Below are 56,983 nucleotides of genomic sequence, written 5' to 3' on the forward strand. Positions count from 1 at the left end.
GGGCGGCAGCGGGGCCGCCGGTTCCGGCGGCAGCGACCGGGCAGGCGGCGCGGGCGCCGTGCCAGCGGGCGCCGTCCCAGCGGGCGCCGTGGGCCGCCCGATGGCCGGTACAGCGGACTGGGCGGCGGCGGCAGCTGCGGCACCAGCGGTGGGAGCGGCGGGCGGCCGGGAGGCAGGCGGTGCCGGGGCGGCCTGCGCCGGGTGCGGGGCGGGCGCGGGTGCGGTACGCGCGGGGGGCACGGGGTGCGGCGTCCGGCCCGCACCGCCGGACGCGGGCGTGCCGGGGGCCGGGGCGTCGCCGCGCTGCGGCAGGACCCTGCGGGCAGGCCCCACGGCGCGCGGCTGGCCGGCGGGGGGCGGGGGCGTGGCCGGGCGGGGCGGGGCGGCAGGCCGGGGCGGGGTGAAGGGGTGTCGGGGCAGCGTGGGCGGCGGTGCGCCCGCCGGGTCCGCCTCAGTGCTCACCGGCACCCCCTCGCGCTCGAAGCCGCCGCCACGGAACGGGCCGGCCGTTGTCGGCGGCCGTCCGCGGTGGTGCGCACGGAGCCGTCAGTCCAGATGTGGGCGCCACTCTACGGGGGCTGCCGGTGGGTGCGGCAACCCGCTCCGGGGGGTGACCGGGCGCACCTCGCTCTGGCAAGCTGCCCTGGTGCTCCCCGCGTTCACTCACCCCACAGCAGACCGGGCCCGCTACGACCGGGCCACCGCACACCTGGACGCTCCGCTGGCGGTGTGCGACCTGGCGGCTTTCGACGCGAACGCCGCTGACCTGGCGGCACGGGCGGGCGGCAAGCCCATCCGCGTCGCCAGCAAGTCGGTGCGCTGCCGCGCGCTGCTGGAGCGGGCGCTCGCCCACGACGGCTTTCGCGGGGTGATGGCGTTCACCCTGGCCGAGGCGCTGTGGCTGGCCCGCTGCGGCGTGCGCGACGTGCTGGTGGGTTACCCGTCGGTGGACCGCGACGCGTACGCCGAGCTGGCGGCCGACCCGAAGCTGGCGGCGGCGGTGACGATCATGATCGACGACCCGGCCCAGCTCGCCTGGATCGACGCGGCCCGGGCGGGCGGCGTCGAGGAGATCCGGGTCTGTCTGGAGCTGGACACCGCGCTGCGCCTGCTGGGCGGGCGGCTGCGGTTCGGCGCGCGGCGTTCGCCCCTGCACTCCCCCGGGCAACTGGCCGACGTGGCCCGCACGGTGCTGCGCCGCCCGGGGTTCGCGCTGGTGGGGGTGATGGCGTACGAGGGCCACGTCGCCGGGGTGGGCGACCGGGTGCCGGGGCGGCCGCTGCGCTCGGGCGCCGTCCGGCTGATGCAGCGGGCCGCGCGGGCGGAGCTGGCCGAGCGGCGGGCGGTGGCCGTGCGGGCGGTCCGGTCGGTGGCGCCCGGCCTGGAGTTCGTCAACGGCGGTGGCACCGGCAGCGTGCAGCACACGGCCGCTGAGGACGCGGTCACTGAGATAGCGGCCGGTTCGGGGCTGCTCATGCCACGGCTGTTCGACCACTACACCTCCTTCCGGGGACGGCCCGCCTCGCTGTTCGCGCTGCCGGTGGTGCGCCGGCCGGGGTTCGGCGTGGTGACGGTGCTCGGTGGCGGCTACCCGGCGTCGGGAGTCGCCGGGGCGGACCGGCTGCCGGTGCCGTGGCTGCCCGAGGGCCTGCGCTACGACCCGGCCGAGGGGCCCGGCGAGGTGCAGACGCCGCTGCTGGGCCCGCCCGCCGACGACCTGCTCGTGGGTGACAAGGTGTGGTTCCGGCACGCCAAGGCCGGGGAGCTGTGCGAACGTTTCGAGAGCGTGCACCTGATAGCGGACGACCACGTGGTCGGTACCGTCCCGACGTACCGTGGGGAGGGCCACGCCTTCCTGTGACCGTGGCCCTCCCCGCGTCCCGGCGCCCCAGGGGCGTCAGGGCGAGACGGCCTCCTCGACCTCCGCGAACGTCTCCGGGTCCACCAGGCCGGTGTCCTCCAGGACTTCCATGTGGTCCAGCACGGTCTGGTTGGCCTGCCGGGAGTGGCGGCGGATGAGATCGTTCTGTGTGGCGGCGCGCACCTCGCCGATGGTGGCGAAGATCTTGCCGTGCGAGGCGCGCAGCACGTTGGCGAACAGCTTGTCGAACTCCGCGCCCTTGGCCGCGCGCAGGTCCTCCACCCACTGCTGCTGTTCCGCCGTCGCCTCGTCGGGGATCTCGACGCCGAGGAGCTTCGCGTCCTCGCGGACGAGCTGGTCCAGCTTGGCGTGGCCGTCGATGAGGTGGTGCCCGGCACGCTTGACGGCCTCGCTGGAGGCGTTGGTCTGGGCGAGGCGGCCGGCCGGGATCTCCCACAGCCCGGCCTGTCGGACGGCGACGAGGAACTGGCGGTCCACGTCGGTGACCGTGCCGATGTCTCCCACGGCTTCGGCGTCCTGCGTGCCCTCCGCGTCCTGGTGCGCGTCTGAGCCGTCGTGCAGTCCTCCGGCGGGTACGGCCGCCGGGTCGCTGCCGGGCGCGCTGGTGACATCGGCCCGGCTGCTGCCGTTCTGCAGGGCCAGCACTCCCACGGCAACGGCGATCAGGACGATCGCGACGACGCTGACCACGCCGAGCCTCGTCGGTATTGCGGTGCGTACCGCACGTCGGTTGGGTCGCATCGTTCCTCCTTCGTCACACGTACCCCCCGGCACGAGCGGCAGCTTGCCGAACGGGGCGGCGGCGGTGGGGAAGTTGCGCACAAACGCACGACGACCGTCCCGGCGCGGCGCCGATGGGGTACGGTCACGCGCGGCGGGACGGCCTCAGGCGGCCCGGCTGCGCCGGTGCTACAACGGGGTGACGTAGGCGCCCGCGATGCCGCCGTCCACCAGGAACTCGGCGGCGTTGACGAAGGAGGCGTCGTCGCTGGCGAGGAACGCCACGGCCGCCGCGATCTCGGCCGGTTCGGCGAACCGGCCCACCGGCACGTGCACCAGACGGCGCTGGGCCCGCTCGGGGTCCTTGGCGAACAGTTCCTTCAGCAGCGGAGTGTTGACCGGCCCGGGGCACAGCGCGTTGACGCGGATGCCCTCACGGGCGAACTGCACGCCCAGCTCGCGGGACATCGCCAGCACCCCGCCCTTGGAGGCGGTGTAGCTGATCTGCGAGGTGGCCGCGCCCAGCTTGGCGACGAAGGACGCGGTGTTGATGATCGAGCCGCGCCGCTGCTCGCGCATGTAGGGGATGACGTGCTGGCAGCACAGGTAGACGGAGGTCAGGTTGACGTCCTGGACGCGGCGCCAGGCGTCCAGGGAGGTGTCCAGGATGGAGTCGTCGTCGGGCGGTGAGATGCCCGCGTTGTTGAACGCGACGTCCACCGAGCCGTAGGTGGCGTGCGCGGTGGCGAACAGCGCGGCGACCTGCCCGGGGTCGGTGACGTCGGTGGCGACGAACAGGCCGCCGGTCTCCTCGGCCGCGGCCTTGCCGCGGTCGGCGTCCACGTCGGCGCAGACCACCCGCGCGCCCTCGGCGGCGAGACGGCGCGCGGCGGCCAGGCCGATGCCGCTGCCCGCTCCGGTGACGACGGCGGTACGGCCCACCAGACGGCGGCAGACGGGCGCCTGGGCTGCTTCGGTCACGGCTGCTCCTGGGGGTGCTCGGGGTCCTGGGTGTCGAGGAAGACGTTCTTCGTCTCGGTGAAGGCGGCCAGCGCGCCGGGACCCAGCTCGCGGCCGAGGCCGGAGTGCTTGTAGCCGCCGAACGGCGTCCAGTAGCGCACGGACGCGTGGGAGTTGACGGAGAGGTTGCCGGCCGCGACGGACTGGGCCAGGCGCAGGGCACGGCCGGTGTCGCGGGTCCAGATCGAGCCGGACAGGCCGTAGGGCGTGGCGTTGGCGAGGCGGACGGCGTCGGCCTCGTCGGTGAAGGGCAGCACGACGGCGACGGGGCCGAACACCTCTTCCACCGCCACCCGGTCCGCGGGCTCGCGCTCCAGCACGGTGGCCGGGTACCAGTAGCCCTTGCCCTTGGGGGCGGTGCCACGGATGGCGGCGGGCGCGTCCTCGGGCACGTAGCCGCGCACCCGCGTGCGCTGGGCGGCGGAGACCAGCGGACCCATGGCGGTGCCGGGGTCGGTGGGGTCGCCGCAGGTGAAGGCGTGCACGGCCGGCTCCAGCAGCTCCAGGAACCGGTCGTAGACCTGGCGCTGGACCAGGATGCGGCTGCGGGCGCAGCAGTCCTGTCCGGTGTTGTCGAGGAAGGAGCCGGGTGCGGCGGCGGCCGCGCGCTCGATGTCGGCGTCGGCGAAGACGATGTTGGGGCTCTTGCCGCCCAGTTCGAGCGTGACCGCCTTGATCTGGGCGGCGCAGCGGGCCATCACCTCGCGGCCGGTGGCGGTCGAGCCGGTGAAGACGACCTTGGCGACGCCCGGGTGGTCCACCAGCGCCCGCCCGGTACCGGCTCCGGAGCCGGGCAGCACCTGGAACAGGCCCTCGGGCAGCCCGGCCGCCAGCGCGAGCCCGGCCAGGCGCAGCGCGGTCAGCGGGGTCGTCTCGGCGGGCTTGAGCAGGACGGCGTTGCCCGCGGCGAGCGCCGGTGCGGTGCCCCAGGCGGCGACGGGCATCGGGAAGTTCCACGGGGCGATGACGGCGACGGTGCCGAGCGGTTCGCGGAAGGTGAGGTTGACCCCGCCGGACACGGGGATCTGCTGCCCGGTCAGGCGTTCCACTCCCCCGGCGGCGTAGTCGAGCAGGTCGCGGACGTTTCCGGCCTCCCAGCGGGCGTTGCCCACGGGGTGCCCGGCCTCGGCGACCTCCAGCTGGGCGAGTTCTTCCCGGTGGGCGTCCACGGTGGTGGCGAAGCGGCGCAGCAGGCGGGCGCGGTCACCGGGGGCAAGGGCGGCCCAGCGGGCCTGCGCGGCGGCGGCGCGGCGGACGGCGGCATCGACGCCGGCGGCGCTGGTGGCGGGGACGGTGGTGATCAGCTCCTCGGTGGCGGGGTTGACCACCTGGTGCTCGGCGGGCGGTGCGCCGGTGTTGGGCGCGGCGTGCGGCGCGGGGCCGGGCGCGGTCGGCGGGGCGGCGGCGTGCGGCGCGGGTGCGGCGTGCGGGTCGGTCACGTGCGGCGTCCTCACATGCGCTCGAAGGAGCGGTAGCGCTCCCAGTCGGTGACGGCGGTGTCGTAGGCGTCCTGTTCGACGCGGGCCATGGTGCGGTAGTGCTCGACGACCTCGTCGCCGAACGCCGCGCGGGCCAGCGTGCTGTGCTCCCACAGCGCGGCGGCCTCGCGCAGGGTGGTGGGCACGTGCGGCGCGGCACCGGTGTAGGCGTTGCCGGTGCACGGCTCGGGCAGGTCGAGGCGTTCGTCCACACCGTGCAGCCCGGCGGCGATCATCCCGGCGACGGCGAGGTAGGGGTTGACGTCGCCGCCGGGGAGCCGGTTTTCCAGCCGGTGGCTTTTGCCGTGGCCGATGACGCGCAGCGCGCAGGTGCGGTTGTCCGGGCCCCAGGCGGCGGCGGTCGGGGCGAAGGAGCCGGGGCGGAAGCGCTTGTAGGAGTTGATGTTGGGGGCGTAGAGCAGGGTGAACTCGCGCAGCGCGGCGAGCTGTCCGGCCAGGAAGTGCCGCATGGTGGCGGACATGCCGTGCGGGCCCTGCCGGTCGGCGAGCACGGCGTGGCCGTCGGCGTCGCGCAGGGAGAGGTGGATGTGGCAGGAGTTGCCCTCGCGCTCGTCGTACTTGGCCATGAAGGTGAGCGCGTAACCCTCCTGGGCGGCGATCTCCTTGGCCGCGGTCTTGTACAGCGCGTGCTGGTCGCAGGTGGTGAGCGCGTCGGCATAGCGGAAGACGATCTCGTGCTGGCCGAGGTTGCACTCGCCCTTGGCGGACTCCACGGCCAGCCCGGCGGCGCCCAGCTCGTTGCGGATGCGGCGCAGCAGCGGCTCGATCCGGCCGGTGCCGAGCACCGAGTAGTCGGAGTTGTACTGGTTGGCCGGGGTCAGGCCCCGGTAGCCCTGGTCCCAGGCCCGCTCGTAGGTGTCGCGGAAGACCATGAACTCCAGCTCGGTGCCCGCCTGGGCGGACCAGCCGCGCTCAGCGAGCCGGTCGAGCTGACGCCGCAGGATCTGCCGCGGCGAGGCGACGACCGGGGAGCCGTCGTGCCAGGTCAGGTCGGCGGTGATCATCGCGGTCCCGGGGTGCCACGGGGTGCGGCGCAGGGTGTCGGCGTCGCCGGTGAGGACGAAGTCGCCGTAGCCGTGGTCCCAGGACGCCATGGCGTAGCCGTCCACGGTGTCCATCTCGACGTCCACGGCCAGCAGGTAGTTACAGCCCTCGGTGCCGTGGTGCAGAACCTCGTCCAGGAAGTAGCGCGCGGCGAACCGCTTGCCCTGGAGCCGGCCTTGCATGTCGGTGAAGGCGAGGACCACCGTGTCGATGTCCCCGGTATCGACGAGCCCGCGTAGTTCGCCGACGGAGAGCGGGGGTGTGCGGTCTGCCACGTGCGGACCTCCTGTCGGTGCCATCAAGAGCCATAAGGTAGAACACACCCAGCACCAGCACGCCGCGTTCGGAGGTTCCCGGTGACCGTCCCGCTCGTCGGTGTCAGCACCTACCTGGAGGATGCCGCCCGCTGGGGCGTGTGGGAGCTGCCCGCCGCGCTGCTGCCCGCCGCCTACCACCGGCTCGTCCAACGCGCCGGGGGCCTGGCCGCGCTCCTGCCGCCGGACGCCACCCCCGGGGCGGCGGCTGCCGTGGTGGGCCGGCTGGACGCGCTGGTCATCGCGGGCGGCCCGGACGTGGACCCGGCCCGCTACGGCGCCGGGCGCGACCCGCGCACCGGCCCGCCCGCCGCCGCGCGGGACGCCTGGGAGCTGGCGCTGCTCGACGCCGCCCTGGCCGCCGGGGTACCGGTGCTGGGTGTGTGCCGGGGCATGCAGCTGCTCAACGTCGCCCGCGGCGGCACGCTCGCGCAGCACCTTGACGGCCACAGCGGCCCGCCCGGCGTGTTCGCCGCGCACCGGGTGACGCCGGTCGCGGGCACGCTGCTGGGCGGCCTGCTGGGTGGCCCGGTGGACGTGCCCACCTACCACCACCAGGCGGTGGACGCGCTGGGCGAGGGCCTCATCGTGTCCGCGCACGCTGTGGACGGCACCGTGGAGGCCATCGAGGCACGGGACGGCTTCGTGCTCGGCGTGCAGTGGCACCCGGAGGCGGGCACCGACGTCCGCGTGCTGCGGGCGCTGGTGCGGGCGGCCGCCGACCGGGCTCAGGCGCGGCCCGGACTCCTGGGGGCCGCCGCCAGCGCCGCGCCCAGCACGGCGGGAGCCTCGGTCAGCGAGGGGCCGTACCAGGTGAGGTGACGCCCGCTCACCAGTGCGGCGGGCAGGCCGGGAAAGCTCTCCGGGCCGTCGTCCGCCCCGAACGCGTACGGCTCGTCGGGCAGCACGACCAGCTCGGCGCCGACGGCGTTGAGTTCGGCCAGCGGCACCCGCGGGTAGCGCTCGGCGTGTCCGGCGTAGGCGTGCGACACGCCGAGCCGGGCCAGCACGTCACCGGCGAAGGTGTCCCGGCCCAGCACCATCCACGGCCGCCGCCAGACCGGCACCACGGCCCGCACGGGCGGGTGCGGCACCGTCACATCCCGCCACGCCGCCTCGGCCTGCGCCAGCCAGGCCACACGCCGCACCCCGCACGCCGCGTCCAGCACCCGCGCCAGCTCGGTGAACGCCTGCGGCAGCGTACGGATCTCGGTGACCAGCACCCGCAACCCGGCCGCGCGCAGTGCCGCGAGGTCGGCGGGCCGGTTCTCCTCCTCGTTGGCTACCACCACGTCCGGCGCCAGCGCGGCGACGCGGGCGGTGTCCGGGTTCTTGGTGCCGCCGACGCGCACGACCTCCAGCCCGGCCGGGTGGCTGCACCAGTCGGTCGCGCCGACCAGCACGTCCGGCGCGGTGACCGCGACGGCCTCGGTCAGCGACGGCACCAGCGACACGACCCGGCGAACGCCACCCATGGCCGCCACCCTATCCCCGCCGGAAGCCACCGCATCCCCACCGGAAGCCACCGCGTCCCGCCGCAAGCGCGGCGCGCCGCTGTCGGAGGTCTGCGGCATCATCAGGGGGTGACCACGCGACGCCTGATGCTGCTCGACACCGCCTCCCTGTACTTCCGTGCCTACTTCGGCGTGCCGGAGTCCGTGCGCGCCCCGGACGGCAGCCCGGTCAACGCCGTGCGCGGTCTGCTGGACTTCGTCGCCCGCCTGGTGCGCGACCACCGTCCCGACGCCCTGGTCGCCTGTATGGACGCCGACTGGCGCCCGGCCTGGCGGGTGGAGCTGATCCCCTCCTACAAGGCACACCGCGTCGCCGAGGAGCGCGCGGCGGGTCCGGACGAGGAGGTCGTGCCCGACACGCTCGCGCCGCAGGTGCCGGTGATCGAGCAGGTGCTCGACGCGCTCGGCATCGCCCGCGCCGAGGCCGCCGGGTACGAGGCGGACGACGTGATCGGCACCCTCGCCACCCGCGCCACCACCCCGGTGGACATCGTCACCGGCGACCGCGACCTGTTCCAGCTCATCGACGACGACCGGGAGGTGCGTGTGCTCTACCCGGTCAAGGGCATGGGCACGCTCGCCGCGTTCGACGAGGCGGCGCTGCGCGAGAAGTACGGGGTGGACGGCCCGGGTTACGCCCACCTGGCCGTGCTGCGCGGCGACCCGAGCGACGGCTTGCCCGGCGTGCCCGGCATCGGCGAGAAGACGGCCGCCAAGCTGCTGGCCGCACACGGCGACCTGCCCGGCATCCTCGCCGCCGCCGAAGACCCGCGCTCCGGCATCACCCCGGCCCAGCGGCGCCGCCTGCGGGAGGCGATGCCCTACCTCGCCGTCGCGCCGACCGTGGTGCGCGTGGCGCGCGATGTCCTGCTGCCGGAGGCCGACGCGCGGCTTCCCGCCGAGCCGGAGGACGCGGTCCGGCTGAATGAGCTGGCCGAGCGCTGGGGGCTGGGCAGCTCGCTCGACCGCGTGCTGTACGCGCTGGACCGCTCGGCCCGGTGACGGGTGAGCGGCTCAGCCCGCGTCCGCAGCGGCCGTAGCGGCCGGTTCAGCCCACCGACGAATAGGCGACGACGCCGCGCAGCATGGCGTCCACCGCCTTGCGGGCGCTGCGCCGCACCGTGCCGCCCTCCGGCGCCGCCGCGGCGAGCTGGCCGAGCACGTCCACGACCTGCTTGCACCAGCGCACGAAGTCGCCCGCGGGCATCTCGGCCTCCCGCAGCACGGCGTCCAGCCCGTCGCCCTCGGCCCAGCGGTAGGCGGCCCAGGCGAAGCCGAGGTCCGGCTCGCGCTGGCCCACGCCCTCGCTCTGGTTGACCCGGTGTTCCTCCTCCAGCGCGTCCAGCCGCCCCCAGATGCGGACCATCTCGCCCAGGGCGGCCTTCGCCTTGCCACCGGGCAGCGTCGGCGCCAGCGCGTCGTCCGGGGTGCGTGCCTCGAACACCAGCGCCGAGGCGCAGGCGGCCAGTTCGGAGGCGCCCAGGCCCTCCCAGACGCCCTCGCGCAGGCACTCGGCGGCCAGCAGGTCCAGCTCGCCGTAGAGCCGGGCGAGCCGCCTGCCGTCGTCGGTGACCTGGTCCCCGTCCAGATAGTCCAGGTCGGACAGCAGGGCGTAGACGCGGTCGAAGGTGCGGGCGATGGTGTTGGTGCGGCCCTCGATACGCCGCTCCAGCTGCCGGGTGTCGCGCCGCAGCCGGTAGTAGCGCTCCGCCCAGCGGGCGTGGTCCTCGCGCTCGTCGCAACCGTGGCAGGGGTGGGCGCGGAGCTGGGCCCGCAGCCTGCTGATCTCGGTGTCGTCGGCGGCGGCCGGGCGTTCGCGACGGCGGCGGTGCGGCGGCGGCCCGGCGTGCTCGGCGGCCCCGGCCTTGGTGCGCAGCGCGGAGGCCAGATCGCGGCGGGACTGCGGGCTGCGCGCGTTGAACGACTTGGGAATGCGCATGCGGCCCAGTGCTTCCACCGGCACTGGGAAGTCCATGCCGGCCAGCCGCTTGACCTGGCGGCCCGCCGTCAGCACCAGCGGGCGCTGTCCGTCGTGGTGGTCGAACTGGCGGTGCCCGGTGCTGCGTCCGGCGGGCAGGCCCGGGTCCAGGACGAGCGCGAGCCCGGCGAACTTGCCGGTGGGCACGTGGATGATGTCGCCGGAGCGCAGCTTCTCCAGCGCGGCGGCGGCCTGGGCTCGGCGCTGCGCGGCGCCCTGCTTGGCCAGTTCCGTCTCGCGGTCCTTCAGTTCCCGGCGCAGCCGCGCGTATTCGGTGAAGTCGCCGAGGTGGCACGTCATCGCCTCGCGGTAACCGGCCAGGCCCGTCTCGTTCTTCTGCACCTGCCGGGAGATGCCGACGACGGAGCGGTCCGCCTGGAACTGGGCGAAGGAGGTCTCCAGCAGCTCGCGGGAGCGGTGCCGCCCGAACTGTCCGACCAGGTTGACGGCCATGTTGTAGGACGGCTTGAACGACGAGCGCAGCGGGTAGGTGCGTGTCCCCGCCAGCCCGGCGAGCGCGCCCGGGTCCATGCCGCGCTGCCACAGCACCACCGCGTGGCCCTCGATGTCGATGCCGCGCCGCCCGGCCCGGCCGGTGAGCTGGGTGTACTCCCCCGGCGTGATGTCGGCGTGCTGCTCGCCGTTCCACTTGACGAGCTTCTCCAGGATCACCGTGCGGGCGGGCATGTTGATGCCCAGGGCGAGCGTCTCGGTGGCGAACACGGCCTTCACCAGGCCGCGCACGAACAGCTCCTCGACGACCTCCTTGAACGTCGGCAGCATGCCCGCGTGGTGGGCCGCGATGCCGCGCTCCAGCCCCTCCAGCCACTCGAAGTAGCCCAGCACGTGCAGGTCCTCGTCGGGGATGGCCTCGGTGCGCTCCTCCACCAGCTCGCGGACCTGCGCGCGGGCCTTGGCGTCGTTCAGCCGCAGCCCGGCGACCAGACACTGCTGCACGGCGGCCTGGCAGCCCGCGCGGCTGAAGATGAACGTGATCGCCGGGAGCAGCCCCTCGGCGTCCAGCTTGTCGATGACCTCCGGGCGGCTCGGCGTCCAGATGCGGCGCTGCTGGCGGCGCTCGCGCTCGCGGTCCGCCTCCCGGCGCGGGCCGCCGCGGCGGCGGTCGCGCGGGCCGGTGAGGCTGTTCTGCATCCGGGCCATGCGCTCCAGGTCCGGGTTGACCTCGCGCCGCCCGCCCTTCTCCTCGAACAGGTCATACATCCGGCGCCCGGCGAGCACGTGCTGCCACAGCGGCACCGGGCGGTGCTCGGAGACGATGACCTGGGTGTCACCGCGCACCGTGTCCAGCCAGTCGCCGAATTCCTCGGCGTTGGAGACGGTGGCCGACAGGGACACCAGCGTCACCGCGTCCGGGAGGTGGATGATCACTTCCTCCCACACCGCGCCGCGGAACCGGTCGGAGAGGTAGTGCACCTCGTCCATCACGACGTAGCCGAGCCCGCCCAGCGTCTGCGAACCGGCGTACAGCATGTTGCGCAGTACCTCGGTGGTCATCACGACCACGGGTGCCTCGGCGTTGATGCTGTTGTCACCGGTGAGCAGGCCGACGCGCTCGGCTCCGTAGCGGCGTGCCAGGTCGGCGTACTTCTGGTTCGACAGTGCCTTGATCGGCGTGGTGTAGAAGCATTTGCGGCCCTGGGTGAGGGCCAGGTGGACGGCGAACTCGCCCACGATCGTCTTGCCGGAGCCGGTGGGCGCGGCCACCAGGACTCCCTTGCCGGCCTCCAGCGCCCGGCAGGCGTCGAGCTGGAACGCGTCCAGCTCGAAGTCGTACATCTGACGGAAGGGCGCCAGTGCCGTGGCCTCTTCCGCGGCCCGTCGGCGCGCGGCGGCGTAGCGCTCAGCGGGGGACATGTCCTCGGTCATCGTGGCTACGAGCCTACCGGCCACCGGTGACACGAGCTGATCATTTCATCGCCCCGGCTCCTGGCCCCGACTCCCGGACCGGTGGCTGCCGGACGTCTCCCGTCCGCCCGGCGCCGCATGGGCCACCGCCACCGTCCCCGGGGACGCTACGTCGCGTCGTCGAAGCCGTCGTGGCGGGCGGCGTCGGACTGGCCGGGCACCCTCGGCGACGCCCGGACGGGCTCCGGCGTCAGGTCCAGCTCGGACGCCTCGTCGTCGGCGAGGTGGGCGTCGGGGTCGCTGGCCTGCCGGCGCCGGTCGTTCAGCAGGGCAAAGCCGGTGGCGCCGAAGTACAGCGCGGTGATCGGCACGGCGAGCACGAGCATCGACAGCGGGTCCGTGGGCGTGACCATCGCGGAGAAGATGGAGATGCCCAGCACCATGCCGCGCCACCAGCCCAGCATGCGCTTGCCGGTGATCACGCCGCCGAGGTTAAGCAGCACGAGCACCAGCGGCAGCTGGAACGCCAGGCCGAAGGCGAGGACCAGTTTGATCGAGACGTCGATCATGTCATCGACGGTGACGAGGTTCTCGGAGTCGTCCAGGCTGAAGCCGAGCAGCACGGGAATGGCGTGCGGCAGCACCCAGCGGGCGAGCGCCGCGCCGGTGAGGAACAGCGGGGTGCCGAAGGCGACCGTGGACATCGCGTACTTCTTCTCGTGCCGGTGCAGGCCCGGCGCGATGAACGCCCACATCTGGTAGAGCCACACGGGCGCGGCGGCCACCAGGGCCGTGATGAGGGCGATCTTCACGTAGGTGCCGAACGGAGACGTCAGCCCCTGGTGAGTCAGGCGCGCGCAGCGCTCACCCTGCTCGGCCAGAGCCCTGGCCTCCGCGTCCGAGGTGCACAACGGCAGCGGGTCGGTGATGAAGTCACCGATGTCCTTGGCGACGAACAGGGCGATGATCATCAGCGGCACGATGGCCAGCAGCGCCTTGACCAGGCGATTGCGCAGCTCGCGCAGGTGTTCCACCAGGGGCATCCGCCCCTCGGGGTCCTTGGGAGCCTTGTTCGCTGTGCGGGCGGACTTGAGCAACCCACGTCCTCATCTCATGGGACGGCGGCCCGCCACAGCGGGGCCGCCGATGCAGGTGACCGGGAGAGCGGGCGCCTCAGCCCTGCGTGGTGCGCCTGGGCTCGTCCACCGGCCGGGAGCTGGCGACGTCGCCGGGGGCGGCCTGGATGGTCCGCGGCGTGTGCGTCTCGGAAGCGTCCGCGGAGTCGGCGCGGCCGTCGTGGTCCGGGGAGCCGGACTCCTTCTTCATCTGGGACGCTTCGCTCTTGAGGATGCGCATCGACTTGCCAAGAGCGCGGGCCGTGTCGGGAAGCCGCTTGGCACCGAAGATCAACAGCACCAGACCGATGATGATCAGGAGCTGCCAGATGCCGATCTGACTGGGCATGAGTGCCTACCTTCTCGCCGAGGCCACGTGTCGTGCTGTTCCGGTGCGGACCGCACGGTCACCGGCTGCTGGTCACCGGCTGCCGCACGAACAGCCATCGTAACGCCCGGGGGTGAACACCCGGCAATGACCTGGCAGCACCGCGGTGGACGTCCGCACCGCGGAGGGTGAGCAGCGGGTCACGGGTGGGTCAGCGCCCGGTCAGCGACCGGGTGCGGGCAGCGAGCGGTGCGGCGGCCCGCTCCAGGTCCTCGGTAGCCCGCGCGATGCGCTCGGCACCGTCCCCGACGGCCTGGGACAGCCGCCGCACCTGGAGCGCGACCCGCACGCCGAGCACGCCCAGGACGGCGATTCCGCAGCAGGCGAGGACGAGGAAGAACATCGGCCAGAGCATGGAGGGAGCGTAGTGCACGCTGTCCGGAATCACTCCCCCGTGCTCACTCCCCGTAGGCGGCCAGGGCAGCCCGGGCGGCCTCGCGCGCGCTGTCGGCCAGCTCGGGCGGCTCGGTGATGCGGCCGTCGGCGCCCAGCCGCAGCGCCAGGCGGCGCAGCTGCGCCGGGTCGGGGGTGCGCAGGGTGACGCGCAGGCCGCCGTCCGGCAGCTCCTCGGCGCTGTCGTGCGGCCAGTACTCGGCGACCCACCGGCCGCGCGGCCCGACCTCGATCACTACCCGCGGGTCATCGGCCGCGGGCTGCACCAGCCCGGCCGACAGGTCGCGCGGCGTCACCGGCGGCGGGTCGGACTCCTCGTCCAGCAGCCGGATCTCCGCCACCCGGTCGAGCCGGAAGGTGCGGCGGGCCTCCGACAGGCGGCACCAGCCCTCCAGGTAGGTGTGGCCCACCACGAACAGCCGGATCGGATCCACCTCGCGCTCGGTCAGCTCATCGCGACCGGGCGAGTAGTAGCGCAGCCACAGCCGGCGCCGCTCGGACAGCGCCCGGTCAACCTCGGCGAAGGCGCCGCCCTCGGACTCGAAGGTCACCGACAGCCGGGAGCTGGCGCGGGCGTGCTCACCCGCGGCCTCCTCCAGCTTGGCTTCGGCCCGCCGCAGCGCCTCCCGGTCGCTCTCCCGCAGCCCGGGCAGCGTGGCGACGGCGCGGGCGGCCACCAGCAGGGCGGTGGCCTCGTCAGCGGCCAGCCGCAGCGGCTGGCCGCTGGAGTCGACGGCACCGGCGTTGTGCCACCAGATGTGCTCGCCGTCGGTGTCGATGTCCAGCAGGTCCCCGCCACGGAAGCTGGTGCCGCACAGGGGCAGCACCTGGAGGTCGGACACCAGCTCCTCATGGCTGATGCCGAACGCCCGGGCCACCTCGTCCACCCGGGCGCCGGGACGCTCGCGCAGGTAGGTCACCAGCGACAGCATGCGCCGGGTCTGGTCGATGGCGTTGGTCGCCACGTCCCGCCTCCTCCTCAGCTCTTGGCGACGGCACGCAGCCGGTCGACGATGTCGGCCCGCAGCTCGGCGGGTTCCAGCACGACGACGTCGGGCCCGAATTCCGCGAGCCAGGCGTCGAGCCCGTGCCCGTGGGGAATGCGCAGCTCCTCCCAGGTTCCGGCGTCCACGATCTCCACCGCGCGGGCCCGCAGCGGGTAGCCGCAGCCCTTGCGCAGCCGGATGCGTGCGGTGGCGGTGGCGTGGTCGCCCGCCCAGCGTTCGACGGTCTCGCGGACGCGTACCTGGTCGGGCACGGGCACGGTGTAGGCACCGGCACGCGAGCGCACCGGACCGGCGATGCGCGAGAGGCGGAAGACGCGCTCGCCCCGCCGGTCGCGGTCCCAGCCCGCGAGGTACCAGTGGCCGCGCCAGCACTCCAGCGCCCACGGCTCCACGTGTCGTCTGGCGGCCTGCGGTGCGTCCGGCTTGCGGTAGGGGAAGACGACCGGGCGGCGGTCGCGGCAGGCGAGCATCAGCGGTTCGAACGCCGCCTCCTGGGCCGGAATGCGCGGCTCCAGCGCGCCGGAGGAACCGTAAGTCTCCTCGGCCTCCGGCATCCCGGCGGCGCGCAGTTTCTGCAGGGCACCGTGGGCCGCTCCGGCGAGCCGGGCCTGCTGCCACACCCGGGCGGCGAGTCCGAGTGCGGCCGCCTCGGCGGGGTCGAAGGTGATGGGCGGGAGCTGGTTGAGGTCGCGGCGGGCCTGGTAGGCGGCCTCGCCGTCCACGTTCTCGCCGATGTCGATGATCAGGCCGAGTTCCCGCAGGTCGTCCTTGTCGCGCTCGAACATCCGGTTGAAGGCATCGTCGCTGACGGCTTCCAGGTAGGCCTCGATGGAGGTCCGCAGCTCCCGCTTGGTCAGCGGGCGCCGGGTACCCAGCAGGCACAGCGCCAGGTTCATCAGCCGCTCGGCCTTGGCAATGGCCATCGATCGACGCCCTCTTCTCTTCCCCGCTCCCGTCGCCCGACCGTACCGCTCGGCGTCACGGCGGGCCAAATGCGTCCGAGCCCCACGTCCTTGGGGGACGCGGGGCCCGGGGCGGCTCGTGCGGGATGGCCCGGGGGCCGGTCAGACCGCGACCAGGTCGCAGACGAAGATCAGGGTCTCGCCCGGGGCGATGCGGCCGCCGCCAGCGCCGTGGTCGCCGTACGCGAGGTGGGCGGGGATGGTCAGGCGGCGCCGGCCGCCGACCTTCATGCCCTGCACGCCCTGGTCCCAGCCCGCGATGACCTGGCCGGCGCCGAGCTGGAACTGCAGCGGCTTGCCACGGTTCCAGGAGGCGTCGAACTCCTCGCCGGTGCTGAAGGCGACACCCACGTAGTGCACGGAGACGGTGTCCCCGGCCTTGGCCTGCGGGCCGTCACCCTCCCAGATGTCCACGATCTCAAGATCGCTCGGCGCCGGGCCCTCCGGAAAGTCAACCTCGGGCTTGTCGATGTTCACGAAAACTGCTCCTTCTGCCGCAGGTGGCTGCTCGGGCGGCTGTGGACGGCTGCGACGGCCGTCAGACGGCGGTGACGGCGAGGATGTCCACGCTGAACACGATCGTGGCCCCGCCCGGGATGCCGTCCGTCCCCTCCTCACCGTATCCCAGCTCCGGCGGAACGACGATCATGACCCGGCTGCCCACCTTCTGACCGGTGAGTCCCTGCGCCCAGCCCTGAATGACCTGGCCGAGACCGAACTGGGTGATCTCCCCGCGGGCGTAGGTGGAGTCGAACTCCTTGCCGCCGTCCCACAGCACACCCTTGTACTGGACGACGACGCCGTCGCTCTCGGTGACCTCGGGCCCGTCGCCCTCCAGGACGTAGGCGGACACCAGCTCCTTCGGCGGCGCGGCCTTGGGCACCTCGATGGCCGGCGCCTTGCCGTCCGTGTTGGTGCCGATCTTCGGCAAGGCGGCGTCGTCCTGGGCAGCCCGCTTTCCCTTCGCGGAGCTGCTGGCGTTGAAGGTGTCGTGGACGTCCATGACGAACACGAGGGTGTCGTCGCCCTTGATGGTGCCGCTGGGGTCTCCTTGCTCGCCGTAGCCGAACTGTGGCGGCACCGCCATCAGCACCCGGGAGCCGACTTGCTGGCCCACCATGACCTGGTCCCATGCGGGGATCAGGAACCTCTCGCCGATCGGGAAGACGGAGGGCTTGCCACGGTCGAAGGAGTTGTCGAAGACCTCGGCGGTGTCCCACTTCTGCCCGAGGTAATCGACCTGGAGCAGGTCGCCCTCGGCCACCTTCGCACCCGTACCGGCCACGACGACCTGGACGGCGATGTCCCCGGACGGATCGCCCTCGCCCTTGGCGATGGTCGGCTTCTGCCCGAACTCCCTGCCCTCGGTGATCTCCGGCAACGGGCCATCGACGATCTTGCCCGTGGCCTTGACCTCCTTCCCGGTGGGCAGGCTGGTGGAGCCGCCGTCGCCCTCGCCGCCGTCATCGCCGCAGGCGGCGAGGGTGAGCAGACCGGCAGGAAGGGCTAGGAGTACGGAGCGTCGGCGCACGTCGGTCCTCGTTCGGTTCGGAGGGTTCGGTGGGGGCTTCTTCACCGGTAGCGGTGCGCGCCACTCTACGGGCACGACAGGGCCCGCGCGGAAGACCGTGCGGGCCCTGCTCTTGGGGTTCTTGGCTCTGGGTTCTTGGGGTCCGGTCCCCGGCGACGTGCTCCGTTTCTCCCGCGCGTGCGGGGAACCTCACATTCCGGCGATCAGCTTCTCCACTCGCTCGTCCACCGAGCGGAACGGGTCCTTGCACAGCACGGTGCGCTGCGCCTGGTCGTTGAGCTTGAGGTGTACCCAGTCCACGGTGAAGTCGCGGCGCTGTTCCTGGGCGCGGCGGATGAAGTCGCCGCGCAGCCGGGCCCGGGTGGTCTGCGGCGGCACCGACTTGCCCTCGAAGATCTTCAGGTCGTCGCAGATCCGCTTGGCCTGGCCGTTGCGCTCCAGCAGGTAGTACAGGCCGCGCCTGCGGTGGATGTCGTGGTAGGCGAGATCTATCTGCGCGATGCGCGGGTGGGACATGGTGATGTTGTTCTTGGCCCGGTAGCGCTCCAGGAGCTGGTACTTCATCACCCAGTCGATCTCGGTACCGACCCGGTCCAGGTCCTGCTCCCGCACGGCCTGGAGGGTGCGGCCCCACAGCTCCAGGACCTGTTCGACGACGCCGGTGCGGATGCCGCGCCGGTCACAGAAGTCGGCCGCCTTGTCGAAGTACTCCTGCTGGATCTCCAGCGCGGACGCCTCCCGGCCGCTGGCCAAGCGGACCTTGCGCTGCCCGGTGGTGTCGTGGCTGACCTCGCGGATCGCCCGGATCGGGTTCTCCAGGGTGAGATCGCGCATGACGGTGCCTGCCTCGATCATGCGCAGCACCAGGTCGGTGGCGCCGACCTTCAGCAGCATCGTCGTCTCGGACATGTTGGAGTCCCCGACGATGACGTGCAGGCGGCGGTAGCGCTCGGCGTCCGCGTGCGGCTCGTCGCGGGTGTTGATGATCGGCCGCGAGCGCGTCGTCGCCGAGCTGACGCCCTCCCAGATGTGCTCGGCCCGCTGGCTGACGCAGTAGACCGCGCCGCGCGGCGTCTGCAGCACCTTTCCGGCGCCGCAGACCAGCTGACGGGTGACGAGGAAGGGGATCAGGACATCCGCCAGGCGGGAGAACTCCCCGTGCCGCGCCACCAGATAGTTCTCGTGACAGCCGTAGGAGTTGCCCGCCGAGTCGGTGTTGTTCTTGAACAGGTAGACGTCGCCGGCGATGCCCTCCTCGTGCAGCCGGCGCTCGGCGTCCACGAGCAGCCCCTCAAGGATGCGCTCGCCGGACTTGTCGTGGGTGACCAGCTCGACCACGTTGTCGCACTCGGGAGTCGCGTACTCCGGGTGCGAGCCGACGTCGAGGTAGAGCCTGGCGCCGTTGCGGAGGAAGACGTTGCTGCTGCGTCCCCAGGACACGACACGGCGGAAGAGGTACCGCGCCACCTCGTCAGGAGACAGCCGCCGCTGCCCCCGGAACGTACATGTGACGCCGTACTCGTTCTCCAGCCCGAAGATTCGGCGATCCATGCATGAACATTACGCCTGATGACCGGTTCTGAAACCGGCTTCACCCGCACCACCTCGATCAATTTCCGTGCGTGGCGCGACGGTGACGGGCTTGGCCGGCCGCACCCGGGGGTCCGCCATCGCCCGCCGGGTCAGCAGCAGGACGAGCAGCGCGGCGAACCCGGCGGCGGCGGGGACGAGGAAACCGGCCGCCGGGCCGCCCCGTTCGATGGCCGGTCCGACCACGGCCGTACCCAGTGCCGCGCCGACCCCGAAGACGGTCACCAGCCAGGAGAACGCCTCGGTGACGGTGCCGCGCGGGGCGTGCCGGTCCACCACGACGAACGCACAGGTGAGCGCAGGGGCGAGGAACAGCCCGGCGAGACAGGCGAGCACCGTCATCGGCACCGGAGCGGGCACCAGCGCCAGCGGCAGGTAGCCGAGGGCGAGCAGCGCGATCAGCAGCCGCAGCCGGGACTCGGGCGCGCCGGGCCAGGTGCGGGCGCCGTAGGCCAGGCCGCCCACCAGGGCGCCGAATCCGATGCCCGACATGATCAGCGCGTACACCAGGTCACCGCCGTTGCCGTCGTCGGAGTAGGCCACCGCGGCCACCGTGATGGAGCCGAGCGCGACGCCGACGAACAGGAAGCAGCCGAGCAGCGAGAGCAGGCCCGGCGAGCGCAGGGCACCCAGCCAGTGCGCTTCGCGCGGCGCGCTGCGCCAGGTCCGTGACGGCGCGGAGACCACCACGGACAGCGCGCCCAGCACTCCGAGGGCGTTGATGGCCAGCAGGGCGCCCGCCTCCGACCACACCGCGACGGCCAGCGTCACCAGCAGCGGGCCGACGGTGAACATCACTTCCTGGGCCACCGAGTCCAGCGCGTAGGCCCGGTGCACCCGGTCCTGGCGCTTCAGCACGCTCGGCCACAGGGCGCGCAGCCCACCCTCCAGCGGCGGGGTGGCCAGACCGGCGACCAGCACGGCGGCGGCGGCGAGCGGCAGCGGGTCGATACCGACGGCGGCGAAGGCGGCCATGCCCAGGGCGGAGACCACCGCGGCGGGCAGCATCACCCGCGGCTGCCCGAACAGGTCCACGGCACGGCCCAGCACGGGTTGCCCGACGGCTGTGGCCAGGCCGTAGACGGTCGCCAGCACACCGGCGAGCGTGTAGCTGGCGCCTTCGGCGCGGGCGAAGAGCACGATGGCGATGTGGGCGGTGGCGTTCGGCAGGCGGCCTACCAGCGTTCCGGCCAGGAGCCGCGCGGCGTGTCTGGCCCGGAGCAGTTCGGCGTAGCCCGTCGCCATGCGCGACCCCTTCAGCTGATCAGTTTTACGTATAACCTGCGCCAGCATACGTACCATGTCCGCTGTCCGCGCGTCCATGCCGACGGGAGAGCACACCGCCGTGGCCCCTGCACCATCCCGGCCCACCAGCCGCGACGTGGCACGCGCCGCCGGGGTCTCCCAGGCGACCGTCTCGCTGGTGCTGCGCGACAAGTGGCACGGCCGGGTCTCCCCCGGTACCGCCGAGACCGTGCGCGCCGCCGCCCGCGACCTGGGCTACCGGCCGAACATCGCCGCCCGCGACCTGCGTCTGGGCCGCCGCCGTACCGCACTGCTCGTCGTGCCCGCGCTCACCAACGAGTTCTTCGCCCGCGTCTATACCGGCGCGGCCCAGGCCGCCGCGCAACGCGACGTCGGCGTGGTGCTCTACCCCTCCCCGGAGGGGCTGGGGCCCGCCCGCGACCCGTTCGAGTCGGCGCGCGCCACGCTGGACGGCGTCATCGCCTCCTCCATGGCCGCCGACGCCCTCACCGCCCTGCACGACGGCAGCCTGCCGCTGGTCATGCTCGACAGCAGCCCCGTGGACACGCCCGCGGCCGCCACCGTCAACCTCGACCTCGCCGACGGCATGCGCCAGGTCGTCCGCCACCTGCTGGCACTCGGCCACCGCCACCTCGCCCACCTCACCGCAGGCGTGGACAGCTGGACGTTCGCCCTGCGCGCCCGGGCACTGGACGCGGCGCTGGAGGGGGCCACCGGAGTGCGGCTGACGCGGGCACCGGCCGACGAGCTGAGCGTCACCGGCGGCCTGCGCACCGCCGAGTGCCTGCTGACCGGCTCGCCCCGGCCCAGCGCGCTCATCTGCGACGACGACCTGCTGGCCGCGGGCGCGTGCAAGGCGGCGCGGCGGCTGGGGCTGCGCGTGCCTCAGGAGGTGTCCGTCACCGGCTTCGACGACCTGTCGCTGGCCACGGCGGTGGAGCCGGAACTGACCACGGTGCGGCTCGCGGCGGAGGACTTCGGTGCCGCGGGCATGCGGGCGCTGCTGGCCGTCCTGGACGGCCGCGACCCCGACACGACACCGCTGCCGGTACAGCTGCTGACCCGCGCCTCAACGTGCCTGGCACCCCAGCGTTAGCGGTGCTGCCCACGGGCGGCCAGAGCGCGCCGAACCGGACGCGGCGGGCGGCGCCGGGGCAGGCGCGCGGCCCGGGTACGCGGTGGCCCCGGCGCGGCGTTACCCCCCTGCCGGAGCCACCGCGAGCGGTGAGCGGCGCGCTGTCACGCCTCCGCGCCCGGCCCGGACGAACCGGACGCGTCGTCGCTGGCGTCGGAGGCGTCGTCGGACGCCGGGGTTTTCGCGGCCGGGGCCGAGGTGGCCGGGGGCTGCTCCAGCAGGCGGGCCAGGTGGGTACCCAGGAGGCGCTTGAACTTGCGCTGCTGCCCACGCGTGCGGTCCAGCACCGCCACCTCCAGCTGGTCGGCCGTGAGCGTGCGTTCGCCGTTGCCGGTGTCCCGGCCGAGCGCCTCGACGGCCAGCCGCAGCGCCTCGCCGAGCGTCATGTCGTCACGCTGGCGCTGATCGAGGTAGCTGCCGATCTGGTCGGAGTTGCCGCCCACCGCCACCGAGCCGTGCTCATCGACGATCGAGCCGTCGTGCGGCAGGCGGTAGATCTGGTCCTCCGCCCGCTCCGCGCCCACCTCGGCGACGATCAGCTCCACCTCGTACGGCTTCTCGCCGGCGCTGGAGAAGATCGTCCCGAGCGTCTGCGCGTAGACGTTGGCCAGGCCGCGGGCGGTGACGTCCTCGCGGTGGTAGGTGTAACCGCGCAGGTCGGCGTAGCGGACGCCGCCGATGCGCAGGTTCTCGAACTCGTTGTACTTGCCGACCGCCGCGAACGCGATGCGGTCGTAGATCTCGCTGACCTTGTGCAGGGAGCGGGAGGGGTTCTCCGCGACGAACATGATGCCGTCGGCGTATTGCAGCACTACCACGCTGCGGCCGCGCGCGATGCCCTTGCGGGCGTACTCGGCGCGGTCGGCCATGGCCTGCTGGGGTGAGACATAGAACGGCGTGGACACCGGCGTTCCCATTCCTTCCTGGGGCTCAGACCTGGCTTCAGACGACCGGGGCCTGCGGCCCGTCGGGGTGCTGGAGGCGGCCCTGGTGGATCGCCTGGGCGATGTCGGAGACGTCGGCCTCTGTCAGCCGCCGGTATCCCTCGTCGTTGATCACGGCGACCACTGGATAGATGCGCCGGACCAGGTCCGGGCCGCCGGTGGCGGAGTCGTCGTCGGCGGCGTCGTAAAGTGCCTGCACGGCGACGGTGGTGGCCTGCTCCTCGCTGAGGTCCGCGCGGTGCAGCTTCTTCAGCGAACCCCGGGCGAACACCGAGCCCGAGCCGACAGCGGCGAAGCCCAGCTCCTCGGACCGGCCCCCGGTGATGTCGTAGGAGTAGATGCGGCCCTTCTCCCGCTCCGGGTCAAACCCGGCGAACAGCGGCACCACGGCCAGGCCCTGCATGGCCATGCCGAGGTTGCCGCGGATCATCGTGGACAGCCGGTTCGCCTTGCCCTCCAGGGACAGCTGGGCGCCTTCGATCTTCTCGAAGTGCTCCAGCTCCAGCTGGAAGAGTTTGACCATCTCTACGGCCAGCCCCGCGGTGCCCGCGATACCCACCGCCGAGTACTCGTCGGCGGGGAAGACCTTCTCGATGTCGCGCTGCGCGATCATGTTGCCCATCGTGGCGCGGCGGTCACCGGCGAGCACCACGCCGCCGGGGTAGGTGGCCGCGACGATGGTGGTGCCGTGCGGCGCCTCCAGTGCCCCCTTCACCGGCGGCAGCGGGCGGTGGCCCGGCAGCTGGTCCGGCGCGTGCGCCGCCAGGAAGTCCATGAAAGAGGACGAGCCCGGCGTCAGGAAGGCAGCCGGCAGACGCCCGGTGCTACGAGTGTTGGCTTCCACGCGTTTCCTTCCGGATAGGCGATCGCCCCGGCGCGGGACGCCGGGAACATCTCTGAACGTGCCAAGTGCCGCGTCGCGGTTGAAGCACAGCACTCCCCGGACCTTACCCGTCTGATGATCGTGGTCCACAGGTCCGGGACCGGCGGCCAGGCAGAACGGGCACAAGGCCCGCTGCTTGGCCACCTCCCGTCCCGCTCCGTGTCGGTGATGCTTCGGGTGGGTCGCGGCTGCCCCCCGCCAGCCGCGTGCCTGGACATGCCGGGCATCGCGTGGCCAAGCTGCCCCGACGCACCCGCTCACCCGCGAAGTTCTCGCGACCTCAGGTCCACTGACACCGAGTGCGGCTCCTTCCCGGCGCCCCACCCCACCTCGAAGGGCTGGCCCTACTGGCCGCCCTTTTGCACAAAACTCTTCACGAACTCCTCGGCGTTCTCCTCCAGGACGTCGTCAATCTCGTCCAGGACCGCGTCAACGTCTTCCGAGAGCGCTTCCTGGCGCTCCTTGAGGTCCTCCGAAGCCTGCGCTTCCGCTGCCTGCTCCTCGGTCTCCTCCGTCGTCCGCGTGGCCTTCTGCTGCCCGCCGCCGGTGTCCTTGGTAGCCATGCACCTCACCCCGCTCCGATTCGACGTTCAAGATCAGACCCTACTCCCCGGGACTGACTTCAGCCCCGCAGTCGCTATAACGCCCGGGAACCACCTCGGTCATTCCCCGGAAAGCGACAGGTTTACCGCTGGTCCGTGGCCGGGCACAGATCAGTGGCCGGACAGCGCCCGCACCAGGTCCTCGGCCGAACGGCACCGGTCCAGCAGGTCCTGCACGTGCTGCCGCGTGCCCCGCAGGGGTTCCAGCGTGGGCACTCGCTGCAGGGAGTCCCGGCCCGGCAGGTCGAAGATCACCGAGTCCCAGGAGGCCGCGGCCACGTCGTCGGCGTACTGCTCCAGGCAGCGGCCACGGAAGTACGCCCGGGTGTCCTCCGGCGGCTTGTGCTCGGCTTCCCGGACGTCCGCCTCCTTAAGCAGGCGCGTCATCTTGCCCCGGGCCGCCAGACGGTTGTAGAGGCCCTTGTCCGGCCGCACGTCGGCGTACTGGAGATCCACCAGGTGCAGCCGCGCGGCGTCCCAGTCCAGGCCGTCACGACGCCGGTAGCCCTCCAGGATCTCCCGCTTGGCGACCCAGTCCAGCTCCCCGGACAGGCTCATCGGGTCGCGCTCCAGCCGGGTGAGCACGTCTTCCCACCGGGTGAGGACGTCGGCGGTCTGTTCGTCGGCGTCCGCGCCGTACCGCTCCTCGACGTACTTGCGGGCCAGTTCGTAGTACTCCATCTGGAGCTGTACCGCGGTGAGGGTCCGGCCGCTGCGGAGTGTGACCAGGTGACGCAGCTCCGGGTCGTGGCTGACCTGGTGCAGCGTGCGCACCGGCTGCTCGACCGCGAGATCGACGGCGATGAACCCGTCCTCGATCATGGAGAGCACCAGCGAGGTGGTGCCGAGCTTGAGGTAGGTGGAGACCTCCGACAGGTTGGCGTCCCCGATGATCACGTGCAGCCTGCGGTACTTCTCGGCGTCGCAGTGCGGCTCGTCGCGGGTGTTGATGATCGGCCGCTTGAGGGTGGTCTCCAGACCCACCTCGACCTCGAAGTAGTCCGCGCGCTGGCTGATCTGGAAGCCGTGCTCACCGCCGTCCTGGCCCAGCCCCACCCGCCCGGCACCGGTGATCACCTGGCGGGAGACGAAGAAGGGCGTCAGGTGGCGCACGATGTCGGAGAACGGGGTCTCCCGCGTCATGAGGTAGTTCTCGTGCGTGCCGTAGGACGCGCCCTTGTTGTCGGTGTTGTTCTTGTACAGGTGGATGGGCTGGGCGCCGGGAACCTCGGCGGCGCGTTCGGCCGCCGCGGCCATGATCCGCTCCCCCGCCTTGTCCCACAGCACCGCGTCGCGCGGATTGGTGACTTCGGGCGCGCTGTACTCGGGGTGGGCGTGATCGACGTAGAGCCGGGCGCCGTTGGTGAGAATGACGTTGGCTAGGCCGATGTCCTCGTCGGTGAGCTGGCTGGCGTCGGCGGCCTCCCGGGCGAGGTCGAAGCCGCGCGCGTCCCGCAGGGGGTTCTCCTCCTCGAAGTCCCAGCGGGCGCGGCGCGCCCGGTGCATCGCCGCCGCGTAGGCGTTGACGACCTGGGACGAGGTGAGCATGGCATTGGCGTTGGGGTGCCCGGGGACGGAGATCCCGTATTCCGTCTCGATGCCCATCACGCGCCGTACGGTCATGCGGCCCTCCTAGCCCGGGCGCCGGCCGTCGCCCGGCCGACGCTCACGTCCCGCTCGCGCATCCGCCCGTATGCGGTACCCGCCGCACTGCGCCTGGCGTCAGTAGCCCCGAGCCTAGAGGGACGCCGGGGCGGGCGGGAGCCCGCATCGGGGCGGATGGGAGTCACACGTCGAAAAACGGCCCGGCTGCGGCGGCCCGCGCGGGGCTGCCGCAGCCGGACGGTGTCGTCACTACAGGTACTGACCGGTGTTGGCCACCGTGTCGATGGAGCGCCCGGTGTCCGCGCCCTGCTTGCCGGTGACGAGGGTGCGGATGAACACGATCCGCTCGCCCTTCTTGCCGGAGATGCGGGCCCAGTCGTCCGGGTTGGTGGTGTTGGGGAGGTCCTCGTTCTCCTTGAACTCGTCCACGCAGGCGGCGAGCAGGTGGGAGACGCGCAGGCCCTTCTGGCCGTGGTCGAGGAAGGCCTTGATGGCCATCTTCTTCGCCCGGTCCACGATGTTCTGGATCATGGCGCCGGAGTTGAAGTCCTTGAAGTACAGCACTTCCTTGTCACCGTTGGCGTAGGTGACCTCCAGGAAGCGGTTCTCCTCGGACTCCGCGTACATCTGCTCCACGACCGACTGGATCATGCCCGCCACCGCCGCCTTGGCGTCGCCGCCGTGCTCGGCCAGGTCGTCGGTGTGGATGGGCAGAGTGGAGGTGAGGTACTTGGAGAAGATGTCCTTGGCCGCCTCGGCGTCCGGACGCTCGATCTTGATCTTCACGTCCAGTCGGCCCGGGCGCAGGATCGCCGGGTCGATCATGTCCTCGCGGTTGGAGGCACCGATGACGATGACGTTCTCCAGGCCCTCCACGCCGTCGATCTCGGAGAGCAGCTGCGGGACGATGGTGTTCTCCACGTCCGAGCTGACGCCGGAGCCACGGGTGCGGAACAGCGAGTCCATCTCGTCGAAGAAGACGATGACGGGCGTGCCCTCACCGGCCTTCTCCCGCGCCCGCTGGAAGACCAGGCGGATGTGCCGCTCGGTCTCGCCCACGTACTTGTTCAGCAGCTCCGGGCCCTTGATGTTGAGGAAGAAGCTCTTGCCCGCGGGCCTGCCGGTGACCTCGGCGACCTTCTTGGCCAGCGAGTTCGCCACCGCCTTGGCGATGAGCGTCTTGCCGCAGCCGGGCGGGCCGTAGAGCAGGACGCCCTTGGGCGGGCGCAGCTCGTGCTCCCTGAACAGGTCGGGGTGAAGGTAGGGCAGCTCGACCGCGTCCCGGATCAGCTCGATCTGGCCGCCCAGACCGCCGATCTTGGTGTAGTCGATGTCCGGCACCTCTTCGAGGACCAGCTCCTCGACCTCGCTCTTGGGCACGACCTCGTAGACGTAGCCCGAGCGGGTCTCCAGCAGCAGGGCGTCCCCGGCGCGCAGCGTGGTCCGCATCAGCGGCTCGGCGAGCCGCACCACCCGCTCCTCGTCGGTGTGCCCCACGACCAGGGCCCGCTCGCCGTCCTCCAGGACCTCCTTGAGCGTGACGATGTCCCCGGCGCGCTCGAATTCCATGGCCTCGACCACGTTGAGCGCCTCGTTGAGCATGACCTCCTGGCCGCGCCGCAGGTCACCGAGCTCGACACTGGGGCTGACGTTCACCCGCAGCTTGCGGCCGCCGGTGAAGATGTCGGCCGTGTCGTCCTCGTTGGCGTGGAGGAACACGCCGAAACCGGCCGGCGGCTGGGCGAGCCGGTCCACCTCTTCCTTCAGCGCTACGATCTGGTCACGCGCCTCACGGAGCGTGCTCGCCAGGCGTTCGTTCTGTGCGGAGACGCCGGCCAGGTTCGTCTGGAGCTCGACGATCCGCTCCTCGAGAATCCGAGTGTGCCGCGGAGAGTCGGCGAGCTTGCGGCGCAGGACGGCGATTTCCTGCTCAAGATAGGCGACCTGACCGGCCGGGTCTTCCGATCCCCGGCCCAGCCGGGAGCCGCGGTTGATGTCGTCGTCGTGGGCTGCCACGGTCCTCACCTCCTCTGGGGGGAGCTGGACGCTTCCTGACCCTACCTGTGGATCTCGGGGTTGAAACCCCTAGATCACCATCACGGCCAGAGTGTGTCCGATCTTCACCCTTGCGCACTCCCTCACGCCAGGGAGATACCCACCCGCCAAACATCGCCCTGGCCACGGCGATAGGGTCGGAGGGGTCAACGCCCGTCAGGGCTGGCGCCCGTGAGACTCACGCACGCAGGATGGGGCAGGCGAGATGACCGTGCAGCACACCACGCAGAACGCTGCGGAGCACGCCATGGAGACCAGCGAGCTGGAGGTCTGGATCGACCAGGACCTCTGCACCGGTGACGGCATCTGCGCCCAGTACGCCCCGGAAGTCTTCGAGCTGGATATCGACGGCCTGGCCTATGTGAAGGGCGAGGACGACGAGCTGCGCACCGAGGCGGGGGCCACCGTCCCGGTCCCGCTGCCGCTGCTGCGCGACGTGGCGGATTCGGCCAGGGAGTGCCCCGGGGAGTGCATCCACGTGCGCCGCGTGGACGACGGCGCCGAGGTCTACGGCCCGGACGCGGCCTGAGTCACACCTCGGCGCCCGCGTTCGCCCGGTCACCGTCGGCCCTGGGTCTCCCGCCGGCCGGGCTCAGAGCGAAGCCGTCCCCCTGCCACTGCCAGCGGACGCCGCGCTGTTCGTCCGGGCAGCACCGGGGCACCGACGGCGAGGAGTAGCCCAGCAGGGTCGCCGTCACCGCGTCCCCGCGGACCCGGAAATCGCTGACGGTCTGCGCGTCGGCGGGTTCCACCAGCGCCGCGGCGATGCGCGGGGTGTCGCCCCGGGCGGGGTGGGTGAGCACGTACATGCCGCTGGGTGGGGTTCCGGTTCCGCTCGCACAGCGGACCAGGGCGACGGTCTCCGCTGTCCCGTCGGCGTCGAAGTCGGCTCCCGCGTGGTCGGTGACGGTCAGCTCCCACGGGCCGCAGTCAACCGGGTAGGCGGCAGCGGCCGGGTCGGGCCCGGGGGCGGGCGCGGGCGGGGTCGCGCTGGCCCGGGCACCGGGGGGCTGGAGCAGGGCGACGGCGGCGAGGAGCGCGGCGAGCGCGGCCGCAGTGGCGAGCCAGTGGGTCAGCGAGGGGCGGCTGTGCGGGAGGGTCTGCACGCGGGGAGTCTCCTGGGACGGCGCGGGCACGGGAGGTGCGTGCATCGTGCCACACGTCACACCAGCAGGGCCGCCCGGGGGCGGCCGGAGCGTCGCTCCCGGTCACCGCCACCCGTCGCGTCACCGCCCCCGTCGCGCGAAAGGCTCGGCGTCCTACGCCGGGGGCTTGTAGTCCTCGCCGTAGGCGCCCTTGGCGGGACGGCGGCGGCGCAGCGGCGGCTCGACGCCGTCGGCCAGGCGGCGGGCGGTGAGGAGGAAGCCGGTGTGCCCGATCATGCGGTGGTCCGGGCGGACGGCCAGACCCTCGATGTGCCAGTTGCGCACCATCGTCTCCCAGGCCGCGGGCTCGTTGAACGTGCCGTGCTCGCGGAGGGCCTCGACGGTGCGCGCGAGCTGCGTGGTGGTGGCGACGTAGGCGCACAGCAGACCGCCGGGGACGAGGGCCTTGGAAACGGCGTCCAGGCACTCCCAGGGGGCGAGCATGTCGAGGATGACGCGGTCCACGTCGCTCTCGTCGAGGTGGTCCTGGAGGTCGCCGACGGTCAGCCGCCACGCCGGGTGCGCGCTGCCGAAGTAGCGCTCGACGTTCTGCCGGGCGATGTCGGCGAAGTCGGCTCGCCGCTCGTAGGAGTGCAGCATGCCCTGGTCGCCGATGGCGCGCAGCAGGAAGGTGCTGAGCGAGCCCGAGCCGACGCCCGCCTCGACGACGCGCGCGCCGGGGAAGATGTCGGCCATCGCGAGGATCTGGCCAGCGTCCTTGGGGTAGACGACGGCCGCGCCGCGCGGCATGGACAGGACGTAGTCGGGGAGCAGGGGGCGCAGCGCCAGGTAGGCGACGTTTCCAGTGGTTCGGACGACACTGCCTTCGGGAGCACCGATCAGCTCGTCGTGCGGGAAGGCACCCTTGTGGGTGTGGAAGCTCTTCCCGGCTTCGAGCGTGATGGTGTAGTGGCGTCCCTTGGGGTCGGTGAGCTGGACCTGGTCCCCGACCTGGAAGGGCCCGCGACGGCGGGCGGCACCGGTCGGTTCGGACATGGTCGTCAGCCTAGTCGAGCCGGTGCGCGGTACCGAATCGAGGGCTGGACCGAGAGCTAGGGCCGCGTCTGTCAGCGGGTGGTGGTGCGGGGGCGGCCGGGGGCCGTGGCGGGCTTGGCCATGGCGGCGACGAAGGCCCGCTCGACGTCCCCGGTGGACAGCACACCGTAGATCTCGCCCGTCTCCTCCACCACGAGATACTCGGTGGCCGGGATCTCGCGCAGGTAATCCAGCAGTTCCTCGCCCGCCAGCGCGGCGTTCACCCGCAGGTCGTCGGTGAGGTCCTGGGAGAGCGTGGAGACGGCGACCCAGGGGCGGCGGTGCTCGGGGACGGAGACGATGCCCGCCTCGCGCACCAGGCCGATGGGCGCGCCCTGCCCGTCCACCACGACGAGGGCGCGGGCACCCGCCTCGTTGGCGCGGCGCAGCGCCTCGGACAGCGGGACGTCGGCAGTGACGGGCACGGCGCGGCGGGTCAGCGCACGGGCGCTCAGCTCCGGCAGCCGGGCCCGCAGCCGGGCCACGCGCAGGCTGTTCCCGGCACCGGTCCAGATGATCGCCGCGAGGATGGCCGCGAGCAGGGCGTCGGTGACCGAGCCGGTGCCGTTCTCGCCGCCCAGGCCGCCGGCGTAGGTGGCCAGCGGCAGGCCGATGAGGACGGCGACGGCCAGCGCGCGTCCGGTCCAGGCGGCGGCGACGGTACCGGTCATCGCATCGCCGCTGACCTTCCAGACGGCGGCGCGCAGCATCCGCCCGCCGTCCAGTGGCAGGCCGGGCAGCAGGTTGAACACGGCGACGATGAGATTGGAGATCATCAGCCCGGCCAGCAGCACGCCGGGGACCGTACGGGCCTGGACGCCCTGCATGCCGAGGTAGAAGGCACCGGCCAGGGCGAGCGAAAGCAGCGGCCCGACGAAGGCGAGCCAGAACTCCCGGCCCGGCGTCTCGGACTCCTTCTCGATCTCTGAGACGCCGCCGAAGAACTGGAGCTGGATGCGGCGTACCGGCAGCTTGAAGCGCAGCGCGGCCACGGTGTGGGCCAGCTCGTGCACGAGTACGGAGGCGTAGAAGGCGACGGCGAAGAACAGCGCGATGAGATAGCGCGCGCCGCCGAGCCCCGGCAGGACGCGGTCGATCTGGCCGCCGAAGACCCAGGTGATGAGCGCGGCGACCAGGAACCAGCTGGGCGCGACGTACACCGGCACCCCGAAGGGGCGGCCCATGAGGATGCCGCCGCCGCGTTCGCGGGGACGCCGCTCGCCCGGCCGCTTGCCGCCCGGGCGCCTGCCGCCCGGCAGGCGGGGCGGGGTGCCGCCGTCTGCGCCGTTGTGACCCGTGTCTGCCACTGGCTCCCCTCTGTTCCTGTGCTGCCGGTGTGCCCGGTGCTTTAGATGGTAGGTGTCCGCGTGTCAGTGGCGGGCCGTAGGGTCGTGCCTCATGGGAACCCCCGCAAGCCGTCCCGCCGTTCCGTCGCGGTCGCTCTCGCCGTCCCGGGCTGCTGATTTCCTGCGGTGCCCGTTGCTCTACCGCTTCCGCGTGATCGACAAACTGCCGCAGAAGCCCAACGCGGCGGCGGCGCGCGGCACGGTGGTGCACGCCGTACTGGAGCGGTTGTTCGACACTCCGGCGGCGCAGCGGGACGCGCCACGGGCCCGGGCGCTGGTACCCGGGGAGTGGCAGCGGCTGCTGGAGCGGCGTCCGGAGCTGGCGCAGTTGTTCGCGCCCGAGGGCGCCGATCCGGCGTCGGGGGCGGTGGACGGCGCGGAGCTGGCGCGCTGGCTGGCGGAGGCCGAGGCGCTGGTGGAGCGCTGGTTCACGCTGGAGGACCCGGCGCGGCTGGAGCCTGCCGAGCGCGAGCTGTTCGTGGAAGTGCGGCTGGAGTCGGGGCTGCGGCTGCGCGGCATCATCGACCGGGTGGATGTGGCGCCCACCGGCGAGATCCGCATCGTCGACTACAAGACCGGCAAGGCGCCCCGTCCGGAGTACGCGGACGAGGCGCTGTTCCAGATGAAGTTCTACGCGCTGGTGCTGTGGCGGCTGAAGGGGGTGGTGCCCCGGCGGCTCCAGCTGGTGTACCTGGGCAGCGGGGACGTACTGACCTACGACCCCACCGAGGCGGACCTCGCGGGCGTCGAGCGCAAGCTGCTGGCGCTGTGGGCGGCGATCGAGCGGGCGACGGAGTCCGGGGACTGGCGGCCGCGGCCGAGCAGGCTGTGCGGGTGGTGCGACCACCAGGAGCACTGCCCGGAGTTCGGCGGCACTCCCCCGCCCTACCCGCTGGTGCTGCCGCTGGCACGCGGCCCGCTGGAGGAGGGCGCGGGTGAGGAGGGTGACGCGCCCGGCGGGGCCGACATGCCGGCGCCGCGGACGTCACCGGAGGCAGCGCCGCCGGAGGGGTAGGCCAGAATGGGGCGACCGTCCGTCACCCTCAGGGGGAGTTACTTGTGGCCATCCGCGTACTGCTCGTTGACGACCAGCCGCTGTTGCGGACCGGGTTCCGGATGATCCTGGAGGCGGAACCGGACGTGGCCGTCGTCGGGGAGGCCGGGGACGGGCAGCAGGCGCTGGAGCAGGTGCGCGCGCTGCAGCCGGACGTGGTGCTGATGGACATCCGCATGCCGCGCATGGACGGCGTGGAGGCCACGCGGCAGATCACCGGCCCGGCGAAGGACGGCCCGGCCAAGGTGCTGGTGCTGACGACGTTCGACCTGGACGAGTACGTCGTGGAAGCGCTGCGGGCCGGAGCCAGCGGCTTCCTGCTCAAGGACGCGCCAGCCCAGGAGCTGGTGCAGGCGATCCGGGTGGTGGCCGACGGCGAGGCGATGCTGGCCCCGAGCATCACCCGCCGCCTGCTGGACAAGTACGCCGGTCAGCTGCCAGCGGGTGAGCAGCCGGTGCCACAAGCGCTGCACACCCTCACCGAGCGTGAGGTCGAGGTGCTGAAGCAGGTGGCCAAGGGGCTGTCGAACGCGGAGATCGCGGCGGAGCTGTTCGTCAGCGAGACGACGGTGAAGACGCACGTCGGGCACGTGCTGACGAAGCTGGGGCTGCGGGACCGGGTCCAGGCCGCGGTGTACGCGTACGAGTCCGGGCTCGTACGGCCCGGCGGCTAGCGCGCAGCCGCGCGCGGGAGTGGGGCGTGCGGGGCTGGCGCCCCGCACGCGGTGGGTCACTCCTCGGGGTTCTTGCCGATCTCCCAGAAGCGGAAGACGGTGGAGGCGTCCAGGGTCCACTCCAGGCCGGAGACGCTGTCCTGGGCGACGGCGTACTGCTTGCCCTGCCACACGGGCAGCATCGGCAGGTCCTTGGCGACGACGTCCTGGATGGCGCCGAAGTCCTCGACGGTCGCGGCGCGGCTGGCCTCACCGGCGGTGCGCGGCAGCAGCTCCTCGGTGATCCGTTCCGCGTCGTAGCCGTTGTGCAGGACGTTGCCCTCGCCGAAGAAGGGCGCGGTGAAGTTGTCGGCGTCCGGGTAGTCGGGCACCCAGCCCTTGACGTAGACGCCGTACTTGCCCGCCTCGATGTCCTTCTCGTACTGCTCCAGCTCGACGCTCTTCATCTCGGCTTCGAACAGGCCGCTGGCGTTGAGCTGCTCGGCGAGGGCGGCCATCTCCCGGTCGGTCTGTGCGCCGTAGCGGACCGGCGTGGACCACAGGGTGAGCTTCACCGGATCGGTGATGCCCTCGGCGCGCAGGGCTTCCTTCGCCTTGTCGGGCTGCGGGCGCTCGCCGTAGCGGTCGAAGAAGGCGGTGTTGTGGCCGGTGATGCCCGCCGGGACGATCGAGTACAGCGGCTCGGCGGTGCGCTCGTAGACGTCGCGGATGAGCGTCGAGCGGTCGATCAGGTAGGCGATGGCCTCGCGGACGGCGAGCTGTCCGGTGACCTCGTGGTCCATGTTGAACACCAGGTGGTGGACCTCGGCGCTGTTGCCCTGGACGACCTGGATGTCCTGCCGGGAGCTGCTGGTGCTGGCTTCCAGCTCGGCGAGGTCCTCGGTGGCCAGGTGGCGGTAGGCGACATCGACGGCCTGGGTCTGCACGGCTTCTTTGAGCTTGGCCGGGTCGTCGAAGAACTTCATCGTCATGCCGGAGTTCTGCACCTCGGCGGGGCCTTGGTAGCCGGGGTTGACCGAGAAGGCGGCTTCCTGCTCGCTGAAGCTGTCCAGGGTGTAGACGCCGGATCCGACGGCCTCGCCCTTGGTGCGCAGCTCGTCGGCGGGGTACTCGCGGTGGTCAACGATGGAACCGGCGCCCGAGGCGATCTTCTGCGGGAAGGTGGCGTCGGGCTCGTTGAGGTGGAAGACGACGGTCTTCTCGTCCGGTGTCTCGATCCGCTCGATCGTCTGCAGCATGACGGCGGGGCCGCCGGGGTCGTTGATGCGCAGGGTGCGGTCGAAGGAGTGCTTGACGTCCTCGGAGGTCAGCTCGTTGCCGTTGGAGAACTTCAGCTTGTCCTTGAGGGTGCAGGAGTACACCTGGCTGGCGTTGTCCTGGAAGCCGCACTTCTCGGCGGCCTCGGGCTGGGGCTGGGTGCCGCCCTTGGGGAAGCTGAGGAGCGACTGGAAGACGTTGTTGAAGACGAGCCAGGAGCCGGGGTCGTAGCCGGAGGCGGGGTCGGTGGCGAGCACGTCATCGGTCATGCCCATGACGATGGGTTCGCCCTGGCCCGCCCCGCCGTCGTCCGCTCCGCAACCGCTGAGCAGCGCGGCCGCCACGGCCACGCTGGTCGGGAGCGCCACCCAGGTGGCCCGATTCCTCACACGCACGTTCTCACCTTGTCTCGAATGCGGGGTCGGCTTGGTATCGCGGGTACGCCCGGTCGGGGACGGCCGCGACCCGGTGACGTCGGCCGGTGGGCCTCAGGGACGCCCGGGGCCTTCCCCGGTGCTGCTGTCGCGGGCTGCGACGGGGCTGGGGCAGCGGGCCGGCTGACGCGGTGGCGTCCGCGCGGCGCGCTGGGATGGCGGGCGGGCATGCTCAGGGCATGCCCAGGGCCAGGGCGGGGCACCGGTGGCGGCGCGCGGACCGGCCAGCGGGTTCCGCGTACGCGATGCCAGGCGCGTCCACGGTCGGGGAAGCCGGGGCCGGGGAACTGGGCGCGCACGCTCGGGGAAGCGGCGTGGTGCGGTTCATGGTCAGTGGTCTCCCTCGTGCGGCCCGGGGTGGTTCTGGGGGGTTGCGTGGGGCCGCAGCCAGACATTAGTAGTTGGCACTCAGGGCACCTGACCAGGGAACCACGCTCGCGGAGCGCACTGGAGGGGGCGTGCGCCGCCGATCCGCTATCCGGACGCGGGCACGTAGGCGGCGAGTGCGGGGAAACCGGGACAGATCGCTTCGCCGCGCCAGCGCCAGGCGCCCTGTGCGCACGGGCCGGGGGCGATGTCGACCGGTCGCACTGTGAGAAACATCACGTCTGGCGCCCGGGCAGCGAACGAAAAGTTTCAGCCACGCTGTAGGGTCCCGTGACCGGGCCTGGGCGCCGGTGACGCGGACGGTCAGGCGGGGTCGCCGACGGGCACCAGCGAGCGCAGGAACGCGAGATCGACCTCTTCCAGCGAGGTGACGAAGGTGCGCCCGGCCCCCGGCGCGACCGTGGTCACGGTGGGCACGGCGACGACCGGGCACCCGGCCGTCTCCGCCGATGTCACGCCGGTCTCGGTGTCCTCGACCACCACGCACCGGGCGGGCTCGGCGCCCAGCCGGCGGGCGGCCGTCAGGTAGGGCTCGGGGTGGGGTTTGGTGCGCTCAACCTCGTCCCCGGCGATGGTGACGGAGAAGTTCTCCGCGCCCAGCGAGCACAGCACCCGGTCCATGATGTGCCGGTGCGTGGCGGAGACCAGGGCCGTGGGCACCGCGTGGGCGGCCAGCTCGGTCAGGAGTCTGCGAGCGCCCGGCATCAGCTCCACGCCTTGCTCCAGCCGCTCGGCGAAGGCGGCGTTCAGCAGCGCCGACAGCTCCACAACGGTGATGTCGGCGCCGGTGACGCCGATGAGGTAGGCGGCGCTGCGCGTCATCGGGCCGCCCACCACCACCTCGCGGTGCTCGTCCGCCAGCTCGTGGCCGAGTTCGGCGAAGACCTGGACCTCCGCGTCCCACCAGAAGCCCTCCGAGTCGACCAGGGTGCCGTCCATGTCGAGCAGGACGGCCTGCAGGGCCGAGCCTTCGGCCGGACGGGTGGCGAGTGCCGGAATCGAGCTGGTCATCCGAAACCTCCGTGGGACACGAAGGCCGGTCCCCCACCCCACGCTCGCCTCGGCGGCGGGGGCGGACGACCGGCCGGTACCGGACTGATCATTGTACGACGACCGGCTAACGCGCGTTGAAGTACTTCGCCTCCGGGTGGTGGATGACGATGGCGTCGGTGGACTGCTCGGGGTGCAACTGGAACTCCTCGGACAGCTTCACGCCGATGCGCTCGGGCTGCAGCAGGTCGGCGATCTTGGCCCGGTCCTCCAGGTCGGGGCAGGCCCCGTAGCCCAGGGAGAAGCGGGCGCCGCGGTATCTCAGGGCGAACATGTCCTCGACGTTGTCCGGGTCCTCGCCGGCGAAGCCCAGCTCAGCGCGGACGCGGGCGTGCCAGTACTCGGCCAGCGCCTCGGCGAGCTGGACGGACAGGCCGTGCAGTTCCAGGTAGTCGCGGTAGGAGTCGGACGCGAACAGCTCCGCCGTCGCCTCCCCGATCCGGGAGCCGACGGTGACCACCTGGAGTCCGACGACGTCCGTCTCGCCCGACTCCTTTGGCCGGAAGAAGTCGGCCAGGCACAGCCGGCGGCCCCGGCGCTGGCGCGGGAAGGTGAACCGGGTGCGCTCGGTGCCGTCCTCGGCCAGGACGACGAGATCGTTACCCTCGGCATGGCAGGGGAAGTAGCCGTAGACGACGGCGGCCTCCAGCAGGTTGTCCGTCTGCAGACGGTCCAGCCAGCCGCGCAGGCGGGGGCGACCCTCGGTCTCCACCAGCTCCTGATAGGACGGGCCGTCGCCGGTGCGGGCTTCCTTCAGGCCCCACTGCCCCTTGAACAGCGCGCCCTCGTCCAGCCAGGAGGCGTACTCGGCCAGCTGGACGCCCTTGACGATCCGGGTGCCCCAGAACGGCGGGGCGGGCACCGGGTGGTCGGTGGCGACGTCGGAGCGGGTGGTGTCGTCCAGCGGGGCGGCCTCGGGCAGTCCGCCTTCCCGCCCCCGGACCCGGCGCTGCTTGAGCTCGGGCAGGGAGGCACCGGGAACGCCGCGCTTGACGGCGATCAGGGCGTCCATCAGGCGCAGCCCCTCGAAGGCGTCGCGCGCGTAGCGGACCTCGCCCTCGTACACCTCGTGGAGGTCCTGCTCGACGTAGGCGCGGGTGAGGGCGGCTCCGCCGAGGATGACGGGGTAGTCGGCCGCGAGTTTGCGCGCGTTCAGCTCCTCCAGGTTCTCCTTCATGATCACCGTGGACTTCACCAGCAGCCCGGACATGCCGATCACGTCCGCCTTGTGCTCGCCGGCGGCGTCCAGGATCGCCGAGACGGGCTGCTTGATGCCCAGGTTCACGACGTTGTAGCCGTTGTTGGAGAGGATGATGTCCACGAGGTTCTTGCCGATGTCGTGCACGTCCCCGCGCACGGTGGCCAGCACGATGGTGCCCTTGCCCGCCTCGTCCGTCTTCTCCATGTGCGGCTCCAGGTACGCCACCGCGGTCTTCATCACCTCCGCGGACTGGAGCACGAACGGCAGCTGCATCTGCCCGGAGCCGAACAGCTCACCGACGGTCTTCATCCCGGCCAGCAGCGTCTCGTTGACGATCTCCAGGGCGGGGCGCTCGGCCAGCGCGGCGTCCAGGTCGGCTTCCAGCCCGTTGCGTTCACCGTCGATGATGCGGCGCTGGAGCCGTTCGTCCAGCGGCAGCGCGGCCAGCTCCTCGGCCTTCGTCGCCCGCATCGCCTTGGTGTCCACGCCCTCGAACAGCGCGAGCAGCTTCTGCAGCGGGTCGTAGCCCTCGGCGCGCCGGTCGTAGATGAGGTCCAGCGCGGTGGTGACCTGCTCCTCTTCCAGCCGCGCGATGGGCAGGATCTTGGACGCGTGGACGATGGCGGAGTCCAGTCCGGCCTTGACGCACTCGTCCAGGAAGACGGAGTTCAGCACCATGCGCGCGGCCGGGTTCAAGCCGAAGGAGATGTTCGACAGCCCGAGTGTGGTCTGCACCTGGGGGTGGCGGCGCTTGAGTTCGCGGATGGCCTCGATGGTCTCGATGCCATCGCGGCGGGACTCCTCCTGGCCGGTGCAGATGGTGAATGTCAGGCAGTCGATGATGATGTCCGACTCGCGGATGCCCCAGTTGCCCGTCAGGTCGGCGATGAGGCGTTCGGCGATGGCGACCTTGTGCCCGGCGGTGCGGGCCTGGCCCTCCTCGTCGATGGTCAGTGCCATCAGCGCGGCGCCGTGTTCGGCCGCCAGGGCGGTGACCTTCGCGAACCGGGAGTGGGGGCCGTCGCCGTCCTCGTAGTTCACGGAGTTGATCACCGCGCGGCCGCCCAGCTTCTCCAGGCCCGCCTGGATCACCTCCACCTCCGTGGAGTCCAGGACGATCGGCAGGGTGGAGGCGGTGGCGAAGCGTCCGGCGAGTTCCCTCATGTCCGCCGCGCCGTCCCGGCCGACGTAGTCCACGCACAGGTCCAGCATGTGGGCGCCCTCGCGGATCTGGTCGCGCGCCATCTCCACGCAGTCCTCCCACCGGCCCTCCAGCATGGCGGTGCGGAACTTCTTCGACCCGTTGGCGTTGGTGCGCTCGCCGATCGCCAGGTACGCGGTGTCCTGGCGGAAGGGCACCGCCTGGTAGAGCGAGGACGCCGACGGCTCCGGGCGCGGGGTGCGCTCGGCGGGCCGCAGGTCCCGGACGCGCTCGACGACCTGGCGCAGGTGCTCGGGCGTGGTGCCACAGCAGCCGCCGACCAGGGACAGGCCGAAGTCGGTGACGAACTGCTCCTGGGCGTCGGCCAGCTCCGGCGCCGTCAGCGGGTAGTGCGCGCCGTCCTTGCCCAGCACCGGCAGACCGGCGTTCGGCATACACGCCAGCGGGACGCGGGAGTGGCGGGCCAGGTAGCGCAGGTGCTCGCTCATCTCGGCGGGGCCGGTGGCGCAGTTCATGCCGATCATGTCGATGCCCAGCGGTTCCAGCGCCGTCAGCGCGGCACCGATCTCCGAGCCGAGCAGCATCGTGCCGGTCGTCTCGACGGTGACCGAACAGATGATGGGCAGCTCCAGGCCGGTGGCGGCCAGGGCGCGCCGGGCGCCGATGACCGCCGCCTTGGTCTGGAGCAGGTCCTGGGTGGTCTCCACCAGCAGCGCGTCCGCACCACCGGCGATCATGCCCTCGGCGTTGCGCTGGTAGGCGTCGCGCAAGACGTCGTAGGAGGCGTGGCCGAGGGTCGGCAGCTTGGTGCCGGGGCCCATCGAGCCGAGCACCCAGCGGGGCCGCCCGTCGCCGTCGGTGAACTCGTCGGCGACTTCCCGGGCCAGCCGGGCTCCGGCCTCGGACAGCTCGAAGACCCGCCCGGTGATGTCGTACTCCCCCAGCGCCGCGTGGTTCGCGCCGAAGGTGTTCGTCTCCACGCAGTCCACCCCGGCCGCGAAATACTCCTGGTGCACGGAACGCACGATGTCCGGCCGGGTGAGGTTGAGGATCTCGTTGCAGCCTTCCAGCTGCTCGAAGTCGTCCAGTGTCGGGTCCTGCGCCTGCAGCATGGTGCCCATCGCGCCGTCGGCGACCACCACGCGTGAGGCCAGTGCGTCCCGGAAGGACTGGACGCGGTCTGCGTGGGTCGCTCGCGTGGGCGAGGCGGAGGTGGGCGACGTCGAGGACATCTGGGTGCTCCCTGTGGTGCGACGGCTGTCGGCTTTGCCCGGCGCGTGGGCGGCGGGCACCACGTCAGGGTATCGGGGCGGCGAACGCGGCCCGGGGGCGTTCCGCAGCGTGGACGGCCGTACCATCTGGTCGGCTACCGGCCATCGGCATGATCCGCTACCGTTCGGCAATGCCGACCGAGGGTGTCGGCGGTGCTGGGAGCCGGAGCCAGGTGTCCAGCGGAAAGCGAAGAGAGGTTGTCCGATGGCCCGGAGCATTCAGTCTCTGGAGCGGGCGGCAGCGGTGCTGCGGCTGCTCGCGGGCGGTGAGCGCCGCCTCGGCCTCTCCGACATCGCCTCCACGCTCGGGCTCGCCAAGGGCACCGCGCACGGGCTGCTGCGGACGCTGCAACAGGAGGGCTTCGTCGAGCAGGACGAGGCGTCCGGGCGCTACCAGCTCGGCGCGGAGCTGCTGCGGCTGGGCAACAGCTACCTGGACGTGCACGAGCTGCGGGCGCGGGCCCTGGTGTGGTCCGACGACCTGGCCCGCAGCAGCGGTGAGGCGGTGTACCTGGGCGTGCTGCACCACGGCGGCGTGCTGGTGGTGCACCACGTCTTCCGGCCCGACGACAGCCGCCAGGTGCTGGAGATCGGTGCCATGCAGCCCCTGCACAGCACGGCGGTGGGCAAGGTGCTGGCGGCCTACGACCCGGTGGCGCACAGCGAACTGGTCGAGGCCGGGCGGGAATCGTTCACCGAGCGGACGGTGACCTCGCTGGCCGGGCTGGAGGAGTGCCTGGACCTCACCAGGGCGCGGGGCTGGGCGTCCGATGTGGAGGAGACGTGGGAGGGGGTGGCGTCCATCGCCGCCCCCATCCACGACCGGCGCCGGCTGCCGGTGGGCGCGGTGGGTATCACCGGCGCGGTGGAGCGGGTGTGCGTGGACGGCGCGCTCCGCCCGGAGCTGGTGGCCGCCGTCCGTGACTGCGCCCGCGCGGTCTCCCGCGACCTGGGCGCCAGCCGCTTCTAGCCAGTCCCGCGTCAGCCAGGGTTCGCCCCGCCGTGGCGCCCGGGCACGGCGCCTCGTGCCGCATGAGCACGATTTGGAAACGGGGTGGAGAGGGGGTGACTGGAGTCTTGACGGGGGTGAGTGGGAGGATAAAACTGCCGTTCGGCGGTCGACATTGTCGAACACCGGACGGGACCGGTTCCGCCTTCCCCTGTGAACAAAGGAGTCGCGAGTGTCTAACTCCGACATTTTCCTCGGCGAGGTCATCGGAACCGCTGTCCTCATCCTGCTCGGCGGCGGCGTCGTCGCCGGTGTCGTCCTCAAGCGCAGCAAGGCGTTCAACGCGGGCTGGCTGGCGATCACCTTCGGCTGGGGCTTCGCCGTCCTGACCGGCGCCTACGTGTCCGTGGGCACCTCCGGCGCCCACCTGAACCCGGCCGTCACCGTGGGCCTGGCGATCAAGGAGAACGCCTGGGAGACGGTGCCGTACTACTTCAGCGGACAGCTGCTCGGCGCGATGATCGGCGCCTTCCTGGTGTGGGTCGCCTACTACGGCCACTTCGCCGCCCACCTCAGCGACCGGGAGATCGTCGGCGGTCCGGGTGCGCAGGCCACCAAGACCGCCGTCAGCGACGCGCCCGGCCCGGTGCTCGGCGTCTTCGCCACCGGCCCGGAGATCCGCAACCCCGTGCAGAACCTGGCCACGGAGATCATCGCGACGTTCGTGCTGGTCATCGCCATCCTGGTGATGGGCACCAACGAAGGGCTCGCCCTGTCCGGCGCCGGTGTGCTGATGGTCGCCCTGGTCGTCGTCGGTATCGGCCTCTCCCTCGGTGGGCCAACCGGGTACGCCATCAACCCCGCGCGCGACCTCGGCCCGCGAATCGTGCACGCGCTGCTCCCCCTGCGCAACAAAGGCGGGTCAGACTGGAGCTATGCCTGGGTACCGGTCGTCGGCCCGCTGATCGGCGGCGCCCTCGCCGGCGGGCTGTACCAGCTCGCGTTCGCCTGACCGCCGCCCACTGAAAGAGGAACAGGAGCACCGCCATGACTGAGAACCACTCCACCGCCGCCGCCCACCCCGGCTACATCGCCGCGATCGACCAGGGCACCACCTCCAGCCGCTGCATCGTCTTCGACCGGGACGGCCGCATCGTCGCCGTCGATCAGAAGGAGCACGAGCAGATCTTCCCCAAGCCGGGCTGGGTCGAGCACGACGCCTCGGAGATCTGGACGAACGTCCAGGAGGTGATCGAGGGCGCCATCCGCAAGGCGGAGATCAGCCGCGACGAGGTGAAGGCCATCGGCATCACCAACCAGCGCGAGACGACCGTGCTGTGGGACAAGGCCACCGGCGAGCCGGTGCACAACGCCATCGTCTGGCAGGACACCCGTACCGACGCGCTGTGCCGGGAGCTGGGCCGCAACGTGGGCCAGGACCGCTTCCGGCGCGACACCGGGCTGCCGCTGGCCTCGTACTTCGCCGGTCCGAAGATCCGCTGGCTGCTGGACAACGTCGGGGGGCTGCGCGAGCGGGCCGAGCGCGGCGAGATCCTCTTCGGCACCATGGACTCCTGGGTCATCTGGAACCTCACCGGCGGCCCGGACGGCGGCGTGCACGTCACCGACGTCACCAACGCCTCGCGCACCCTGCTGATGAATCTGCACACCATGGAGTGGGACGAGAAGATCGCCTCGTCCATGGACGTGCCGATGGCCGTGCTGCCGCAGATCCGCTCCTCCGCCGAGGTGTACGGCGAGGCCGCGAGCGGCGTCCTGGCGGGCGTGGCGGTGGCCTCCGCGCTCGGCGACCAGCAGGCGGCGCTGTTCGGGCAGACGTGCTTCGCCACCGGTGAGGGCAAGTCCACCTACGGCACCGGCACGTTCCTGCTGATGAACACCGGGCACAAGCCGGTCAACTCCTACAACGGCCTGCTGACCACGGTCGGGTACCGCATCGGGAACGAGAAGCCGGTGTTCGCGCTGGAGGGCGCCATCGCCGTCACCGGCGCCCTGGTGCAGTGGATGCGCGACCAGATGGGCATGATCAGCACCGCGGCCGAGATCGAGACGCTGGCCAGCTCGGTGGAGGACAACGGCGGCGCCTACTTCGTGCCCGCCTTCTCCGGCCTGTTCGCCCCCTACTGGCGCTCCGACGCCCGCGGTGTCATCGCCGGTCTCACCCGCTACGTCACCAAGGCGCACCTGGCGCGGGCGGTGCTGGAGGCCACCGCCTGGCAGACGCGGGAGATCGTCGACGCGATGGCCAAGGACTCCGGCGTCGAGCTGACCGCCCTCAAGGTGGACGGCGGCATGACCTCCAACAACCTGCTGATGCAGAACATCTCGGACGTCCTGGACGCCCCCGTGGTGCGCCCGATGGTCGCCGAGACCACCTGCCTGGGTGCCGCCTACGCCGCCGGGCTCGCCGTCGGCTTCTGGTCGGGCACCGACGAGCTGCGCGCCAACTGGCGCCGCGCGGCCGAGTGGACCCCCCGTATGGACGCGGCCGTGCGCGACCGCGAATACAAGAACTGGCTCAAGGCCGTCGAGCGGACCATGGGCTGGATCGAAGAGGAGAACTGATCGACATGAACACCATCCCGCAGAGCGTCCCCTCGCTGGGGGCGCACCCGAGCGCCGGTGCCAACCCGGGACGTGCCGAGACCCGGGACGTGCTCGCCCGGGCGACGTACGACCTGCTGGTGGTCGGCGGTGGCATCCTGGGCACCTCGGTGGCCTGGCACGCGGCGCAGTCGGGGCTGCGGGTGGCGATGGTGGACGCCGGTGACTTCGCCGGCGCCACCTCCTCCGCGTCCTCGAAGCTGGTGCACGGCGGGCTGCGCTACCTGCAGACCGGTTCGGTGAAGCTGGTGGCCGAAAACCACCACGAGCGGCGGGTGCTGGCCAAGGACGTGGCGCCGCACCTGGTCAACCCGCTGACGTTCTACCTGCCGGTCTACAAGGGCGGTCCGCACGGCGCGGCCAAGCTGGGCGCGGGCGTGTTCGCCTACTCGGCGCTCTCCGCGTTCGGTGACGGCGTGGGCCGGGTCATCTCCCCCGCCCGCGCCGCCGCCGACAACCCGGGGCTGCGCACCGACAACCTCAAGGCGGTGGCCGTCTACGGCGACCACCAGATGAACGATGCGCGGGTCGCGGTCATGACGGTGCGGGCGGCGGTGGCCGCCGGTGCCGTGGTGCTCAACCACGCCGAGGTGACCGGCCTGCGCTTCACCCGTGGGCGGGTCACCGGCGCGGAGCTGCGCGACCGGACCGACGGCACCGAGTTCGGCATCGACGCCCGGCTGGTGCTGAACGCGACCGGCCCGTGGGTGGACCACCTGCGCCGGATGGAGGACACGGGCGCGGCGCCCAGCATCCGGCTCTCCAAGGGCGCCCACCTGGTGCTCAAGCGCAAGGCGCCGTGGCGGGCGGCGATGGCGACGCCGATCGACAAGTACCGCATCACCTTCGCCCTGCCGTGGGAGGACATGCTGCTCCTGGGCACCACCGACGAACCGTACGAGGGCGACCCGGGCGAGGTGAGCGCGACCGGGGACGACATCGAGCAGATCCTGTCCGAGGCCGCCGTCTCGGTCCGCGACGAGCACCTGAACCCCGACCTGATCACCTACGCCTTCGCGGGCCTGCGGGTGCTGCCGGGCGGTCCTGGCGGCGTGGAGTCCGCGAAGCGGGAGACCGTCGTCACCGAGGGCAGCGGCGGGATGCTGTCAGTGGCTGGCGGCAAGTGGACGACGTACCGGCACATCGGCCGCACGGTGATGAACCGGCTGGCGAAGCTGCCGGGCGGGGCGCTGGCTGAGGACATGCAGCCGGTCTCCGCGCTCCCCCGCCGGACGCCGCTGCCCGGGGTGGCGAACCCGAACGCCGTCGCGCACCGCCTGCTGGTGGACCGCGAGCCCGGCGGCCGTATCGACCCGCTGACCGCGCGTCACCTGGCCACCCACTACGGGTCGCTGGCCTTTGACATCGCCCGTCTGGTGGCCGAGGACCCGGCGCTGGGCGAGCGCATCCACCCGGACGGGCCGGAGATCTGGGCGCAGGCTGTCTACGCCCGGGACCACGAGTGGGCTGTCAGCGCCGACGACGTGCTGCGCCGCCGCACCACACTCACGGTGCGCGGCCTGGACACCCCGGAGGTCAGGACCCGCGTCGAGGAGCTGCTGGAGCAGCGCCCGGCCTGACCGCCACCGCGCACCCCCGGACCTGTGTGGCAGAGTGCCTCCCCAACTGCTGCTACACAGGGCCGGGGGGTCACAGCGTGGGCTCGCGCGACGGTGTCCCTGGCGAGCGCGCGCACCGTGCTGGAGCTGGGCTTCGACGGCGTCCACCGGCGCGGCTGGGTGACGCCTGGTGGACAGCGGTATGGCCGGTCTCGGACTGCGGCGCTGACGATCCCACGCCGTAGGCTGACTCCGCGAAACTGTCCGCGACGAAGGAGGCGCTGGGTGATCGAGCTGGAGGGTGTTCCCGAGCTGGTCGACCCGGTCATGGTGGCCGCGTTCGAGGGCTGGAACGACGCGGGTGACGCGGCCTCCAGCGCGGTGGGACACCTGCACGAGGAGTGGAAGGGCGAGGTGTTCGCCGCGCTGGACGCGGAGGACTACTACGACTTCCAGGTGAACCGGCCGCAGGTGTGGCTCGACCACGGCGTGCGTAAGATCACCTGGCCGACGACGCGGCTGTCGGTCGTGCGCGTGAGCGGGGACAAGCCGCGCGACCTGGTGCTGGTGCGCGGCATCGAGCCCAGCATGCGGTGGCGTTCGTTCTGCAACGAGCTGCTGGGGTTCGCGCACGAGCTGGGCGTGGAGATGGTCGTGGTGCTGGGCGCGCTGCTCGGCGACACACCCCACACCCGGCCCGTGCCGGTCACCGGCGTCACCTCCGACCCGGATCTGGCGCGCACGCTGAACCTGGAGGAGTCGCGGTACGAGGGGCCGACGGGCATCGTCGGCATTCTTCAGGAGGCGTGCACACACGCCGGGGTACCGGCGGTGAGCCTGTGGGCCGGGGTGCCGCACTACGTCTCGCAGCCGCCCAACCCCAAGGCGACGCTGGCCCTGCTGAACCGGCTGGAGGACCTGCTGGACGTGCGGGTCCCGCTGGGCGACCTGGCGGAGGACGCGCGGGCCTGGCAGGTGGGTGTGGACCAGCTCGCGGCCGAGGACAGCGAGGTGGCGGAATACGTGCAGTCGCTGGAGGAGGCCCGCGACACGGCGGAGCTGCCGGAGGCGTCGGGCGAGGCGATCGCCCGGGAGTTCGAGCGGTACCTGCGACGGCGGCCGCCGTCCTCGCGCGGTGACGACGCCGACGACCCGGGCGAGCCGCCCGCCTAGCGTGCCCGGCCGGTGCCCGGGGTGCGCGTCGCCTGACGCGCCCGGCCCGGCTGACACGGGATGGTCCACCCGCTCGCCCGCGACCGGTGTGGGCCGGGCGAGCGGGTGCGGCACACTACGCGGCGGGTGGCGTTGACGAGCCCGGGGCGCCGCTACAGGGCGACGCCCAGCAGCGCGTCCACCGCGCGGGAGACCAGGCCCGGGGCACCCTCGTCCGTGCCGCCGTCCGCGTGCTGGCGCTGCGCCCACGCGTCCACGGCCGCCAGCGCGCGGGGCGCGTCCAGGTCGTCGGCGAGAGCGGCGCGGATCTGCTCGACGAGCTCCTCCGCGGGCGGTCCGTCGGGCCGGGAGACGGCCGCGCGCCAGCGGGCGAGGCGGGCGACGGCGGCGTCCAGTACCGCGTCGGTGTACTCCCAGTCGGCCCGGTAGTGGTGGGCCAGCAGGGCCAGCCGGATCGCGGCGGGATCAGTGCCGTCGCGGCGCAGGGTGGAGACGAAGACGAGGTTGCCCCTGGACTTCGACATCTTCTCGCCGTCGAGGGCCACCATCCCGGCGTGCACGTAGGTCTGCGCGAAGGGGTGGCTGCCGGTGAGGGCCTGGGCGTGCGAGGCGCCCATCTCGTGGTGCGGGAAGGCCAGGTCGGAGCCGCCGCCCTGGAGATCGAAGCCCATGCCGAGGTGTTCCAGCGCGATGGCGACGCACTCGATGTGCCATCCGGGCCTTCCCTGGCCCAGGGAGCCGCCGTCCCAGTGTGGTTCGCCGTCGCGGGCGGCCACCCACAGCAGCGGGTCGAGCGGGTTCTTCTTGCCCGGGCGTTCCGGGTCGCCGCCGCGTTCGGCGGACAGGGCGCGCATGGTGGCGGCGTCCAGCCCGGAGACCTCGCCGAAGTGCGCATCGGCCGCCACGGAGAAGTAGATGTCGCCGTCGAGTTCGTAGGCGGCACCGGCCTCGCGGAGCCGTTCGACGATCGGCACGATGGCCGGTATCGACTCCACGGCGCCGATGAACTGGCGCGGCGGGAGCATGCGCAGGGCGGTCATGTCCGCGCGGAACAGGGCCGTCTCGCGCTCGGCGATCTCGGTCCAGTCCTGGCCGGTGGCCACGGCCCGCTCCAGCAACGGGTCGTCGATGTCGGTGACATTCTGCACGTAGTGGACCTGGCGCTTGGTGTCGAGCCACACGCGCTGGACGAGGTCGAACGCGTTGTAGGTCGCCGCGTGACCCAGGTGGGTCGCGTCGTACGGCGTGATGCCGCAGACGTAGAGGCGGGCGACGGGACCGGGGGTGAGTCTCACCCGACCGCCGGAGGCGGTGTCGTGGATCGCGAGGTCGCGGCCGCTGCCAGGCAGGGCGGGGACCTCGGATGCGGGCCAGGCATGCATGGTCATGAGCGTAACCGCACGGCGGTTCTGGCATCGAACGGGCCGGGCCTGGCGGATGCGGCTGGCCGAAAAGGCGTTCTTGCGCGCGGACGCCGGTGTGGCCGGTGGAAAGTTCCGGGGCAGAGCCGGGGCTGGGTCACACCGGCGGCCACGGGATGGCGGGCCAGTCGCCGCTGGGCAGCGGGTGCCGCCCACTGCTGAGCAGACCCGCCACCCGCTTGCGCAAGGCCTCCAGCTCGACGTCGCTGAGCAGTGCGGCCAGCTGTCCGGCCAGGGGCGCGCCGGGCGTGAGGGCGCTCGTCAGACGGTGCAGGGGGTCGCGGAGAGCGTCGGGCAGCGGCTCGCCCGCCCAGCCCCACAGCAGGGTGCGCAGCTTGTCGTCGGTGTGGAAGGTGACGCCGTGGTCGATGGCGTAGAGCCGCCCGTCGGGCAGGGGCAGCAGGTGGCCGCCCTTGCGGTCGGCGTTGTTGATGACGGCGTCCAGCACGGCCAGGCGGCGCAGGCGCGCGTCGTCGGCGTGCACCAGCAGCGCGGTATGCCCGGGTTCGGTCTCCGCGAAACCGATCGCCTTCCAGCCGGGCTCGGGCTGGTCACCGGCGACGAGCGCGAGCAGGCCGTCGGCACCGCTGGGGGGCGCCTCGTCGGCGTCGGGAGGCGGGCCGATCCACTGCTGGCACATGCCCTGGCCGAACGGGCCGTCGCGCAGCACCGTGGGCGGCACCAGCTCCCAGCCCAGCGCCCGGCACACCGCGTAGGCGGCGACCTCGCGGGCGGCGAGCGTGCCGGACGGAAAGTCCCACAGCGGGCGCTCTGCGGCGACGGGCTTGTACACGCAGGGCAGGGTGGTGCCGTCGGCGGTGACGGTGCCGTAGAAGACGCCGTTGGACGCGTCGGCGATGCGCCCGGCGAGCGTCAGCTCACCGTCGGCAAGCAGCCGGGCCGCGGCCTCGGGAGCGGGACCCGGGGCGGCACCGGCGGGCTGCGGAGACTCGGGGTGGTTCACGCTTCCCCGCGGCGGTACCCGTTCTGGCGCGGGCAGACGTGACCCTCCGGGTCCAGCGGGAGGCTGCACAGCGGGCACGGCGGGCGGCCCGCGTTGACGACCTCCATGGCGCGCTTGGCGAACGCCCGCGCCATCGGCCCGGTGATGCGCACGCGCAACATCGGCGGCCCGTTCTCGTCGTCGTGCAGCAGCCGCTCCTCGGCCTCGGCCATCGACTCCTCGGACTCGGCCTCCACCGCGACGAGCGCCTGCGCCTCGACGACCATGCGCTCGCTGTCACTGTCCCAGGCCAGCGCCATCGTGCCCACGCGGAACTCCTCGTCCACCGGCGAGTGCAGCGGCTCGCTGTCGGTCAGCTCGCTGGGCGCGACGGCCGGGACGGCGGTGCTGCCGCCGCTGCGCCGCACCACCTCGTCCAGCAGCTCGTCGATCCGCTCGGCCAGCGCCTCCACCTGGGCCTTCTCCAGCGCGACGCTCGTCGTGCGGCCCTCGGCGGAGGCTTGGAGGTAGAAGGTGCGCCGTCCGGGCAGCCCGACCGTGCCGGCGACGAATCGGTCCGGCGGGTCGTAGAGGAACACCTGACGGGACACGTCCTGCTCCAGAGCACTAGATAATTGGGGTTCAGTGGCACCCTACTGCGCCGGGTGATCCACTGACTCACGCACCGCCCCCGACCGCGGCGTCACTGTCGCTGCCCGGGGCGGGTGCGGTGCCCCCGGCCTCCCCCTCGGGCTCACGCGGGGCGAGCGCGGCGAGGCTGCCGGTGTCGCCCAGGCGCACCAGGAAGGGGCGCAGCGGGGTGTAGCGGATCGCGGTGACGGAGCCGGGCTCGACGCTCACCCGCTGGAAGAGGTCCAGGTGCAGGCCGAGGGCGTCGGCGACGACCGATTTGATGATGTCCCCGTGGGAACACATCAGGTACACGGCATCCGCGCCGTGCTCGGCGGTGACGCGCTCGTTCCAGTCGCGCACGGCGTCCACGGCACGCTGCTGCATGCCGCGCATCGTCTCCCCGCCGGGGAACGTGACGGAGCTCGGATGCTGCTGGACGGCGGCCATCAACGGCTCCCCGGCCAGCTCGCTGAGCTTGCGGTTGGTCCAGTCGCCGTACGCGCATTCGGCGATCCGCTCATCCTCGTACAGCGGCAGGTCCGGGCGGGCGTCGGCCAGCGGCTGGAGCGTCTGGCGGCAGCGCAGCAGCGGGCTGTGGACGGCCAGGGCCAGCGGCAGGTCGGCGAGCCGGGCGGTCAGCGCGGCGGCCTGGGCCTCACCCTGGTCGTCTAGGGCGACGCCGGGAGTGCGGCCCGCGAGCAGGCCGGAGGTGTTCGCGGTCGATCGGCCGTGGCGCACGAGCAGCAACGTGGGCATGGGTGCCAGGGTAGGCGCCGCCGACACGCGGCGGGCAGCGGTGCCGCTGGGGCGGGTGTCCGGGTGGTGCCCGTAACCCGGGGCGGGGGGCGGGCGTTGGGATGGTGACGGCCGTGGCGGGGTTGACCCCGAGCCCCCACCACGGCCGCAGATCTGCCCGGGGCGCGTTGCGCGGTGCCGGAGGCGTCACGCGGTGCCGGAGCGCTCCAGGGCCTCGACGCCAGCGCGGAGTGCGGCGATGCGCTCGTCCAGGGTGAACCCGGCCGGGGCGAGGGACAGCGTGGTGACACCGGCTTCGGCGTAGGCGCGCATGCGGTCGGCGACGCGCTCGACGCTGCCCAGCAGCGTGGTGGAGTCGATCAGCTGCTGCGGGACGGCCGCGGCGGCGCCGTCCTTGTCGCCAGCCAGGTACCTGTCCTGGATCTCGGCGGCTTCCTTCTCGTAGCCCATGCGCTGGGCGAGCTTGTTGTAGAAGTTCTGCTTGCGGCTGCCCATGCCGCCGACGTACAGCGCGGTGTAGGGCCGGAAGAAGTCGGCGAGGGCGCTGATCTGGTCGTCGTCGCCGATGGCCATGGGGACGGTGGGGCAGATGTCGAAGCCGTCCAGGTCCTTGCCCGCGGTGGCCCGGCCCGCGCGCACCGGGCCGAGCGTGGTGGCTTCGGCGTGCTCGGGGGCGAAGAAGACCAGCAGGGCGCCGTCGGCGATCTCACCGGTCTGCTGGAGGTTCTTCGGGCCGATCGCGGCGATGTAGAGCGGTACGTGATCGCGCACCGGGTGGACGGTGAGCTTGATCGGCTTGCCGGGCCCGTCGGGCAGCGGCAGGGTCCAGTGCTCGCCAACGTGGGTGAGGCGCTCGCGGGACAGCGCCTTGCGGACGATCTCGACGTACTCGCGGGTGCGGGAGAGCGGCTTGTCGAACTTCACCCCGTACCAGCCCTCGGAAACCTGCGGCCCGGAGACGCCCAGGCCCAGGCGGAACCGGCCGCCGGACAGTGAGTCCAGCGTGGCGGCGGTCATCGCCGTCATGGCCGGGGTGCGGGCGGGGATCTGGAAGATGCCCGAGCCGACGTCGATGCGTTCGGTCTGCGCGGCGACCCACGCCAGCACCGTGGGCGCGTCCGAGCCGTAGGCTTCGGCTGCCCAGCACACGGAGTAGCCGAGCCGGTCGGCTTCCTGAGCGACAGCGAGGTTGTCCTGGTCCATCCCGGCGCCCCAGTAGCCGAGGTTGATCCCGAGCCTCATAACCACTCCCTTACTTTCCAGTAACACGGTGGTGTGCGGGACTGTACGCGACCGGCGGAAGCACTCTCAACGGTCATGAAGCCGCGCCAGCGCGCCGCGGTGGCCTGCGCGCGTCGCGGCTCGGTCTGGGTTCCCCTGGCTTCGGCCAGGCAGCCCGGCGGGCAGGACGGGGCAGCGCGGCGGACGGCGACGCTGGCGGGCGCGCGGACGACCGAGCAGTTCACGGAGGCGCTGTCGGTGGAGACGCTTAGTCTTCCAGACGAGATCATCCGGACGCTGGAGGACGGGTCGGCCCCGGTGCACCGCCAGCCCGACCACGACTGGAGCACGCTGTGAGCACCTCCGAGGACACGCCCCGCGAGACCGGCCACGCGGGCCTGACGGACCGCCGCGCGGGCGGGGAAGGGGACGCGCGGAGCGGGGACGGCGCACCGGACGCGCGGGGCAGCCAGGGCGCGGCCAGGGCGGACGAAGCTGAGCGCGGGCCGGGTGCCGGGAGTGGTGGGCCGGCCGGCAAGGCCGCGGAGCTGATGGCCGCCGTGCGGGCGGTGGAGAGCGGGGAGCGGTCGGCGGCCGAGTTCTACGCCGCGCCCGAGCCGCCGCGCGCGCCCCGCCCGGCCCCGGCCGCCCCGGCGCGTCCCGGACCCGCGCGATCCGGCCCGGAGGCGGGCGCGGGCGAACCGGTGGCGGTGCCGCCGGAGGTGCCGCAGGTCCTCGCCTCCGGTGGCGCACCCGAGTCGCTGGCCCCGGCCGTGGCCCACGCCCTGGGTCCTGGCGCCGCGAAGGAGCTGCGGGAAGACCCGTGGCGGCTGCTGGCCGTCGCGGGCGTGCGGCCCGAGCAGGCGGACGCGTTCGCCACGGCGCTGGGGGCCGAGAGCAGCCCGGGCGAGCCCCGGCGGGCGCAGGCGCTGGCGCAGTGGCTGCTGGAGCGCGCGGCCCGCTCCGGCCACACCGTGCTCGGCGCCGGGGCGCTGGCGCGCGGGCTGGCCCAGTACGGCGTCCCGCAGCCGGAGGAAGCGGTGCGCGAGGCGGTGGACACCGGGGCGCTCCTGGTATTCGAGGGCGAGCCGGAGGACGCCGAGGCGCCGGTGCCGCTGTTCGTGGGTCTGGAACGCTGGGCGCTGGCGGAGGAAAGCCTCGCGGACGGCCTGCACCGCCTCCTGAGCACCTTCGCGGCCCCCGGGGAGGAGGAGACGCGGCGCTGGGCCACGGCGGGCGGGGCCGCGCCCTCGCCCTCGGCGGCCGAGCTGGTGCGGGCGGTGGCGGGCAGCGGGCTCGTGGTGCACACCGGCGGCGAGGCGGCCCGGGGGGAACCGGCGGCCGTCGTGGCCGCCGCCCGGGCCGTGGGGCTGCGCGCCTGCGCGGCGGTGCACACGGTGCAGGGCAGGCAGCGGACGGCGGCGCTCATTCCGGCAGCCCCGCGGGCTAGCTCCTCGGACGCCTCGGCGGACCCGGGCGCGCCCGGGGGCACGGAACCGCCCGACCCGTCCGGCGGCCAGGGGGCAGGGGCCGCGCACCCCGGCCCCGGTGTGCGGACGGCGGACGAACCGGGCAGGCAGGCAGCGGAGGAGCCCGGCGGGGAGGCTGCCGTGACCGTCGCCGGGCTGCTGAGCGGGCGGGAGGGCCCGGGGCGGCAGGAGGACGGCACGCTCGCGCTGGACGTGCTGGCCGTGCTCGACGCGCCGCTGCTGGACGTCGAGACCGCCGCCGCGCTGGTGGAGGCGCTGCCGGACGGGGCACGGCTGGTCCTCAGCGGTGACCCGGCGCTGCTCGGCTCCGCTGGCCCCGGTGAGGTGCTCGGCGACGTGCTGGCGGCACAGGTGTGCCCGCGGGTGGTGTCCCGCACGCCCGATCCGGGCCCGCTGGGCGAGCTGGTGTCGGAGGTCGGCGTCGGCGAGCTGACGCAGGTGGAGGCGCCGGGCAGGGAGGTCGTCATCGTGCCGGTGCGGGAGGCGGCCGAGGCCGTGCACCGCACCGTGCAGCTGGTGGCCGACTCGGTGCCGCGCGCGCTGGGCATCGAGGCCGCCGACACCCAGGTGATCACGCCGGGGCACGGAGGCGGGGCGGGCACGCGGGCGCTGAACGCCGCGCTGAAAGAACGGCTCAACGCTGGCCCCGGCCGCTTCGGCGGTTTCGACCCGGGCGACCGGGTGGTCTATTCCGTGGCGCCGGGCCGAGTCGTGCTCGGGGCCGTGGCGGGCGCGGACGAGCGCGGGCTGCGGGTGGCGGGGGCGGACGGCTCGGCGTGGACGGTGGCCAGGGACCGCGTGGGCGTGACCCTGCGGCACGGCTGGGCGATCACCGCGCACCAGGCCGCGGGCCTGCGCTGGCCCGCGGCGGTGGTGGTGCTGCCGGGCGACGCGGTGGAGGCGCTGGACCGGCCGTGGGTCTACACCGCGTTCGGGCGGGCAGAGCGGCACCTGTCGGTGGTGCATGGCGTGGACTCCGCGCTGCCGCGTGCGGTCGCGGAGCGGCCGGGGGCGCAGCGCACGACGCGGCTGCGGACGCTGTTGCGCCCCCGGCCGGGGGCGGAGGATCAGCGGGCTGAGACGGCCGGTGCGTCATCCTCCGGTTCCTCGTCGCCTTCCTCGTCACCGTAATCGCCGTCGTCATCGCCGTCGTCCTCGTCGGCTCCGCCCTTGGCGGGGATGCTCTCGTCCTCGTCGAAGACGGTGCTGATGTCATAGCGGCAGACGACGCGGGCGGGGTCGGCTCCGTCGAAGGGCTGGTCAAGCCACTCCCCCGGCTCGGCGGGCTCGTCGTCGGCGACGACCCACAGGGTGGAGTCGCCCTCCTCCAGGCCGAACTCCCGGTGCCGGGTGGCCAGCTCGTCGGGCTCGAACTCACCGAAGATCACCCCGAGCGCGGCGTGCACGCTGCTGCCCGGGGTCTCCGCCTCGCCCTGCGTCAGGTCCACGGCGTCCGGGTCCAGATCGGTGACGCGCTGGGCCTGGGCGAGCAGGCGCAGGGTGTCGCTGACGGTGTAGTCGCGCCGCATGTAGACGCTCAGCGCGGTCGGTTCGTCAGGTCCGAGGTAGGCGTGGGTGCTCTCGTCGTTCGGGATTTCGAAGGGCGTGACCTCGTCGTAGGCGCCGTACAGCAGCGCGTCATACGCCTCCCCGGCGGCAGCGAGGGCGTCGTAGGCGGCGTTGACGGCGGCGTCGGCGGCAGCCCCGCGGGTGCCGCGGGCGCGGCGTTCGATAGCGGCGAGGTGACGGTCGAGGGCGGACTTCAGGGCTTCCACGGACGCGCGTACCTCGGCAGCGGTGGGCTGCGCAACATCAGACATACAGCAGACGCTATCCGTAGCCGGGCCCCATCCGCACAATGGATGCGATGCCGGAATATGAATTTCGCGATGTGTACGTACCGCGTGGGGTCTCCCGGAGCGCCGCCACGCGTCTGCTGACCGACCAGGCCGAGTACGGCCACTGGGAGCTGGACCGGCTGCGCCTGAACCCGGACGGCAGCCGCCGGGTGCGGCTGCGCCGCCGGATCATCCGCCAGCTGCGGGCGACGTGGTGAACCGCACGGGTCGGCGTCCCCCCTGAACAGCCCTGCGGGCCCCGCCGTGACGGCGGGGCCCGCAAGGGGCGTGCGCGCGTGGGGTCAGCGCTGGGCGGCGACGCGGGCGCGGCGGTACAGCACGTAGCCGCCGAGCATCATGCCGACGCCCACCGGGAGCACGGTGCTCAGGCTGGACGCGCCGGTCTCGGCGAGCTGGCCGTGCGGCTCGGAGCGGTCACCGGCCGGGGTGAGGTTGTCCTTCCCGGCGTCGTGCTCCTTGTCCTCGGGCTGGTTGACACGCGGCGCCTCGGGCTTCTCACCCTCGGGCTTCTCACCCTCGGGCTTCTCGTGGTCCGGCTTCTCGTGATCGGGCTTCTCGTGATCGGGCTTCTCGTGGTCCGGCTTCTCGTGATCGGGCTTCTCGTGGTCCGGCTTCTCGTGGTCCGGCCACTCGTGGTCCGGCTTCTCCGGAGAGCCGTTGTTCACGCACTTGTTGCCGAACGCCGGGTTGAGGACGCCGATGACGTCAACACTGTTGCCACAGGCGTTCACCGGCACGTGGATGGGGGCCTGGATGGTGTTGCCCGAGACCACGCCGGGCGAGTTCGCCGCCACGCCGTCGGCATCGGCGCCGCCGCCACTGCGGTCACTGGAGCCGTGGTGGCCGTGGTGCCCGTAGTGGTCGTGGTCGCCGTCGTTCTCGCACCTGTTGCCGAACGCCGGGTTGAGGATGCCGATGACGTTCACGGTGTTGCCGCAGATGTTCACCGGCACGTGCACTGGCACCTGGATGGTGTTGCCCGAGCCCACACCGGGCGAGTTGGCGGCGGCACCGTCGGCGTCCGCGTCCGCTTGGGCCGCGCCGCCGGTGAGGGCGAGCACCCCGCCCGCGGCCACGATGGTGATCAGGCCCTTCCTGGTGACCTGTCGCATGGTTGCTTCCTGTCTTCTTGCTGGCGGGACGGCGAGCGGTTCCGCGTAGGCCGCGGGCCTCGGCTCGCCGGAACTGACAGCCCCGGAGCGCATGGCTCGCGCTCCGGGGCTCGGCATCAAACCCTCACGGGCTCAGTCAACTGCGACGTCAGTCGTTGATGCAGACGTTGCCGAAGGTCGGGTTCAGCACGCCGATGACATCGATCGTGTTGCCGCACAGGTTGATCGGCACGTGGACCGGCACCTGGATCACGTTGCCGGACACGACGCCCGGGGAGTTGACAGCGGCACCGTCGGCGTCGGCGTCGGCGACGGCAACGCCCGCACCCGCGAGAACCAGGCCACCGGTGGCAGCCGCAGCGGCGACGACCTTCTTGATCATTGTTCCTCCTTGTTGGCAATGCGATCCCAGCCACGGACCGCACCCCATGTAACGAGGAGTGCAGGGTGGGGCTACGTTTCAGAGGCGGCATTCACCCGTGATAGTGAAGGTCGCACAGACGCGCGAGGGCCAGCATCCGCACGCGTCCGGCGAAACGCCTGGTCAGGACGGTTTCAGCACTGGTCGATGAACCGGTCGAGCACCCGCACGCCGAACTTCAGCCCCTCCACGGGGACGCGCTCGTCCACCCCGTGGAACATCCCGGCGAAGTCCAGCTCCGGCGGCAGCTTGAGCGGCGCGAAGCCGAAGCAGCGGATGCCCAGGTCGTCGAACTGCTTGGCGTCGGTGCCGCCGGAGAGCATGTAGGGCACCGCCCGGGCGACCGGGTCCTCGGCGACGAGCGAAGACTGCATCGCCGCCACCAGGTCGCCGTCGAAGGTCGTCTCCAGCGCCTTGTCCGCGTGCACGTCCTCGCGCCGGACGCGGGGACCGAGCACCCGGTCGAGGTCGGCCAGGAACTCCTCCTCGTGCCCGGGCAAAAAGCGCCCGTCCACATGCGCGGTGGCCTGGCCGGGGATGACGTTGACCTTGTAGCCCGCGCCGAGCTGGGTGGGCGCGGCGGTGTTCTGCAGGGTGGCGCCGATGATCTTGGCGATGCCGCCCAGCCTGGCCAGCGTCTCCTCCATGTCCTCCGGGTCGAGTTCGACGCCGAGCGCGTCGGAGAGCTCGTCGAGGAAGGCGCGGACCGTCTTGGTCACGCGGACGGGGAACTTGTGCCGCCCCAGCCGTCCGACGGCCTCGCACAGTTCGGTGATGGCGTTGTCGTTGTTGGTCATCGAGCCGTGCCCGGCGGTGCCGTCCACGGTGAGCCGCATCCAGTGCATGCCCTTCTGCGCGGTCTCGATCAGGTACAGGCGCAGGTTCTCGTTGACGGTGAAGGAGAAGCCGCCCACCTCGCCGATGCCCTCGGTGACGCCCTCCAGCAGCTCGGGCCGGTGATCGACCAGGTAGCGGGAGCCGAGGCGTCCGCCAGCCTCCTCGTCGGCCAGGAAGGCGAGCACGATGTCGCGCGGTGGTGTGCGGCCGGTGCGCACGCGGTCGCGGATAACGGCGAGCGTCATGGCGTCCATGTCCTTCATGTCCACCGCGCCGCGCCCCCACACGCAGTCGTCGGCGATCTCACCGGAGAACGGGTGGTGCCGCCAGTCGTCGGCGTTGGCCGGGACGACGTCGAGGTGGCCGTGGATGAGCAGTCCGGGGCGGGACCGGTCAGCTCCGGGGATGCGTACGACCGTCGAAGCCCGGCCGGGGCGGGACTCGAAGATCTCCGGTTCCAGCCCCACGTCGGCGAGCTGCGCCGCGACGTACTCGGCCGCCGCCCGCTCACCGGGTCCGCTGTCGTCGCCGTAGTTGCTGGTGTCGATGCGGATGAGGTCGCGGCAGATGCCGACAACTTCCTCCTCACCGGTGACGCCGGGGACGCCGCTTAGGGCCGGGGTCGCGCTCGACTCGCTCACACTGCCTCCAGGGG

The 56,983-nt window shown here is 72.5% G+C and carries 48 protein-coding genes and 4 pseudogenes; 15 read left to right on the forward strand and 37 right to left on the reverse strand.

The genetic code is table 11. The features are described from left to right. Nucleotides 1-462 (reverse strand): annotated as a pseudogene (locus JJV70_RS08395) (MinD/ParA family protein); the annotation flags it as partial. Between the two features lie 184 nt (nt 463-646). Between JJV70_RS08395 and JJV70_RS08400 the strand changes: the two are divergent. After that, on the forward strand, nt 647-1,861 hold the full coding sequence (locus JJV70_RS08400) for an amino acid deaminase/aldolase (RefSeq protein ID WP_219047151.1): 1,215 nt from the start codon (nt 647-649) through the stop codon (nt 1,859-1,861). Between the two features lie 36 nt (nt 1,862-1,897). On the opposite strand, the gene JJV70_RS08405 is transcribed toward JJV70_RS08400, so the two are convergent. The 4 genes from JJV70_RS08405 to JJV70_RS08420 form a co-directional block, all read right to left on the reverse strand. Beyond that, on the reverse strand, nt 1,898-2,623 hold the full coding sequence (locus JJV70_RS08405) for a DUF4142 domain-containing protein (RefSeq protein WP_219047152.1): 726 nt from the start codon (nt 2,621-2,623) through the stop codon (nt 1,898-1,900). 168 nt (nt 2,624-2,791) lie between these two features. Further along, nucleotides 2,792-3,583 carry a 3-oxoacyl-ACP reductase gene (locus JJV70_RS08410; RefSeq protein ID WP_219047153.1) on the reverse strand — a complete coding sequence of 264 codons (792 nt, stop codon included), beginning with the start codon at nt 3,581-3,583 and terminating at the stop codon, nt 2,792-2,794. Continuing rightward, the gene (locus JJV70_RS08415; RefSeq protein WP_219047260.1) at nt 3,580-4,950 is read right to left on the reverse strand and encodes an aldehyde dehydrogenase; all 1,371 of its coding nucleotides are present in this window, start codon (nt 4,948-4,950) and stop codon (nt 3,580-3,582) included. Before JJV70_RS08415 ends, JJV70_RS08410 begins: the two co-directional genes overlap by 4 nt. A gap of 122 nt (nt 4,951-5,072) precedes the next feature. Beyond that, nucleotides 5,073-6,440 (reverse strand): glutamine synthetase family protein, encoded by a 1,368-nt coding sequence (locus tag JJV70_RS08420; protein ID WP_219047154.1) that lies wholly within the window; start codon nt 6,438-6,440, stop codon nt 5,073-5,075. Between the two features lie 81 nt (nt 6,441-6,521). Here JJV70_RS08420 and JJV70_RS08425 point away from each other — a divergent pair, with 81 nt between their 5' ends. Then, nucleotides 6,522-7,301 (forward strand): gamma-glutamyl-gamma-aminobutyrate hydrolase family protein, encoded by a 780-nt coding sequence (locus JJV70_RS08425; protein WP_219047155.1) that lies wholly within the window; start codon nt 6,522-6,524, stop codon nt 7,299-7,301. On the opposite strand, the gene JJV70_RS08430 is transcribed toward JJV70_RS08425, so the two are convergent. Then, entirely contained in the window at nt 7,208-7,954 is a 747-nt protein-coding gene (locus JJV70_RS08430) for a helical backbone metal receptor (RefSeq protein ID WP_219047156.1), read from the reverse strand. The genes JJV70_RS08425 and JJV70_RS08430 overlap by 94 nt on opposite strands. A 126-nt stretch (nt 7,955-8,080) precedes the next feature. On the opposite strand from JJV70_RS08430, the gene JJV70_RS08435 reads away from it, so the two are divergent. Further along, a complete protein-coding gene (locus JJV70_RS08435) occupies nt 8,081-8,995 on the forward strand; it encodes a 5'-3' exonuclease (protein ID WP_219047261.1) in 915 nt (304 codons plus the stop codon). Nucleotides 8,996-9,041: 46 nt separating this feature from the next. Here JJV70_RS08435 and JJV70_RS08440 read toward each other — a convergent pair whose 3' ends face one another. From JJV70_RS08440 to JJV70_RS08485, 10 genes are all read right to left on the reverse strand, one after another. Then, the gene (locus JJV70_RS08440) at nt 9,042-11,858 is read right to left on the reverse strand and encodes an RNA helicase (RefSeq protein WP_219047157.1); all 2,817 of its coding nucleotides are present in this window, start codon (nt 11,856-11,858) and stop codon (nt 9,042-9,044) included. A gap of 146 nt (nt 11,859-12,004) precedes the next feature. After that, nucleotides 12,005-12,934 carry a twin-arginine translocase subunit TatC gene (tatC, locus tag JJV70_RS08445; RefSeq protein ID WP_219047158.1) on the reverse strand — a complete coding sequence of 310 codons (930 nt, stop codon included), beginning with the start codon at nt 12,932-12,934 and terminating at the stop codon, nt 12,005-12,007. 76 nt (nt 12,935-13,010) lie between these two features. Next, complete coding sequence (gene tatA / locus JJV70_RS08450; RefSeq protein ID WP_219047159.1) at nt 13,011-13,301, reverse strand: Sec-independent protein translocase subunit TatA; 291 nt, start codon at nt 13,299-13,301, stop codon at nt 13,011-13,013. A 190-nt stretch (nt 13,302-13,491) separates the two neighbouring features. Continuing rightward, complete coding sequence (locus tag JJV70_RS08455; protein WP_219047160.1) at nt 13,492-13,695, reverse strand: hypothetical protein; 204 nt, start codon at nt 13,693-13,695, stop codon at nt 13,492-13,494. Between the two features lie 43 nt (nt 13,696-13,738). Beyond that, on the reverse strand, nt 13,739-14,698 hold the full coding sequence (locus JJV70_RS08460) for a YafY family protein (protein WP_219047161.1): 960 nt from the start codon (nt 14,696-14,698) through the stop codon (nt 13,739-13,741). 14 nt (nt 14,699-14,712) lie between these two features. Further along, nucleotides 14,713-15,663 (reverse strand): YafY family protein, encoded by a 951-nt coding sequence (locus JJV70_RS08465; protein ID WP_219047162.1) that lies wholly within the window; start codon nt 15,661-15,663, stop codon nt 14,713-14,715. Between the two features lie 141 nt (nt 15,664-15,804). Beyond that, nucleotides 15,805-16,179: an FKBP-type peptidyl-prolyl cis-trans isomerase gene (locus JJV70_RS08470; RefSeq protein WP_219047163.1), complete on the reverse strand. Its 375-nt coding sequence runs from the start codon at nt 16,177-16,179 to the stop codon at nt 15,805-15,807. 61 nt (nt 16,180-16,240) lie between these two features. Then, a complete protein-coding gene (locus JJV70_RS08475; RefSeq protein ID WP_219047164.1) occupies nt 16,241-17,233 on the reverse strand; it encodes an FKBP-type peptidyl-prolyl cis-trans isomerase in 993 nt (330 codons plus the stop codon). Nucleotides 17,234-17,422: 189 nt separating this feature from the next. Next, entirely contained in the window at nt 17,423-18,784 is a 1,362-nt protein-coding gene (pafA, locus tag JJV70_RS08480; protein ID WP_219047165.1) for a Pup--protein ligase, read from the reverse strand. Between the two features lie 9 nt (nt 18,785-18,793). Next, complete coding sequence (locus tag JJV70_RS08485) at nt 18,794-20,068, reverse strand: MFS transporter (RefSeq protein ID WP_219047166.1); 1,275 nt, start codon at nt 20,066-20,068, stop codon at nt 18,794-18,796. Between the two features lie 55 nt (nt 20,069-20,123). On the opposite strand from JJV70_RS08485, the gene JJV70_RS08490 reads away from it, so the two are divergent. Continuing rightward, nucleotides 20,124-21,185, forward strand: a complete 1,062-nt coding sequence (locus tag JJV70_RS08490; protein ID WP_219047167.1) for a LacI family DNA-binding transcriptional regulator — start codon at nt 20,124-20,126, stop codon at nt 21,183-21,185. 143 nt (nt 21,186-21,328) lie between these two features. Here JJV70_RS08490 and prcA read toward each other — a convergent pair whose 3' ends face one another. The 6 genes and pseudogenes from prcA to arc all read right to left on the reverse strand — a co-directional run bounded on the left by prcA (nt 21,329) and on the right by arc (nt 27,274). Next, nucleotides 21,329-22,129 carry a proteasome subunit alpha gene (prcA, locus tag JJV70_RS08495; RefSeq protein WP_219047168.1) on the reverse strand — a complete coding sequence of 267 codons (801 nt, stop codon included), beginning with the start codon at nt 22,127-22,129 and terminating at the stop codon, nt 21,329-21,331. 37 nt (nt 22,130-22,166) lie between these two features. Beyond that, a complete protein-coding gene (gene prcB / locus JJV70_RS08500; protein ID WP_219047169.1) occupies nt 22,167-23,012 on the reverse strand; it encodes a proteasome subunit beta in 846 nt (281 codons plus the stop codon). A gap of 96 nt (nt 23,013-23,108) precedes the next feature. Next, nucleotides 23,109-23,375: pseudogene (locus JJV70_RS23375) on the reverse strand (hypothetical protein); the annotation flags it as partial. Nucleotides 23,376-23,395: 20 nt separating this feature from the next. Further along, nucleotides 23,396-23,614, reverse strand: a complete 219-nt coding sequence (locus tag JJV70_RS08510) for a ubiquitin-like protein Pup (protein WP_219047170.1) — start codon at nt 23,612-23,614, stop codon at nt 23,396-23,398. A 150-nt stretch (nt 23,615-23,764) separates the two neighbouring features. Beyond that, nucleotides 23,765-25,276: a depupylase/deamidase Dop gene (dop, locus tag JJV70_RS08515; RefSeq protein WP_374227259.1), complete on the reverse strand. Its 1,512-nt coding sequence runs from the start codon at nt 25,274-25,276 to the stop codon at nt 23,765-23,767. A gap of 231 nt (nt 25,277-25,507) precedes the next feature. Further along, entirely contained in the window at nt 25,508-27,274 is a 1,767-nt protein-coding gene (gene arc, locus JJV70_RS08520) for a proteasome ATPase (RefSeq protein ID WP_219047171.1), read from the reverse strand. A gap of 244 nt (nt 27,275-27,518) precedes the next feature. Between arc and JJV70_RS08525 the strand changes: the two genes are divergently transcribed. Then, nucleotides 27,519-27,842, forward strand: a complete 324-nt coding sequence (locus JJV70_RS08525; RefSeq protein ID WP_219047172.1) for a ferredoxin — start codon at nt 27,519-27,521, stop codon at nt 27,840-27,842. 1 nt (nt 27,843) lies between these two features. On the opposite strand, the gene JJV70_RS08530 is transcribed toward JJV70_RS08525, so the two are convergent. The 3 genes from JJV70_RS08530 to JJV70_RS08540 all read right to left on the reverse strand — a co-directional run bounded on the left by JJV70_RS08530 (nt 27,844) and on the right by JJV70_RS08540 (nt 30,800). Beyond that, entirely contained in the window at nt 27,844-28,464 is a 621-nt protein-coding gene (locus tag JJV70_RS08530; RefSeq protein WP_257573624.1) for a hypothetical protein, read from the reverse strand. 108 nt (nt 28,465-28,572) lie between these two features. Beyond that, on the reverse strand, nt 28,573-29,454 hold the full coding sequence (locus JJV70_RS08535; RefSeq protein WP_219047173.1) for a tRNA (adenine-N1)-methyltransferase: 882 nt from the start codon (nt 29,452-29,454) through the stop codon (nt 28,573-28,575). A gap of 71 nt (nt 29,455-29,525) precedes the next feature. Continuing rightward, nucleotides 29,526-30,800: a site-2 protease family protein gene (locus tag JJV70_RS08540; protein WP_374227260.1), complete on the reverse strand. Its 1,275-nt coding sequence runs from the start codon at nt 30,798-30,800 to the stop codon at nt 29,526-29,528. A 91-nt stretch (nt 30,801-30,891) separates the two neighbouring features. Between JJV70_RS08540 and JJV70_RS08545 the strand changes: the two genes are divergently transcribed. Together JJV70_RS08545 and JJV70_RS08550 are read left to right on the forward strand one after the other, a co-directional pair. Beyond that, entirely contained in the window at nt 30,892-31,854 is a 963-nt protein-coding gene (locus JJV70_RS08545) for a PD-(D/E)XK nuclease family protein (RefSeq protein ID WP_219047174.1), read from the forward strand. 44 nt (nt 31,855-31,898) lie between these two features. Further along, on the forward strand, nt 31,899-32,567 hold the full coding sequence (locus JJV70_RS08550) for a response regulator transcription factor (protein ID WP_219047175.1): 669 nt from the start codon (nt 31,899-31,901) through the stop codon (nt 32,565-32,567). Between the two features lie 56 nt (nt 32,568-32,623). On the opposite strand, the gene JJV70_RS08555 is transcribed toward JJV70_RS08550, so the two are convergent. From JJV70_RS08555 to metH, 3 genes are all read right to left on the reverse strand, one after another. After that, on the reverse strand, nt 32,624-34,213 hold the full coding sequence (locus JJV70_RS08555) for an ABC transporter substrate-binding protein (RefSeq protein WP_374227265.1): 1,590 nt from the start codon (nt 34,211-34,213) through the stop codon (nt 32,624-32,626). 735 nt (nt 34,214-34,948) lie between these two features. Next, nucleotides 34,949-35,656, reverse strand: coding sequence for an HAD family phosphatase (locus JJV70_RS08560; protein ID WP_219047176.1), 708 nt, complete (start codon nt 35,654-35,656; stop codon nt 34,949-34,951). A gap of 106 nt (nt 35,657-35,762) precedes the next feature. Continuing rightward, nucleotides 35,763-39,290 (reverse strand): methionine synthase, encoded by a 3,528-nt coding sequence (metH, locus tag JJV70_RS08565; RefSeq protein ID WP_219047177.1) that lies wholly within the window; start codon nt 39,288-39,290, stop codon nt 35,763-35,765. A 244-nt stretch (nt 39,291-39,534) separates the two neighbouring features. On the opposite strand from metH, the gene JJV70_RS08570 reads away from it, so the two are divergent. From JJV70_RS08570 to JJV70_RS08590, 5 genes and pseudogenes are all read left to right on the forward strand, one after another. Continuing rightward, the gene (locus JJV70_RS08570; protein ID WP_219047178.1) at nt 39,535-40,299 is read left to right on the forward strand and encodes an IclR family transcriptional regulator; all 765 of its coding nucleotides are present in this window, start codon (nt 39,535-39,537) and stop codon (nt 40,297-40,299) included. A 211-nt stretch (nt 40,300-40,510) separates the two neighbouring features. Further along, nucleotides 40,511-41,290 carry an MIP/aquaporin family protein gene (locus tag JJV70_RS08575; protein ID WP_219047179.1) on the forward strand — a complete coding sequence of 260 codons (780 nt, stop codon included), beginning with the start codon at nt 40,511-40,513 and terminating at the stop codon, nt 41,288-41,290. A 35-nt stretch (nt 41,291-41,325) separates the two neighbouring features. Beyond that, nucleotides 41,326-42,864: a glycerol kinase GlpK gene (gene glpK, locus JJV70_RS08580; RefSeq protein ID WP_219047180.1), complete on the forward strand. Its 1,539-nt coding sequence runs from the start codon at nt 41,326-41,328 to the stop codon at nt 42,862-42,864. Nucleotides 42,865-42,869: 5 nt separating this feature from the next. After that, entirely contained in the window at nt 42,870-44,483 is a 1,614-nt protein-coding gene (locus tag JJV70_RS08585; protein ID WP_219047181.1) for a glycerol-3-phosphate dehydrogenase/oxidase, read from the forward strand. 264 nt (nt 44,484-44,747) lie between these two features. Then, a pseudogene (locus JJV70_RS08590) lies at nt 44,748-45,585 on the forward strand (PAC2 family protein); the annotation flags it as partial. A 202-nt stretch (nt 45,586-45,787) separates the two neighbouring features. Here the strand turns inward: JJV70_RS08590 and mshC are convergent. From mshC to JJV70_RS08615, 5 genes are all read right to left on the reverse strand, one after another. Beyond that, nucleotides 45,788-47,017, reverse strand: a complete 1,230-nt coding sequence (gene mshC / locus JJV70_RS08595; protein WP_219047182.1) for a cysteine--1-D-myo-inosityl 2-amino-2-deoxy-alpha-D-glucopyranoside ligase — start codon at nt 47,015-47,017, stop codon at nt 45,788-45,790. 136 nt (nt 47,018-47,153) lie between these two features. Then, nucleotides 47,154-48,020, reverse strand: a complete 867-nt coding sequence (locus JJV70_RS08600; RefSeq protein WP_374227261.1) for an SCO1664 family protein — start codon at nt 48,018-48,020, stop codon at nt 47,154-47,156. After that, nucleotides 48,017-48,610, reverse strand: a complete 594-nt coding sequence (locus tag JJV70_RS08605; protein ID WP_219047183.1) for a DUF3090 domain-containing protein — start codon at nt 48,608-48,610, stop codon at nt 48,017-48,019. Before JJV70_RS08605 ends, JJV70_RS08600 begins: the two co-directional genes overlap by 4 nt. Nucleotides 48,611-48,677: 67 nt before the next feature. Continuing rightward, complete coding sequence (locus tag JJV70_RS08610) at nt 48,678-49,388, reverse strand: histidine phosphatase family protein (RefSeq protein WP_219047184.1); 711 nt, start codon at nt 49,386-49,388, stop codon at nt 48,678-48,680. Nucleotides 49,389-49,574: 186 nt separating this feature from the next. After that, complete coding sequence (locus JJV70_RS08615; protein WP_219047185.1) at nt 49,575-50,630, reverse strand: LLM class F420-dependent oxidoreductase; 1,056 nt, start codon at nt 50,628-50,630, stop codon at nt 49,575-49,577. Nucleotides 50,631-50,816: 186 nt separating this feature from the next. Between JJV70_RS08615 and JJV70_RS08620 the strand changes: the two are divergent. Both JJV70_RS08620 and JJV70_RS08625 read left to right on the forward strand, forming a co-directional pair. Next, nucleotides 50,817-50,966: pseudogene (locus JJV70_RS08620) on the forward strand (aldo/keto reductase); the annotation flags it as partial. Then, nucleotides 50,963-53,230 carry a helix-hairpin-helix domain-containing protein gene (locus JJV70_RS08625; RefSeq protein ID WP_374227262.1) on the forward strand — a complete coding sequence of 756 codons (2,268 nt, stop codon included), beginning with the start codon at nt 50,963-50,965 and terminating at the stop codon, nt 53,228-53,230. The pseudogene JJV70_RS08620 and the gene JJV70_RS08625, both read left to right, overlap by 4 nt. Here JJV70_RS08625 and JJV70_RS08630 read toward each other — a convergent pair. After that, nucleotides 53,167-53,919, reverse strand: a complete 753-nt coding sequence (locus JJV70_RS08630) for a hypothetical protein (RefSeq protein ID WP_219047186.1) — start codon at nt 53,917-53,919, stop codon at nt 53,167-53,169. The genes JJV70_RS08625 and JJV70_RS08630 overlap by 64 nt on opposite strands. A 47-nt stretch (nt 53,920-53,966) precedes the next feature. Between JJV70_RS08630 and JJV70_RS08635 the strand changes: the two genes are divergently transcribed. Then, on the forward strand, nt 53,967-54,155 hold the full coding sequence (locus tag JJV70_RS08635; protein ID WP_219047187.1) for a DUF5703 family protein: 189 nt from the start codon (nt 53,967-53,969) through the stop codon (nt 54,153-54,155). Nucleotides 54,156-54,239: 84 nt separating this feature from the next. Here the strand turns inward: JJV70_RS08635 and JJV70_RS23170 are convergent, their stop codons facing one another. The 3 genes from JJV70_RS23170 to JJV70_RS08650 form a co-directional block, all read right to left on the reverse strand. Beyond that, on the reverse strand, nt 54,240-55,070 hold the full coding sequence (locus tag JJV70_RS23170) for a chaplin (protein ID WP_219047188.1): 831 nt from the start codon (nt 55,068-55,070) through the stop codon (nt 54,240-54,242). A 148-nt stretch (nt 55,071-55,218) separates the two neighbouring features. Beyond that, on the reverse strand, nt 55,219-55,452 hold the full coding sequence (locus JJV70_RS08645) for a chaplin (protein ID WP_219047189.1): 234 nt from the start codon (nt 55,450-55,452) through the stop codon (nt 55,219-55,221). Between the two features lie 173 nt (nt 55,453-55,625). Further along, nucleotides 55,626-56,969: a M20/M25/M40 family metallo-hydrolase gene (locus JJV70_RS08650; RefSeq protein ID WP_308294742.1), complete on the reverse strand. Its 1,344-nt coding sequence runs from the start codon at nt 56,967-56,969 to the stop codon at nt 55,626-55,628. Nucleotides 56,970-56,983: the final 14 nt, after the last annotated feature.

Source organism: Streptomyces sp. JJ66 (assembly GCF_019303495.1).
Lineage (GTDB): Bacteria > Actinomycetota > Actinomycetes > Streptomycetales > Streptomycetaceae > Streptomyces.

Bases quoted from the DNA above. Each gene is read 5' to 3' on its own strand.
- JJV70_RS08610 (WP_219047184.1), bottom strand. From the start codon at position 49,388: ATGCCCACGTTGCTGCTCGTGCGCCACGGCCGATCGACCGCGAACACC.
- glpK (WP_219047180.1), top strand. From the start codon at position 41,326: ATGACTGAGAACCACTCCACCGCCGCCGCCCACCCCGGCTACATCGCC.
- JJV70_RS08635 (WP_219047187.1), top strand. From the start codon at position 53,967: ATGCCGGAATATGAATTTCGCGATGTGTACGTACCGCGTGGGGTCTCC.
- JJV70_RS08530 (WP_257573624.1), bottom strand. From the start codon at position 28,464: ATGCACGCACCTCCCGTGCCCGCGCCGTCCCAGGAGACTCCCCGCGTG.
- JJV70_RS23170 (WP_219047188.1), bottom strand. From the start codon at position 55,070: ATGCGACAGGTCACCAGGAAGGGCCTGATCACCATCGTGGCCGCGGGC.
- JJV70_RS08570 (WP_219047178.1), top strand. From the start codon at position 39,535: ATGGCCCGGAGCATTCAGTCTCTGGAGCGGGCGGCAGCGGTGCTGCGG.
- JJV70_RS08465 (WP_219047162.1), bottom strand. From the start codon at position 15,663: ATGGCCATTGCCAAGGCCGAGCGGCTGATGAACCTGGCGCTGTGCCTG.
- JJV70_RS08440 (WP_219047157.1), bottom strand. From the start codon at position 11,858: ATGACCGAGGACATGTCCCCCGCTGAGCGCTACGCCGCCGCGCGCCGA.
- JJV70_RS08430 (WP_219047156.1), bottom strand. From the start codon at position 7,954: ATGGGTGGCGTTCGCCGGGTCGTGTCGCTGGTGCCGTCGCTGACCGAG.
- JJV70_RS08615 (WP_219047185.1), bottom strand. From the start codon at position 50,630: ATGAGGCTCGGGATCAACCTCGGCTACTGGGGCGCCGGGATGGACCAG.
- JJV70_RS08435 (WP_219047261.1), top strand. From the start codon at position 8,081: ATGCTGCTCGACACCGCCTCCCTGTACTTCCGTGCCTACTTCGGCGTG.
- JJV70_RS08485 (WP_219047166.1), bottom strand. From the start codon at position 20,068: ATGGCGACGGGCTACGCCGAACTGCTCCGGGCCAGACACGCCGCGCGG.
- JJV70_RS08645 (WP_219047189.1), bottom strand. From the start codon at position 55,452: ATGATCAAGAAGGTCGTCGCCGCTGCGGCTGCCACCGGTGGCCTGGTT.
- JJV70_RS08545 (WP_219047174.1), top strand. From the start codon at position 30,892: ATGGGAACCCCCGCAAGCCGTCCCGCCGTTCCGTCGCGGTCGCTCTCG.
- JJV70_RS08535 (WP_219047173.1), bottom strand. From the start codon at position 29,454: ATGTCCGAACCGACCGGTGCCGCCCGCCGTCGCGGGCCCTTCCAGGTC.
- JJV70_RS08585 (WP_219047181.1), top strand. From the start codon at position 42,870: ATGAACACCATCCCGCAGAGCGTCCCCTCGCTGGGGGCGCACCCGAGC.
- JJV70_RS08510 (WP_219047170.1), bottom strand. From the start codon at position 23,614: ATGGCTACCAAGGACACCGGCGGCGGGCAGCAGAAGGCCACGCGGACG.
- JJV70_RS08455 (WP_219047160.1), bottom strand. From the start codon at position 13,695: ATGCTCTGGCCGATGTTCTTCCTCGTCCTCGCCTGCTGCGGAATCGCC.
- JJV70_RS08525 (WP_219047172.1), top strand. From the start codon at position 27,519: ATGACCGTGCAGCACACCACGCAGAACGCTGCGGAGCACGCCATGGAG.
- JJV70_RS08560 (WP_219047176.1), bottom strand. From the start codon at position 35,656: ATGACCAGCTCGATTCCGGCACTCGCCACCCGTCCGGCCGAAGGCTCG.
- tatA (WP_219047159.1), bottom strand. From the start codon at position 13,301: ATGCCCAGTCAGATCGGCATCTGGCAGCTCCTGATCATCATCGGTCTG.
- metH (WP_219047177.1), bottom strand. From the start codon at position 39,290: ATGTCCTCGACGTCGCCCACCTCCGCCTCGCCCACGCGAGCGACCCAC.
- JJV70_RS08490 (WP_219047167.1), top strand. From the start codon at position 20,124: ATGTCCGCTGTCCGCGCGTCCATGCCGACGGGAGAGCACACCGCCGTG.
- pafA (WP_219047165.1), bottom strand. From the start codon at position 18,784: ATGGATCGCCGAATCTTCGGGCTGGAGAACGAGTACGGCGTCACATGT.
- JJV70_RS08630 (WP_219047186.1), bottom strand. From the start codon at position 53,919: ATGTCTGATGTTGCGCAGCCCACCGCTGCCGAGGTACGCGCGTCCGTG.
- JJV70_RS08405 (WP_219047152.1), bottom strand. From the start codon at position 2,623: ATGCGACCCAACCGACGTGCGGTACGCACCGCAATACCGACGAGGCTC.
- dop (WP_374227259.1), bottom strand. From the start codon at position 25,276: ATGACCGTACGGCGCGTGATGGGCATCGAGACGGAATACGGGATCTCC.
- mshC (WP_219047182.1), bottom strand. From the start codon at position 47,017: ATGCATGCCTGGCCCGCATCCGAGGTCCCCGCCCTGCCTGGCAGCGGC.